Raw genomic sequence first — 40,812 nt, forward strand, 5'->3', positions numbered from 1 at the left:
GGTAGACGACGCGGAACTCGAAATAGCCGCGGCTGTCGGTCCTGTGCGGGAACTGGCCGTCGAGCGTGATCTCCACCCCCGGATCGTCGGCGTAGCCGATGATCCAGAGGTCGCCGCCGGTGATCTTGGCGGCCTCGATGCGCATCTCCGCCGCCCGCGCCGGCAGCGCGCAGGCGGCCGACAGGGCCAGCATCGAACAGAGCGCCCAGCGCTCGCGCCACAGGCGCCTGGCAGATCTCATGGCAGGTCACACAGTCTTTTCGACAGTCAGAATGCCATAGCCTGCAAACTAGGCAATAAATTGCGGAGAAAGTTGGATGTGGAAAAGCGCGACCGGCCGAACGCCGTAATCCGAAATGGGTATTCGCAGGGCGCACGGCGGGGCCCGTAGCGTGCCCGCGCTGGACCGGGTCAGGCGCGTGCGGACCGGGCCAGCTGAGGGATGGCGTGCCCCGGTCCACCGGTCAGCGCCGCGCGAGCGCCCCGGGTCCGAGTCCGATCCGCGGTGGAGGGTTCAGCCGTGGACGACAGCGATCCGCCCTGGGACACGGACCCGCTCTGGTACGACCGGACCGAGTCCGGGGCGCCGCCGGGGCCCATCCTCGAAGCCCTGGCCTGGCTGTTCCTGCTGGCGATCGCCGGCTGCGCGGGGCTCGTGTGGCTCTACGGGATGCCTGACCGCCTGTGGCGCGCGGCGGCGCGACGGCTCCCGTCCCGCGATCCCGCGGATGCGGAGCGTTTCTGAGGGGGGCCGGCGGCCGTGACCGCTCCGCGCACCGGCGCCGGGTCAGGCGGCGGCGATGCGCGTGCCGAGCAGGGTGGCTTCCAAGTCTGCTACGGGCATCGGGCGGCCGAGGTGGTAGCCCTGCAGGAACGGGCAGCCCATCGCCTGCAGGATGTTCAGGTCCTCGGCCGACTCGACGCCCTCCGCCACGACGTCGAGGCCGAGCAGCCGGCCGAGGCCGAGGACGGCGAGGACGAGCCCGCGCTTGTCGTCGCTCGCCCCCAGGCCAGTGACGAAGCTCCGGTCGATCTTGATCCGGTCCGCCTTGAGCTGCCGCAGCGAGGAGAGCGACGAGTAGCCGATCCCGAAATCGTCCAGGGCGACCCGGATGCCGGCGCGGGACAGCGCCTGCAGCTTCCCCTGCACCGCGCCGATGTCGAGAGCCGTCTCCTCGGTGATCTCGATCTCCAGCATGGTGGGCGGCAGGCCGAGGAGGCTCAGCCGCTCGATGACGATCTCGTCGACCGGCACCTGTGCCATCTCCCGGGGTGAGACGTTCATCGCCACGCGGACGCTGCCCAGGCCGCGGCGATGCAGGATCTCCAGCATCGCGCAGACCTGCTCGAGGATGTAGCGGAGCAGCGACTCTGTCAGGCCCGCCATGGCGGCGGCGGCGATCAGGTCCGGGGGCGCGATCCAGCCGAGTCGCGGATGCTCCCAGCGGATCAGAGCTTCCAGCCCGACCAAGGTCCGGCCGTCGCCCGCGTAGATCGGCTGGAACCAGACCTTCGGGGCGTTCTCGACCAGGGCCTGCGACAGGTCGCGCTCCAGGTCCCGCCGCATCTGCAGCCGCTCGCGCAGGCTCGAATCGAACACGCGGTAGCGGTTCCGCCCGGCGGCCTTGGCGGCGTAGAGCGCCTCGTCGGCGCAGCTCAGCATCTCGGTCAGGCTGGGCTCCCGACTGGCGTGGACGCCGATGCTCACCCCGAGGCGACCCGCGTCGAAACCGTCGAACGGCTGCGACACCGCGGTGATGAGGTTCGCCGCCATGACGGCGTCGGGCACGCCCGACGTCACGGGATCGTACAGCACGGCGAACTCGTCGCCGCCCAGCCGGGCCGTGAGGCCGTTCTCCGGGAGCGCGTCGTTCAGCCGGCGCGCCACCTCGACGAGCACCCGGTCTCCCGCCTTGTGGCCGTAGACGTCGTTGACGAACTTGAACCCGTCGAGGTCGAGCATCAGCAGGCTGAGTGTCCCGGTGCGGAGCCGGTTCTCCGTCGCCTGGAGGAAGCCAGCGCGGTTCAGCAGGCCGGTGAGATCGTCGTGCGTGGCGCGCCACCGCATCTCGTCCACGAGGGCGCTCGCGCTGGCATGGGCCTCGGCGCGCGAGCGGGCGAGGGCGTGGGCCTCGTTCTTGAGCCGGCTCGCATCGCGGAACACCGCCTCGCTCCGGAACGCCGTGTGCGTCAGGGCGAGGAAGTAGAGCAGCACACAGGCGGCGAGGCAGTTCCGGTCGAAGTCGCCGGCATAGGCGAGGCAGGCCGTGACCGACAGCAGCGGCAGGGCGATGAAGGCGAGCGGGATGCGCGCGTAGGCGGTCCCGTGCGTCACCGCCCCCGCGGTCACGCCGCAGGTGATCGTTAGATAGAACAGGGTCTCGGCGGTGGTGTAGCCGTCGCACAGGAGCGGCTGGCAGGCCCAGACCAGTCCGGAGAGGAATGCGGCGAACGTGCAGGCGCGCAGGTGCCGGTCGACGGAGCGCGCGGCGGCCGCGGCGAGGCTCGGCGTCATGTCGGCGGTCAGCGCCAGGCCCAGGCAGGGAATCCGGCAGAGGGCGATGCGCAGGAGATTGACGCTGGTCGAGGCCGCGAACCAGACGGCCCCCACGGTGCCGTGCCCGCTCCGATAGGCGACCAAAATGCTCGCCAGGCCGAGCAGCATGTTGACCGGTATGGCGGCCAGCACGCTTCCGCGCATCGCGTCCAGCTGGTCCCGCCGGATCAGCGCGTTCCACCTCGGATCCGCAGGGTCGAGAGAATCACCGGAGCCGGATGAACCCGGCACGGACCTCTCCTGGTCCCGAACGATCATTGCACGTCCACTCGAAGATGAGGGACTCATGGCAGCGAATCGTAAGATATCGTTGAACGATCAACGTTCGCCGCGCGCGATCCCGCGCCTTTCGCGCGCCGCGGGGACAGAGACGACCGGTCGCAAGGCATTCCGGCCGCGTCGGCGCGCACCATATCGGGTCCCGGGCCGCTTCCGGGCCCCGGATCGTCCATGGCCCTGACCCGCGACCTGCTCGACATCCGGACGATCTATCACGAGCCCGCCGTGGGCGACTTCCCGCTGGGCCGGGAGATCCTGGCGCGCTTTCCCGACGCCGCGCGCATCGTCGTGCCGTCGCACTGGAACATTCCGGAACTCCACGGCAACGCGGGCTCGGTGGAGGATTGGGTGAGGATCAAGCGCTCGACCCTCGTCCTCGGCGTGAAGAAGGGCCTCACGATGCGCCCGAACGGCCGCAGCGCCCACTTCATCGCGCCCTCGACCTCCAACGGCTGCGCCATGGCCTGCGCCTACTGCTACGTGCCGCGCCGCAAGGGCTACTCCAACCCGATCTCGCTGTTCGTCAACGTCGAGCAGGCCTGCGCGGCGATCGCCCGCCACGCCGGGCGCCAGGGGCGCCTCCCGGAGCCGGATCCGATCGATCCGGAGTACTGGGTCTACGATATCGGCGAGAACGGTGACCTGTCGGTGGACGCGGCGGTGAGCGACGGCGCGCGCGCCCTGGTCGCGCTGTTCCGCACCCTGCCCAACGCCAAGGCCTCCTTCGCCACGAAGGCCGTGAACCGCGACCTCCTGGCCTACGATCCGCAGGGCAAGACGCGCATCCGCTTCTCGCTCATGCCGGCGCGGATCGCCCGGATCGTCGACGTGCGCACCGCCCCGATTCCCGAGCGGATCGCCGCCATCGACGACTTCGTGGCCGCCGGCTACGAGGTCCACGCCAACTTCTCGCCCGTGATCCTCTACGAGGGCTGGGAGGCGGACTGGCGGGCGCTGTTCGCCGAGATCGACGCGACGCTGTCCGACGCCGCCAAGGCGCAGCTCAAGTGCGAGATCATCATGCTGACCCACAACGCGGATCTGCATGCGGTCAATCTCGGCTGGCACCCGAAGGCCGAGGACCTGCTCTGGCGGCCGGACATCCAGGAGGCGAAAGTCTCGGAGAGTGGCGGCGCCAATCTGCGCTACCGGGCCGGCTGGAAGGGCCGGTGGCTCGCGCGGTTCAAGGCCCTGCTCGCCGAGACGATGCCCTACTGCACGGTGCGCTACGCGTTCTGAGCGCGGATGGCTGAACTTCCCGGCATGCGCGGCGTTGGCGCGCCAGGGGAGGAAAGCTCAGCCATGTCGACGCACGAGGACCACATCCGCGAGGCGGTCGCCCTCGCCGCGGCCAATGTCGAGGCCGGCGGCGCGCCCTACGGCGCGGTGATCGTGCGGGACGGCGCCGTGCTGGTCCGCGCGGCGAACACCGTGCACGCGACCAACGACCCGAGCGCCCATGCCGAGATGGTGGCCCTGCGCGAGGCCAGCCGCCTGCTCGGCCGCCGCGACCTCGGCGACTGCGTGATGTACGCCAGCGGCCGTCCGTGCCCGATGTGCCACGCGGCGATGCGGCTCGCGGGTTTCAAGGAGGGCTACTTCGCCTTCTCGGCCGAGGAGGCCGAGACCTACGGTGCCGGCAGCGCGGCGATCTACGCCGAGCTGTGCCGACCCCTCGACGCGCAGCCGATGCGGGTCACCCAGATCCGTCCGCCGGGCGATTCGCCTTACGCGGCCTGGAGGGCGCGCCGGGAGGCCTGACCCGGCCGCGCGGAGCTCAATGCGTCCAGGGGGCCGTGCGGTTGAACTTGAAATTGTCCGAGTACGACAGCCCCTTGCGGTGGGCCGGCTTGGCCGGCTGCTCGACGCGGAACGCGATCCCCTCGCGCTTCGCGTAGGCCACGGCCTCTTCCTCGGTGTCGAACTCGAGGCGCACCTGCTGGAGCATGTCGGAGGACCCGTTCCACCCCATCAGCGGATCGATCTCGCGCGGGCTGGTCCGGTCGAACTCCAGGATCCACTGCTTGGTTCGGGCGAGGCCCGACTGCGTGGCATCCCGAGACGGACGGAAGATGCGGGCGCTCGGCATCTGACTCGACAAGCTCCTGATCGAATGGTCGGGGCGATAGGATTCGAACCTACGACCCCCTGGTCCCAAACCAGGTGCGCTACCAGACTGCGCCACACCCCGACTGCCACACGGCCTCAATGCCGTAGCGGTTCCGCCGTTCCCCCGCAAGGCGCGGCGCGGTGCGCGCGCCCTGTGCCGGCGGCGGCTTCCCCGCACAGAGATCGCGCGGCGCCTCACTTGTCAGACAAATGGGAGGGCGTTAGCGTCGGTTCCCGGACGAGGGCTGGGCCTCCCCGCCGTCGAACCGGCGCCTGCCACCACTGGGGGGTGGGGGATGGTGCGCTCGGATCGGCGTGCCGGGTGGTTCCGGTCCTCGTCGCCGCGGCGTAGGTCCGCGCCCGCGCGGCGGGTCTTGCCGGCCTTCGCGGAAACGGTGACGATCACCGCGAGCGACATGGATTTGACCGTGTGGACACCGAGCCCGCGCTACCCCGACCCGGCGGTCGAGATCCTCGACGCCGCCTTCGCCCGCTACCGGGTGTTCAACGCGGCGGTCGAGCGCCTCGCGACCGGCTTCCGCTGGTGCGAGGGGCCGGTCTGGTTCGGCGACGGTCGCTACCTGCTCTGGAGCGACATCCCCAACGACCGCATCCTGCGCTGGGACGAGGAGAGCGGGGTCGTCGGCCTCTACCGGAAGCCGTCGGGCTTCGCCAACGGCAACACCCGCGACCGGCAGGGGCGGCTCGTCACCTGTGAGCACGGAGGACGTCGCGTCACCCGCACCGAGCATGACGGCGCGATCACCGTCCTGGCGGACACGTTCGAGGGCCGCCGGCTCAACTCGCCCAACGACGTGGTGACCGCGGCCGACGGCGCGGTCTGGTTCACCGATCCGCCCTTCGGGATCGGCGGCTTCTACGAGGGCGTCCGCGCCGAGCCCGAGCTGCCGCAGAACGTCTACCGGCTCGACCCGGTCACCGGCGTGCTGGAGGCGGTGGCCACTGACCTCGCCGGCCCCAACGGCCTGTGCTTCTCGCCCGACGGCCGCGTGCTCTACCTCGTGGAGTCGCGCGGCCGGCCGACCCGGCGGATCGTCGCGTACGACGTGGTCGCCGGCCGCGCACTCGGAGACCGGCGGGTCCTGATCGACGCCGGGCCCGGCACGCCGGACGGTCTGCGCTGCGACGTCGACGGGAATCTCTGGTGCGGCTGGGGCATGGGCGACGACGCCCTGGACGGCGTCATGGTGTTCAACCCCGATGGCCGGCCGATCGGCCGCATCCGTCTTCCGGAGCGCTGCGCGAACCTGTGCTTCGGCGGCCGGCACCGCAACCGCCTGTTCATGGCGGCGAGCCAGTCGCTCTACGCCGTCCACGTCGACGTCCAGGGCTGCGCTGGCGGGTGAGGCCCCGATACCGGGGCCCGAGCCCGCCGCCGGGCTCATGCTTGACCGGAGCGCCGCGCCGACCCACTTCCCGTCCGCCGGGGGCATAGCGGGACACCGACCGATGATCGAACTCCACTACTGGCCGACGCCGAACGGCCATAAGATCACGATGTTTCTCGAAGAGGCGGGCATTCCCTACCGTATTCACCCAGTCAATATTGGTAAGGGCGAGCAGTTCAATCCCGATTTCCTCAAGATCGCGCCCAACAACCGGATGCCGGCGATCGTCGACGACGAGCCGGCGGGCGGCGGCGCGCCGGTCTCGCTGTTCGAGTCGGGGGCGATCCTGCTCTACCTCGCCGAGAAGACCGGGCGCTTCATCCCGGGCGACCTGCGGGGCCGGGCCGAGGTGCTGCAGTGGTTGTTCTGGCAGATGGGCGGCCTCGGCCCGATGCTCGGCCAGAACCATCACTTCTCGCAGTACGCGCCGGAGAAGATCGACTACGCGATCAAGCGCTACGTCAACGAGACCAACCGGCTCTACGGCGTCCTCGACCGGCGGCTGGCCGACCGCGCCTTCGTCGCCGGGCCGGACTACTCCATCGCCGACATGGCCTGCTATCCCTGGATCGTGCCGTGGGAGAAGCAGGGTCAGAACCTCGACGAGCACCCGAACCTCAAGCGCTGGTTCACGGCGATCGCCGAGCGGCCCGCCACCAAGGCGGCTTATGCCCGCGCCCCGGAGGTCAATCCCGACTTCGGCAAGACCATGAGCGAGGATGCCAAGAAGGTGATGTTCGGACAGACCGCCTCCAGCACCAGGCGCTGACCGGACCATGACCGAGACCCTGCCCGCGCTGCCGCTGGAGGTGATCCACCGCGGCTGGAACACCTTCGGCATCGCCACCCTGACGCTGCCGGATGGCAGCGCCGTGCGGCGGGCGCTGGAGGATCACGGGCAGGCCGCCTGCGTGCTGCCGTACGATCCCGAGCGGCGCGTGGCGCTGCTCGTCCGGCAGGCGCGGGTCGGGCCCGCGTTCTGGGGGGAGTCGGCCGAGTTCGACGAAGCCCCGGCCGGCGGACTCGACGGGGACGCCCCCGAGGCGACCGCGATCCGCGAGGCGATGGAGGAGGCGGGCGTTCGGTTGACCCGGCTCGAGCCGGTCGCGCACGCCTACAGCATGCCGAGCGTGTCTTCCGAGCGCCTCTGGCTCTACCTCGCGCCCTACGGCGCCGCCGACCGGGTCGGTCCCGGCGGTGGGCTGCACGCGGAGGGCGAGCAGGTGATGGTCGTGGAGATGCCGCTGACCGCGCTGGCGGAACAGGCCCGGGCCGGCCGCCTGCCCGACCTCAAGACCCTGGCCCTCGTCCAGGCCCTGATGCTCCGAAGCCCCGAACTGTTCGCCGCATGACCCTCTCGCCCACCGCACCCGCGCCGGATGTCCTCGCGGCGATGCTCGCCTTCGCCGAGGAGGCGGCCCCTCTGGCCCTCGCCATGCGGGCGGGCGGCCTCGCCATGAGCAACAAGGGCCCCGATCTCGGCCAGGCCCTGACGGAGGCCGACCTCTCCGTCAGCCAGCTGATGCACGCGCGGTTCGGCCCCGACCTGATCGAGGAGGAGACGGCCGAGGATCTCGGGCAGGCGGCGGCCCGGGCGCTGCTCGCCCGCGACGCCTGGACCTTCGTGGGTGACCCGATCGACGGGACCCGGCCTTTCGCGGGCGGCCTGTCGGGCTGGGGCGTCATGGTGGCGGCCTGCCGCGCGGGCTGGCCTCGAGCCTGCGTCATGAGCCTGCCGGCCTGGAACGAGGACCGCTCGGCACCGGCCCGGGGCACTCCGGCGGAGGCTACGGAGGGGCTCCTGCTGGCGGCGAGCGAGGGCCGCGCCTTCTGGGCACCGACCCGCGGCGGCCGCATGACGACGGCGCTGCGCCCGCTCGAGCGCGCGGCGCGACGGACCGGCCATGTCGGCTGGCTGTCGGTCACGGCGCAGCGCTACACCCTGGATTACGGCCGCGGCTGGTTCCCCTGGAGCGAGGGCGGGGCGATCTCGGACGCCGCGCTCCTGGCGACCGGGCGCCTCGACGCGACCCTCAGCAACAACCGATTGTGGGACCTGGGTCCGATCCTCCCGCTGTTCGAGGCGCTGGGCTTCCGCCTGTTCCACTGGCCGGACCTCGGAGATCCGCCGGCGGACTTCGTCGACCTGTTCGACGCGGAGCTGTCGGCCCACGACGACCTCTGGCTGGTGTGCCGGGACCGTGCCCAGGCCGCCGATCTGGCGACGGCCATCCGCCGCGCCTAGGACGGGGCCCGTGAGGGCCGCGCCCGGGCGCAGGGCCCGACGAACGGGCGGTTCTCCCGGACCGCGACAGGATTCGGGCGGGCTCTCAGAGCGCCGCGATCAGCGTCCGGATCCGCGCCCGCGACGCCTTGAGTCCGCTCTCGGCCTCGGCCCGGGCGGCGGCGAGCTTCGCCAGCTCGTCCTCCTGGCCACCCATGCGGGTAAGGTAGCGCCGCGCCAGCTCGCTGTCCTTCGGAACGGCGCCGAGATTGCTGCGGATGCGCTCCTGCTCCGCCTGCACCTTCTCCTCGCGCTCGGCGATCTCCTCGACGGTCCGGGTCGCCGCGGCGACCTCGGCGCGGGCCCGGGACAGGGTCTTGAGCTTGCCGCCCAGCTCCGGGTCGGTGGCGAGGGCGGCCCACCGGACCAGCAGCGCCTCGTCGGCGTCGACGAGATCGTAGGCGTCGATCTGGACGTGCTCGAGCACGGCCCGGGTCTCGGCCGTCCCGCCGGCGGGGACCGCGACCTTGAGCCGATAGGCCGTGGGGGTCTCGCTGTCGCGGGCGGAAGCGGTGAGGGTCCAGCCCTCCCGTCGGGGATGCTCGATGATCACGGACCGGGCGGCGTCCGGCGCGCCCTTGATCGTGTAGGTCGTGACCTCCCGGGCGATCACCGTCGCGCGCGCCACGCCGTCGACCACGGTGATCTGGGTCAGGGCTTGGCTCGGCTCGGTCTCCGCCTGGACGGCGACCTTGCGGTCGAGGGCGAAGCTGGCGAGCCGCTGCTCGCCGACCGGCGTCGCGGGCAGGCGGGCATCTCCCAGGTAGCCGGCCTCGCGGTCGTAGAGGGTGATGAGGCCCGCCGGCAGGGTCGCGGTGGCGCTGTTCCGGATCCGGAAGGCCGCGGTCGGATGGATCCCTCGGCCCGGCTGCCAGAGGGCGACCCGCTCGGCCTCGATCTCGGTATCGATGAACGGCACCGACAGCGTGCTGCCGGCGCGGAGATCGACCGGATGCGGCAGCGTGAAGTTCGCCGCCACATCCCCCTCGCTGGCGGCGGCGCCCGCGGTGGCGGCCGCGGCGTCGTAGCTCGGTTCCGCTGACTCCGCCCGGGTGTCCATCCGCGCCATCGGTGCCGGAAGGGGCGCGGCGGCGGGCGCAGGGGCGCGCAGGCGCGCGACCGACCTCGGGGCGACCGTGCCTGGGTCGAGGTCCGGCATGCCGACATCCTCGACCATCACCGGCGCCTCCGGTCTCTTGCGCCAGTAGCGCCGGTGCAGGCGCTGGAGAAGCGCCACCGGCGAGCCGGACGAGAGGGTGACGTCGACGCCTGCCCAGTCGGCCCCGAGGGCGTTCTCGATGATGGCCCAGGCCTGCAGGTTCGCGCGGCCGCCGCCGCCGTCGACGATGCGGTAGCTCGTCTTCCAGACCGGTGCGGCGACCACGTAGGTCAGCCGGATCTCGCGCTGGCCACGCCCCGAGACATCGACCTCGACCCGGTGGGCGTCTCCGACCTTGGCCGTCCCGGCCGCCGCGATCGCCTCGGCGATCTTGGCCGCCATGGCCGAGTCCTGGATCGTGACGGCGGCGCCGTCCTCGATCGACACGGATTCGAGCGTGCCCGTCCCGGTCAGCACGGTCAGGATCGCGACCTCGCCGCTCTCGGTCCCGGCGTTCCGCTCGGACACGCCGAGCACTCGCCCCTCGAGTGTGCGCCCGCCGCTCTGGATCCTGATCGGAACGCCCTGCAGCTTCCCCAGGAGGCGTGCCGGCCCGGACAAGTCGTCCGCGGTGAACGGCATCGTCCGCAGCGTCTCGTCGGCCTGATCCAGCCCGTCCAGGCGCAGGGCACCGACGGTGCCGACGGGATCCCGCACCACGAGGCTCTTGAGGATGTCGTCGATCTGCTCGGAGCGAGCGTCGAGCCCGATCGTCGCGTCGCCGTCGACCGGGTGGACCTGGGTGACTTCCGCGAGGCCGCCGCTCGACAGGGTGACGGCGCGGATCCGCCCCGGGGACGCCGCCCTCAGGGGCGGCGCGGCCGCGATCATGCACAGCAGAACGCCCGCCCACACGACATGAGACGTCACCAAATCGCCTGCCTCCCGTTCGAGCGCCGTCCGCCGCGGCGGTCGCGGATGTGATGGCGGGTTCGAGCCGCCGGCACGGCACCGTGACGCCCGCTCCCACGCGGTCGCCGACGGGGAGCCGGCAGCCCGCGCGCCTCGGCCTGCGCGGCAGATCGCCCGTCTCCGCGGCAGCCGGTGATACCGCGAAGCCGGGAACCGCGACGGCGCGACGCGTGCCGCCAGGATTCTCCGTCCCGTCGGCGCTGTCCAGCCAACTAGGTCATCGCGGTGCCGCAACTCCGGACCCGATCCCGGGCGCCGTCGGCCTGGCGTCCGGGGCGCAAAAGAAGGCGGCGCGCCATCGCGTGGCGCGCCGCCTCGGTGTTGGGTCTCGGGCGATCAGTTCAGCGTCGCGTTGACCGGCCGCCGCTCGGCGCCGACCGTCACGTCGCCGATCATCAGGCCCATGGGCCCCAGCCGGACCGGCACCGTCTCGCCGTCGTGGACCTTGCCGGAGAGCACCAGCTCGGCCAGCGGATCCTGGACGTTCTTCTGGATCACCCGCTTCAGCGGCCGCGCCCCGTAGGCCGGGTCGTAGCCCTTGTCGGCGAGCCAGTTCTTGGCGTCCTCGTCCACGTCGAGGGCGATCTTGCGGTCGTCGAGGAGCTTCTGCAGGCGCCCGAGCTGGATCTCGACGATCGCCCCCATCTCCGACCGCGCGAGGCGGTGGAACAGGATGATCTCGTCGACCCGGTTCAGGAATTCCGGCCGGAAGTGACCCCGCACCACGCCCATCACCTCGTCGCGGACCGCGTCGGTGTCCTGGCCCGCGGGCTGGTTCACCAGGTACTCGGCCCCGAGATTCGAGGTCATGATCAAGAGCGTGTTGCGGAAGTCGACCGTCCGCCCCTGACCGTCGGTGAGCCGCCCGTCGTCGAGAACCTGCAGCAGGACGTTGAACACGTCCGGATGCGCCTTCTCGACCTCGTCGAACAGCACGACCTGGTAGGGCCGGCGCCGCACGGCCTCGGTGAGGGCGCCGCCCTCCTCGTAGCCGACGTAGCCCGGAGGCGCGCCGATGAGCCGGGCGACCGCGTGCTTCTCCATGTACTCGGACATGTCGATGCGCACGAGCGCCGTGTCGTCGTCGAACAGGAAGCCGGCGAGCGCCTTGGTCAGCTCGGTCTTGCCCACGCCCGTCGGGCCCAGGAACATGAACGAGCCGATCGGCCGGTTCGGATCCTGTAAGCCCGCGCGGGCGCGCCGGACCGCGGTCGAGACCGCCTCCACCGCCTCGCGCTGGCCGACGACGCGCTTGGACAGCGCCTCCTCCATGGCCAGCAGCTTCTCGCGCTCGCCCTCCAGCATCTTGTCCACCGGCACGCCGGTCCAGCGGGAGACGACCCCGGCGACGTGGGCGGGCGTGACCGCCTCCTCCATCATCGCGTCGCGGCCGTTCTCCGCCTTGGCCTCGATCTCGGCGAGCTGCTTCTCGAGGCCCGGGATGACCCCGTAGGCGAGCTCACCCGCGCGCTGGTACTGGCCCTGGCGCTGCGCCGCCGCGAGGTCGTTGCGGGCCTCGTCGAGCTTCTTCTTGAGGCCGGCGGCCGTGCCGAGCTTGTCCTTCTCGGCCTTCCAGCGCGCGGTGATCGCCGCCGACCGCTCCTCCAGGTCGCCGAGCTCCTTCTCGAGCCGGACCAGCCGGTCGCGGGAGGCGGAGTCGGTCTCCTTCTTGAGCGCCTCGGCCTCGATCTTCAGCCGGACGATCTCGCGGTCGATGTTGTCGAGCTCCTCGGGCTTCGAGTCGACCTGCATGCGCAGGCGCGAGCCGGCCTCGTCGACGAGGTCGATCGCCTTGTCGGGCAGGAAGCGGTCGGTGATGTAGCGGTTCGACAGCGTCGCGGCCGCGACCAGGGCGGAATCCTGGATGCGCACGCCGTGGTGCTGCTCGTACTTCTCCTTCAAGCCGCGCAGGATCGAGACCGTGTCCTCGACGGTCGGCTCCGACACGAAGACCGGCTGGAAGCGCCGCGCCAGCGCCGCGTCCTTCTCGACGTGCTTGCGGTACTCGTCGAGCGTGGTCGCGCCGACGCAGTGCAACTCGCCGCGGGCGAGCGCCGGCTTCAGGAGGTTCGAGGCGTCCATCGCCCCGTCCGCCTTCCCGGCGCCGACCAGCGTGTGCATCTCGTCGATGAACAGGATGATGCCGCCCTCGGCCGCCGTGACCTCGGAGAGCACGCCCTTCAGCCGCTCCTCGAACTCGCCGCGGTACTTCGCGCCGGCGATCAGCGCGCCCATGTCGAGGGCCAGCAGGCTCTTGTCCCGCAGGGACTCGGGCACGTCGCCGTTGACGATGCGCAGCGCCAGCCCCTCGACGATCGCGGTCTTGCCGACGCCGGGCTCGCCGATGAGCACCGGGTTGTTCTTGGTGCGCCGGGACAGGACCTGGATGGTCCGCCGGATCTCCTCGTCGCGGCCGATCACCGGGTCGAGCTTGCCGTCCCGTGCGGCCTCGGTGAGGTCGCGGGCGTACTTCTTCAGCGCGTCGTAGGCGTTCTCGGCCGAGGCGTTGTCGGCGGTGCGGCCCTTGCGCAGCGCGTTGATCGCGGCGTTGAGCGAGGCGGGGGTGACGCCCGCCGCCTGCAGCGCGCGGCCGGCCTCGGAATCCTTCTCCACCGCGAGGGCGAGGAGCAGCCGCTCCACCGTCACGTAGGAATCGCCCGCCTTCTCGGCGGCCTTCTCGGCGGTGTCGAACAGGCGCATCAGCTCGCGCGTCGCCTGCGGGGCGGCGGCGTTGCCGGAGACCTTCGGCTGCTTGGCGAGCCACTGCTCGGTCTGAGCGAGCGCCACCCGGGACTGACCGCCCGCGCGGTCGATCAGACCGGCGCAGAGGCCTTCCGGATCGTCGAGCAGCACCTTCAGCAGGTGGCCCGGCTGAAGCTGGGGATGTCCCTCGCGCATCGCGAGGTTCTGAGCCGCCTGCACGAAGCCGCGGGCGCGCTCGGTGTACTTTTCGAAGTTCATGCACAACCCTCCCGTACCGGCATCCGCCGCCCGATGAGAGGCGCGGCGCCACCGAAACGTCGCCCTCCGGCTATCCGCCGCGCGAGGGCCCCGGCGCCGCTGGTGGCCGCCGGTAGACCCGATGTGGTGTTGCAATTCAGCACCACAAGGGGCGGCGAAGCTCTTGCGCCCCGGATCATTTCAGGGCCACGCTCCGTGCATGACCGCATTGATTCATGTCAGCGCCCTGTATCGCTATCCGGTGAAGGGCCTGAGCCCTGAACCCGTCGCGCGGGCGGAACTCGAGACCAGCGGGTTCTTCCCGGGCGACCGGCTCTACGCCATCGAGAACGGGCCGTCAGGTTTCAACGCAGTGGCGCCCCGGCACCAGCCCAAGACCAAGTACCTGATGCTCATGCGCGACGAGGCGCTCGCCCGCCTGCGCACCCGCTACGACGACGCCACGGCGACGCTGACCGTCGAGGGGCACGGTGAGCCGCGGGCCTTCCGCCTCGACACCGAGGCGGGGCGAGAGGGGCTCGCGGAGCTGATGCGGCGCTTCGTCCCCGAGAGCCTGCGCGGCGAGCCGAAGGTGCTCGCCGCCCCGCCGCAGTACCGCTTCACGGATTCGCCGACCGGCTACGTGTCGCTGATCAACCGCGCGAGCGTGGCGGCGGTGGAGGATTACCTCGGCGCGCCCGTCGACCCGCTGCGCTTCCGCGGCAACCTGCTGGTCGAGGGGCTCGAACCCTTCGCCGAGCTGGAGATGGTCGGCCGGGTGATCGAGGCGCCGAGCGGGCTGCGGCTCAAGATCACCAAGCGGACGGTGCGGTGCGCGGCGACCAACGTCGACCCGGTCAGCGGCGTGCGCGACTGCGACATCCCCTGGACCCTCGACGCGCGCCTCGGCCACCGCGACCTCGGCGTCTACGCGGAGGTGATCGCCGGCGGGACGCTGGCGAAGGGTGACGCGCTGCGCGTGGTGGGGTGACGAGCTAACTCTTCCCTCCGGTGCTGCCGTCGTCGCGGTCAGAGGGAGGTCGTGTCAGAGCCGCGACACGTAGGCCGCGAGATCCTTGATGTCCGCCTCGCTCAGGCCCTGCGCGACCTCGTTCATGGCGGGATCGTAGCCGGGCCGGGCGTTCGACTTGTAGGCGGCGAGCGCCTTGGCGAGGTAATCCTCCCGCTGCGCGCGGATCCGCGGGATCGCGTCGCGGCCCGCGAGGTCCGGTCCGTGGCAGGAATTGCACTGGTGCTTGGCGACGAGCGCCTGCGCGCGCGCCGCCAGAGCCGCGTCGGCCGGTGGCCCGGCCCAGGCGGGCGGCGGCAGCGTCGCCACCGCGTCGGCGTAGCCGCGCAGGTCGTCGTCGGAGAATCCGGCGGCCACCTCGTTCATCGGCGGCGCCTCCCGCTGCTTCTCCCGGAACTGGAAGAGCTGCGTGACCACGTAGTCCGGGAGCTGCCCGCCGAGCGAAGGCACGCCCTCCGTCGCCGACGTGCCGGCCCCGTGGCAGCCGATGCAGGGAGCGAGGCGCTCCTGCATCGCCGCGTCCGGGGCGGCGCGCGTCGCGCCCGTGAGCAGCAGCCCGCCGAGGGCATAGACTAGCCCGCGGATCAAACGGAGATGGCGGCGCATCACCGGCCGTAGCTGACGCGGTAGATCGCGCCGTTGTAGTCGTCGGAAACGAGCAGCGATCCGTCCTTGGCGACCAGCACGTCGACCGGCCGGCCGACATACTTGTTGTCCTGAAGGAAGCCGGTCAGGAACGGCTCCACCGCGGCGGTCTTGCCGTCCGGTCCGGGCTTGGCCACGACCACGTCGCCGCCGAGCTTGGTCGTGCGGTTCCACGAGCCGTGCCGGGCGACGAACATCGCGTCCCGGTAGGCCTCCGGAAACTGCGTTCCGGTGTAGAACCGCAGGCCGAGCGAGGCCGTGTGCGGGCCGAGGAGCGCCGCCGGCGCGGTGAATTCCGAGCAGGCGTGGCCCCAGCCGTATTCCGGATCCGTGAACGTGCCCTGGTGGCAGTACGGATAGCCGAAATGCTGCTTGCCCGGCTCCGTGAGCACGTTCAGCTCGTCGTTCGGGATGTCCTCCGAGACCCAGTCGCGGCCGTTATCGGTGAACCAGAGCTGCTTGGTCTTCGGGTTCCAGTCGAACCCGACGGTGTTGCGCACGCCGCGGGCGATCACTTCGGCGTTCTTGCCGTCGAGGTCCATCCGCCGGATCTGCGCGTGGGTGTCCGGCGGCATCACGATGTTGCCCGGCGCGCCGACCGGGACGTAGAGCTTGTTGTCCGGGCCGATGGCGATGAACTTCCAGCCGTGGGCCTCGTCCTTCGGAAGGTCGTCGTAGACCAGGGTCGGCTTCGCCGCGCCATCGAGATGGTTCGCGATGTCGTCGTAGCGCCAGATCTTCGAGAGTTCGGCGACGTAGAGCGCGCCGTCGTGGTACGCGACGCCGTTCGGCCGGTGCAGGCCCGTCGCGATGGTCTTCACCGCGCGCTTCCCGTCGCCGTCCGGCTTCGGCAGCACGGCGTAGACCTTCCCCACCGTCCGGGTGCCCACGTACAGCGTGCCGTCCGGCGCCTGGGTCATTTCGCGGGCATTCGCGAGGCCGCTGGCGTAGACCTCGATCTTGAAGCCGTCCGGAACCGTCAGCTTGTCGAGCGGCAGCTTGGCGGCCGCGGTCGCCAGCGGCGGTCCGGCCACCGGCGCGAGCTTGGCCGCGGCGCCGCCCTCGGGGCGGCCGTAGAGGGCCGAGCCGCGATCGACCTGGACGCTGGGCGGCGGGGCCGCGGTCGCGGGCGTCTCCTGCGCGGCGACCGGGCCGGATCCCATCAGGCCGAGACCGAGTCCGGCGAGGGCGGCGGTGAGGCTGCGGGTCAGGATCGGCTGGCTGATCGGCGTCATGATGTCTCCCGGTGGGGGCGGCCCCGCGGACCGTCCGCTCGCTCTGCACTCTTTATTCAACGGTCGGCCGGAGAGCGCGACCGGGCCGGGCGCCGCGGAGGCGACACTCCGCGGCCGCCGTAACGCGGGCCGAGATCAGGTGCGCCGCCGCGCCCTCCAGGGCCATCGCCGGCTGTCGCGTCGGCTCACCTTGCGTTTTGGGCGATGATCTCCGAAAACGCCCCCCGTCCGGGAAGCTTAGGCTTGGCCGGGGATGCCGGCCGTCCGCCGGAGCCCGGCCGACGCGGCGTTCCGATCCGGTTCGAGGACACGTATCGATGATCGATTACGCGCAGGCGCGGCGGATGATGGTCGACTGCCAGTTGCGGACCTTCGACGTGAACGACAACACAGTGCTCGACGCGTTCGACACCGTGCCGCGCGAGGCCTTCGTGCCGAAGGGCCGCGAGCCCTTCGCGTATATCGACCAGACCCTGAACCTCGGCGAGGCCGACGGCGAGACACGCTGCATGCCGGCCCCGATGGTCGTGGCCCGGATGATCCAGGCCCTGCGGGTCCGCCCGGGCGTCGCCGCCCTCGACGTCGCCACCGGCTACGGCTACGCCGCCGCCATCATGGCGCAGCTCGGCGCGCAGGTCACGGCGCTGGAATCGGTGCCCGATCTCGCCGCGGCGGCGCGCACCCGGCTCGGCGCCTCGGCCCAGGTGATCGAGGGCCCGATCGCCGACGGCGCCCCCGAGCAGGGCCCGTTCGACGTCATCCTGATCAACGGCCGCGTCGAGGTCCGGCCGCAGGCGCTGCTGAACCAGCTCAAGGACGACGGCCGCCTGATCTGCGTGTTCGGCCCGCATCGCAACGCCAAGGTCACCCTCTTCGTGCGCGCCGGCGACGCGTTCGGGGCCCGCCCGCTGTTCGACGCGTCGCTGCCCAATCTGGAGGCCTTCGCGGCGGAAGCCGGCTTCGCGTTCTGACACCGCGCCGAGGCGGCGCACGCGTGCGCCCCGATCAGCCGAGCCTGTAATCCCTCAGCCGGGCGCGGCGGGCGCTCCGGCGATAGGCCATGACCGAGTCGGGCCAGAGGGTGCTGTTGCGCCCGGTCGCGTCGAGGTACCAGCTGCGGCAGCCCCCGGCCTGCCAGATGCTGTCGGCCATGCGGCTCTGGAGCCGGTCGACGAACCGGGCCTGAGCCTCCGGCCGGACCTCGACGGTCTTCGTCCCGCGCCCGAGCGCTGTCAGGCAGTCGAGGACGTGCTGCACCTGGATCTCGATCATCGAGACGACCGAGTTGTGGCCCAGCCCGGTATTGGGCCCGAGCAGCATGAAGAAGTTCGGGAACCCCGCGACCGTGATGCCCTGGTAGGCGCCCACGCCGCCGGCCCAGGCCTCGGTCAGGCTCCGGCCGTCGCGGCCGACGAGGTGCATCCGCGCGAAGGTCGCGGCCACGTCGAAACCCGTGGCGTAGACGATCACGTCGAGCTCGTGATGCCGCCCGGTCTCGGTGGTCACGCCGGTCTCGGTGATCCGGGCGATGCCGTCCGTCTCCAGGGTGACGTTCGGGCGCTGGAGCGCGGGGTAGTAGTCGTCGGAGATCAGCACCCGCTTGCAGCCGAGCCGGTAGTTCGGCGTCAGCTTCGCCCGCAGGGCCTTGTCGGGGACAGCCTTGGCGAGATGGTGCCGCGCGAGGGATTCGGCCTGGCCGGTGAGCTTCGAGACCTTGGTGAAGCCGAGCAGCGCCCGCACCTCGTGCAGCCAGAACAGCCGCGCCCGCTCGAGCCGCCGGCTGAGCGGCAGGCGCCGGTAGCGGTCCCGGGCACGCTCCGCGATGGCGTGATCGTTCTTGGGCATGATCCAGGGCGGGGTGCGCTGGAACAGCGTCAGCTGGGACGCGACGGCGGCGAGTTCCGGCACCACCTGGATCGCGCTCGCACCGGTGCCGATCACCCCGACGCGCTTGCCGGCCAGCGCCGCGGAGTGATCCCAGGCCGCCGTGTGGAAGGCGGGGCCGGCGAACGCGTCGCGGCCCGGGATGTCCGGGAAGGCCGGATGGTGGAGCCCGCCCATGCCCGCGACGATCGCGCGCGCCGTGATCCGCCCCCGGTCGGTCTCCACGTGCCACAGGGCGCGCTCCGCGTCCCAGGTGGCTCCGGTGAAGGTCGTCCCGAGCTGGATCAGGGGCATCAACCCGTTCCGCTCGGCGGTGTCCTGGAGGTAGGCCAGGATCTCCGGCTGCGGCGCGTACATCCGGCTCCAGTCGGCCTTCGGGGCGAAGGACAGCGAGTAGAGGTGCGAGGGGATATCGCAGGCCGCCCCCGGATAGGTGTTGTCGTGCCACGTGCCGCCGATCCCGTCGGCCTTCTCGATCACCCGCAGCGGCCCGATTCCCGCCTGCCGGCAGCGGATCGCCATCGCGAGCCCCGAGAAGCCGGCGCCGACGATCAGGACGGCCAGGGTCTCGGACGCGGGCTCGGTCATCGCTGAGGGCTCCCGAAGGGGGCGTGGGGCGCGTGCGCCGTCAAGAAGGCCGCGGCCTCGTCGAGGGAGGTTCGCGCCTCGGGCAGCACGCCGGCGGCGAACTGCCAGGCGTGGGACACGACCGGGAAGAGCTTGAGCTCGGTCTCGACGCCGGCTGCGCGGGCCCGCTCCGCCATGCGCACGGAGTCGTCGCGCAGGACCTCGCGGGCGCCGACATGGAACAGCAGCGGCGGGAAGCCGGTCGGGTCGCCGAAGAGCGGCGAGACCCGCGGATCGGCCGGATCGGCGGCGCCCAGATACATCGGCCGGATCGCCGCGAGCGCCTGCGGGTCAAACATGGCGTCGCGCCACGCATTGGTCACCCGCGACCCGTCCTCGGAGACGAAGTCCGTGGCCGGCGAGAACAGGGCCGCCGCCCAGGGCATCGGCAGGCCGCGGGCGCGGGCTTGGCCCATCAGCACGAGGGCGAGGTTGCCGCCGGCCGACTCGCCCGCCACGCAGGCGGCACCCTCGGCGCTGAACGCCGCCCAGGCGGCGGTCACGTCGTCGACCGCCGCGGGGAACGGGTGCTCGGGGGCGAGGCGGTAGTCGGGCGCGAAGATCGTGAAGCCCCGGTTCGCCAGCGCGCCGGTGATGGGACGGTGCGTGCGCGGCGAGCACGCGATGAAGCCGCCGCCGTGGATGTAGAGCATCCGCCGGCCGGGCCCGGCCTTCGGCCGAACCCACTCGCCCTTCACGCCGCCGACGATGCCCGGCTCGTAGGTGACGCCCTTGGGGTCGGGGAAGGTCGGCGCCTCGAAGATCCGGCGGAACGCGGCCGCGTCCCGCGCCCGGGACAGGGGGCCCCGAACCCGGCTGCGGACCATGTAGGCGCCGAGATACGCGCGCAGGCTCGCCATCTCAGAGCGTCCCTCCGGACAGGCGCACGATCGTCTTCCAGTAGCCCACCGGCATCAGGCGCTGGATCAGCGCGGCGTTCTTGGCGTCCTTGCCGACGACGATCCGGGGCGCCCGGGCCTCGATGCCGCGGATGATGGCGGCGGCCGCGTCGGCCGGCGCCAGGGTCAGGAGCTTGCCGAACGCCGCCCGGGCCTTCTCGTCCTCCACGGCCGCGCGCTTCGCCGCCTCCGGATCGGTGGGCGGCCGCCGGCCGCGGGCGTTGCGGGAGATGGCGGTGGCGACGCCGCCCGGATGGACCACCGTCACGCCGAGGCCGGTGCCGTCGAACTCGTGCCGGAGGGCCTCCGAGAAGCCGCGCACCCCGAACTTGCTGGTGCAGTAAGCGACCTGCCCCGGCGGCGCGATCAGGCCGAACAGGCTCGACAGGTTGACGATCTGCGCCGCCGGACGGGCGCGCAGCATCGGCAGGAAGGCGTGACACATCCGCACGACGGCGCGCAGGTTGATGTCGAGCAGCCACTCGAAGTCGTCGAGATGCGTCTCGTCGAACCGGCCTCCGAGGGCGACGCCGGCATTGTTGATCAGCAGGTCGAGGTGCCCGGACTGCTCCGCGACCCAGTGGGGCAGCGCGCGGATCCCCTCGGCATCCGTGAGGTCGAGGACGCGCGTCGCGACCGTGACCCCGCGGATCTGGGCAGCGACGGCCGCGAGGCCGGTCTCGTCCCGGTCCACCAGGAGAAGCGTGCAGCCCTTCGCGGCCAGGCCCTCGGCCAGTGCCGAGCCGATGCCGCTCGCCGCGCCGGTGATCAGGGCCACCGCGCCCGCGAGTTGGAACCGCTGTGCCAAACCGCGCCTCCCCGTGCCGCCGATCCGGATCGACTGTTCTCGGGGGATAGGCCCGGCCGGCCGGATTGTCTAGGGTGAGCACCCTAGACGGGGACGGGATCATGTCGCGGGGCGAGGTTCGGAGGGGTGAGCGCGGGGCGGATGTCGATCCGGAGGCCGATCTCGCCGCCGCGTCCCCCGATACGCGCACCCGGATCCTCGCGGTCAGCCTCGCGCTGTTCAATGCCCGCGGCCTCGGCCACGTCACGACGGCGGAGATCGCGGCCGCGGCGGGGATCCGCGAGGGCAATCTGCAGTACCATTTCCCGCGCAAGCGCGGCCTGGTCGAAGCCCTGTTCGCGGCCTTCGAGACCGAGGCCGTGGCGGTCGCGGGTCGGATGCCCGCCGACCCCGCGGCGCCGGAGGCGCTGCTCGCCTATCAACGGGCGTGGTTCGACCTGATGTGGCGCTACCGCTGCGTCTACCGCGACGGCATCGCCATGGTGGAGATCGCGCCGGCCCTGCGCGCCCGGGTCCATACCCTCCGGGCCGAGACCCAGGCGCTGGCCCGCGGCGTGTTCGAGGCGGCCGTGCGGGCAGGGCGGCTGCGCGTCGCCCCGGACGCGCTCGGCCGGCTCATCGACAATGCCTGGATCGTGTCCAGCCACTGGATGAGCCACCGCCTCCAGGGCGGCACCGCCCTCACGGAGGCGGACCGGGACTGGGGCTTCGCGCAGGTGCGCGACCTCTTCGCGCCCTATCTCGTGCCGGAAGGTCCCATCTGACGGCCCCTGGCCCGATCCTTCCATGCGCCCCGGCCAAGCTCGGACCCGAAGGACGCGATGCTCGACCGCCTGACCCATGCCGGCCTCAGCCTCCTCGTGCTGCTCGCCGTCGCGTTCCTGTTCTCGACGAACCGGCGGGCGATCAGTCCCCGCGTGGTCCTCACCGGCCTGGCTCTGCAGGTCGGCCTCGGCGCCCTGGTCCTGTTCCTGCCCGCCGGCCAAGCCGCGCTGCGGGCCGCCGCCGCCGGAGTCGTCACCGTGCTGTCCTACGGCGACCGGGGCACGGCCTTCCTGTTCGGCGGGCTCGTCGAGCCCAAGATGTTCGAGCTGTTCGGCGGCTCGGGCTTCATCCTGGCGCTGCGGGTCCTGCCGCAGATCCTCTACGTCTCCGCGCTGATCGGCGTGCTCTACCATCTCGGCGTGATGCAGGCGCTCGCCCGCTTGCTCGGCGCGGTGCTCCGGCGGATCCTGGGCACGTCGCCGATCGAGTCGTTCTCCGCGGTGATCACGATCGCCATCGGCCAGAGCGAGATCGCCGTCGCCCTGCGCCCGTTCCTCGCCTTGCTGACCGGGGCCGAGCTGTTCGCCGTCATGTCGAGCGGTGCCGCGTCCACCGCGGGATCGATCCTGGCGGGCTACGCGGCGCTCGGCGTACCCATGACCTACCTGCTCGCGGCCTCCGTGATGGCGATCCCGGGAGGGCTCGTCTACGCCAAGATCCTGATGCCCTCCACGGAGCCGACCCGGATCGCGACCACCCGGGTGGAGTTCGGCGAGACACGGGCGGCCAACATCATCGAGGCGGCGGCGGACGGCACCCAGAAGGGGCTCGCGGTGGCGGTCTCGGTGGGGGCCATGCTGATCGCCTTCGTCGGGCTGATCGCCCTGGCGGACGGCCTGTTCGGCACCCTCGGGGCTTGGATGGGCTACCCGTCCGCCTCGTTCGAGGGCGTGCTCGGCCGGGCGCTCGCCCCGCTGGCGTGGCTCCTCGGCGTGCCCTGGGACCAGGCGACCCTGGTCGGCGGCGCGATCGGCCAGAAGCTCGCCTTCAACGAGTTCCTGGCCTACGCCAACCTGTCGCCGGTCCTGAAGGCCGGCACCCTCGAGCCGCGGGCGCAGGCGATCGTCTGCTTCGCCCTGTGCGGCTTCGCCAATTTTGCGTCGATCGCGATCCAGCTCGCGAGCTTCTCGAGCCTCGTCCCGGAGCGGCGCTCCGAGGTCGCCCGGTACGGGCTGCGGGCGATCCTGGCGGGGACGCTGTCGAACCTCACGAGCGCGGCGATCGCCGGGCTGTTCGTGGCGTGACGGATCAGGCGCCCTTGCGCGCCGCGAGCAGCAGCGCGTTCGGGCGGGTCCGCTTCGGCACCGGCAGGACGCGGTCGAGGATCGCGCCGACGCCGTACGCGAAGGCGAGCGCCGCCGCCCAGGACCACGTCCGCCGGAAGAAGCGGTCGCGGCAGCGGACGGGGCTGACCTTGGCCATCCAGTGGATCAGCGAATCGTGCCGGTCCATGCCGATGGCGTGGACGGCCTCGGGCGTGCAGCCGAGCGTGCCGGCCAGCGCCTCTAGGGCGGTGGGCGTCCACCACGTCAGGTGGTGGGGCGGCGCGTTGATGACGAAGTTCGGGATGGTGGTGTTGGGCGAGGGCCAGAGCGGCGTGCCGATCAGGACCACGCCGCCCGGCTTGACGCAGGCCGCGAGCGCCTTGGCGAAACCCAGCGAGTCCGCCACGTGCTCGATCACCTGGAACGCGCAGGCGACGTCGTAGACTGGGCCGACGCGTGCCGCGTGCGCCTCCACGGTCTCGTCGAGGATCGCGCCGGTCGGGTCCTCGGCGGAGAAGTTCGGGTCGAGGCCGGTATAGGTGGCGTCCGGCACGTAGGCGCGGAACCCGCCGTGGCCGCAGCCGACATCGAGCACACGGGCGCCCGCGGGCACGTGCGCGGCCGCTTGGCGGAACTCCAGGCGCTCCGTCTCCGGCCCGGCGAGCTTATCGTGCGCGGCGATCCGGCCGTAGAACGCCCGGTAGAAGGCCGCGTCGCCGGCGACCGGCGGGTCGAAGAAGATCAGCCCGGTCGGGGATTCCCAGAGGCGGAACGTCCCGGCGGGACGCAGCAGCGGCCCGACATCGACGCCGCCGGAATAGTGCCAGAGAAGCGTCAGGAAGGCGGCGTCCAGGCGTTCGACGCAGCGCAGGGCGGGTGCGCCGGTGATCGGGCAGGGGGGGATCGACTGATCGGCCGCTCGCGCGCTGTCCGCCAAACTGATCCTCGCTCGCTCCGCAGGCCCGGACGGTCCGGGGACGCCGCAGCGGCACAGGTTTGGTGTGGCCCGTCAAGCCGAGGCGCGACTTCCCACGTGCGCCCAAAGAAAAGGGCGCCGCTTCGGATGAAGCGGCGCCCGACACCGTCGGAGCGACGTCTTAGTGGAAGGTGTCGATCTCAGCCGACTCGTAGCTGGTGACTTCCATGCCGACGCAGATCTCGGAGACGACGGGGGCAGACCAAGCCATGATTTCCTCCAGGTAAATTGATGCGTGGATAGAGAAGCCGCAGGGCCGGAGCGACGCGCGCTCCAGGCCGGGCGCGACTTAGTGGAACGTGTCGATCTCGGCCGACTCGTAGCTGGTGACTTCCATGCCGACGCAGATCTCGGACACGATCGGGGCAGACCAAGCCATGGCGTTTCTCCTCGCTGTTGGTGCGATCCATATAGGCAATATCTTGGACGCAATACAAGCGAGCACAACACTTATATTTCTCATAGGGAGCTCGGCCGGGCGCCGCGCGCAACCCTCCCGTGGCCGCGCGGCCACCCGCCGGGGCGCCGTTCGGCATCGGCTGCGGATGGGCACGGTTTCGGCTTGACGGGCTCTGCGCGCGGGCGCACGACGCACCCGCGCGACGGTGTCCTCGACGGTGTCGCGCTCCCATTCCAGCAGCGACCCGCGAAGCGACGTGCCCGACCGATCGTGCCTGCCGTGCCCGGCCCCGTGCCGTCGTCCCGCCTGAGCCGCTGAGAGGCCTGGCCGCGGGGCGACCGACGCGGCGGCCGGTCACGGCCCTGACCCAGGATGACCGGCGACGCGTCGCCTCGTAATGCACGAGGCGAGGCCATGAACGAGATCGCCCCCTTCGACACGCGCGTCGATCCCTCCGTGTTGGCCGCACGCCTGTCGGACGAGCGGGCGCCCGACATCGTCGAGGCCCTCAACGACGAGGCCCCCGAGGTCGCCGCCGCCATCCTGCTCGGCCTGCCGATGGAGCGGGCCATCGAGGTGCTGGACCAGCCGGAGCTCGACTGCGCCGCCGACATCATCGAGATGCTGCCGCGGGACCGGGTCGCGGGCTACCTGTCGGGCATGTCGGCCGACCGGGTCACGGACGTGTTCCGCGAGATCGAGGAGCCCGGCCGCTCCGACCTGCGCGCCCGCCTCGACGCCGAGACCCGCGGCGCCGTCGACCGGCTGTCGGCCTACGGCGAGGAGACCGTGGGCTCGCTCATGACCACCGAGTTCGTCACCGTGCCGGGCACCTGGACGGTGGGCCAGACGCTGGAGCACATCCGCCACGTCGAGAAGACCCGCGAGACGATCTACGCGATCTTCGTGCTCGACCCGCGCACCCGCGCGCTCACCAAGGCGGTGCCGCTGCGACGCCTGATCTCGGGGGATCCAGGCGACAACGTCCTCAGCGTCGCGCCGGGACGCCGGCCGCTCGCGGTCTCGCCGACGGCCAGCCGCGAGGAGGCGGCGCGGCTGATATCCAAGTACGACCTCCTGGCGCTGCCGGTGGTCGACGCGGTCGGCCACGTGATCGGCATCGTCACCGTCGACGACATGATCGACGCGATGATCGAGAAGCAGACGCAGGACGTGCAGCGCTTCGGCGGCATGGAGGCTCTGCCCGAGCCCTACATGGATATCGGCTTCTTCACGATGATCCGGAAGCGGGCCGGCTGGCTGTGCGCGCTGTTCCTGTCGGAGATGCTCACCGCCTCGGCCATGCAGGGCTTCGAGGGCGAGCTGGAGAAGGCGATCGTCCTGACCCTGTTCATCCCGCTGATCATGAGCTCCGGCGGCAATTCCGGCTCGCAGGCGACCTCGCTGCTCATCCGGGCGCTGGCCCTGCACCAGATCCGCCTGCGCGACTGGTGGCGGGTGGCGCTGCGCGAGTTGCCGACCGGGATCTTCCTCGGCGCGATCCTCGGCGTGATCGCGGTGATCCGGATCGTGGCGTGGCAGAAGCTCGGCCTCTACGATTACGGCGAGCACTGGCCGCTGGTCGCCGCCACGGTCGGTGCGGCGCTCGTCGGGATCGTGACCTTCGGGTCGCTCGCCGGCTCGATGCTGCCGTTCCTGCTCCAGCGCATCGGCTTCGATCCGGCCACCGCCTCGGCGCCCTTCGTGGCGACGCTGGTCGATGTCACCGGCCTCGTCATCTACTTCTCGGTGGCGCTGCTGATCCTGCGCGGGACGCTGCTGTAGGCGCGCCGACCCTCGCGGTCGGACGCTGCGCAGCCCGGCCAATGCCGTGGATGAGCGCGTGCGACCGGCCCCTTATCCCGTGCGGGAGCGGGGACCCGCCTCCCGTCCGGATGGCGTTTGAGCCCGCGTCAGCCCGCCACCGCCTCGGCCAGCCGCTTCCGCTGAACCTTGCCGTTCGCGGTGCGCGGCAGGGCATCCAGGAAGCGGATCTCGCGCGGGCGCTTGTAGGCGGCGAGCCGCTCGGCGCACCACGCGAGCAGGCCCTCCGCGTCGGGCTCGACGCCCGGCTGGAGCACGACGAAGCCGCAGATGACCGAGACGTCCGCACGCACCGGCAGCTCGGCGACGCCCACCTCTGCCACGGACGGGTGGGTCGACAGCACCGCCTCCACCTCGTTGGGCGAGACCCGGTAGCCCATCGCCTTCATCAGGTCGTTGTTGCGGCCCTCGAACCAGAGGTAGCCGTCGGCGTCGAGACGGGCGAGGTCGCCGCCGACGAACCAGTCGCCGCGCGTGACCTCGGCCTCTTCTTCCGGCCGGTTCCAGTAGCCGAGCATCAGCGCCGGCTCGGTCCGGTGGACGGCGAGGAGCCCGCTCTCACCGGCGGGAAGCGGCACGGGCTCGCCCGCGACGGGCAGGATCGCCACGCGCCGGCCCGGCTGCGGCTTGCCGGGCGAGCCGGGGCGCACCGGGATGGTCGGGCCGCTGGAGATGTAGGTCGAGATCTCGCTCATCCCGAGCGCCTCGTAGAGGGGCTTGCCGGTGGCCTGACCCCAGGCCTCCAGAAGCTCCACCGCGAGGGGCTCGCCGGCCGTGCAGCCGTGGCGCAGGCTCGACAGGTCGTGGGCGCCGAGGTCGCCGTACTTGAGGATCTGGCGGTAGAGCGTCGGGACGGCGGCGAACAGGGTCGCGCCGTAGGCGGCGATCAGGCGCGGCCACACCCCGGGATCGCGCGGGCCGTTGTAGAGCACCGCGGTCGCGCCGACCGACCAGGGATCGCTCAGGCCGACGCCCAGCGTGTAGGTCCAGTTCATGGTGCCGGCGTGGAGCATCACGTCGGACTCGGTGAGCCCGAGCCAGTGGTCGAGCATCGGGCGGCGGCCGTAGGCGGCGCGGTGGGCGTGCAGCACGCCCTTCGGCCGGCTCGTCGTGCCGGAGGTGTAAATCAGCATCGCCGGGTCGTCGGCGGCGGTGTCGGCGTAGTCGGGCAGGGGCGGGCCCGCCTTCAGGGCGGCGACCGCCGCGGCGTCGAGCAGGAGGCGCCCGCCCAGAGCCTCGGGCGCGACTGTGCTGCCGCTCCCGACGACCACGGCGGCGGCGCCGGAATTCTCCATCAGGAAGGCGGCCTCGCCCTCCGTGAGCTGCGGCGAGGAGGGCAGCGCCACGAGGCCGGCCGCCAGGGCGCCGAAATAGACGAGGACGTAGTCGGCCTCGTTGCCCATGCGGATCATCACCCGGTCGCCGGGCTTCAGGCCGAGGCCGAGAAGGCCCGCCGCGATGCCGCGCACCGCGCGCTCGACCGCGCCGAAGCTGAGGCGGTCCGCGGTGCCGTCGCCGACCATCACCAGGGCGGTCTTGTCGGGGCGCAGGCGTGCGTTCTCGGCGAGGCAGTACCGCGCCGCGTTGAAGCGGGCCGGCGGACGGCGATCATCGTGCTGGCTGTCGGACACCGGGCGCTCCCCCGCGGGCGGGCTTTTCGCCGGGTGTCCCGCCTGGGCGCGCCTGCGTCAACAGGGGCCGCCGCCGCGCACGGCGCGAGGTCCGCCGGCGACCGTGACGCCGGGGGGCGCGCAGTGTCAGCGGAACCAGGCCCTCACGTCCGCCGCTGGGCCTGGCCCTCCTGCTCCTCGAAGCCCTTGAGCATCTTGTCGAGGGTCATCGGGTAGTCGCGGACCCGGATCCCAGTGGCGTTGTAGATCGCGTTGGCGAGCGAGGCGCCGGCGCCGCAGATGCCGAGCTCGCCGAGCCCCTTGCTCTTCAGCGGGTTCGCCTTGTCGTCGAGCTCCGGCAGGAACACCGCGTCGATCTCCGGGAGGTCGGCGTGGACCGGCACGTGGTACTCGGCCATGTCGTGGTTGACGAAGTAGCTGTAGCGCGGATCGACCACCGCATCCTCCATCAGCGCCGCGCCGACGCCGAAGGTCATGCCGCCGATCGCCTGACTGCGCGCGGTCTTGGCGTTGAGGATGCGGCCGCCGGTGAAGACGCCGAGCATCCGCCGCAGCCGGATCTCGCCGGTGTCGACGTCGACGCCGACCTCGGCGAAGTGCGCCCCGTACGAGTACTGCGAGAACTTCTGCTTCATCTCGCCGGGCTTGATCTCGCCGGAGGCCTCCAGCCCGGTCTTGGCGAGGTCGGTGAGCGACTCGGTGCGGTTGCCGGACGTCACGGCGCCGTCGCGGAACGTGGCACCGTCCGGGTTGAGGTCGCCGGCCTTGAGCAGGGCCTGCCGGAGGTTGTCGCAGGCGACGTAGAGCGCCGAGCCCGCCGAGCCGGCGCCGAAGGATCCGCCCGAGCCGGCCGCGAACGGGAAGTCGGTGTCGCCCATCTCGACCCGCACGCGCTCGGGCGGCAGCCCCAGCATCTCGCCGGCGATCTGAGTGAGGATCGTGTAGGTGCCGGTGCCGGGATCGGTCATCGCCATCCGCACCACGAGCACGCCGTCCGGTCCGAGCCGGACCTTCGCGGAGGACGGCATCAGCGGGTTGAGGCGCGCGGCCGCCGACATGCCCATGCCGACGAGCCAGTTGCCCTCGCGCCGGGAGCCCGCCGCCTGCCTCTTGTCCCAGCCGAACAGACGCGCGCCCTCCCGCATGCAGGGCACGAGCTTGCGGGTCGAGAATGGGACCTTCTTCTCGGGATCCTCGGCCGGCTCGTTGCGCACCCGGAGCTCGATCGGGTCGATCTTCAGCTGCTCGGCGAGCTCGTCCATGGCGCACTCGAAGGCGAGCTGGCCGACGGCCTCGCCGGGCGCCCGCATCGCCGAGGCGATCGGCATGTTGAGGTTCACCAGCCGATGGCGCGTCACGCGGTTCTGCGCGGCGTAGAGCGACCGGGTGACGTTGGCCGAGGTCTCGAAGAACCCGTCGCCCTCGGCGGTGTCGGACCACGATTCGTGGCTGATCGCCGAGAGGCGGCCGTCCCGGTCGGCGCCCAGGCGGATCCGCTGGATCGTGTCGGTCCGGTGGGTCGCGACGTGGAATTCCTGCTGCCGGGTGAGCGCGACCTTCACGGGGCGCTGGATCACCTTCGAAGCCAGGATCGCGAGCGTCGCCTCCGGCTGGACCTGCAGCTTCGAGCCGAAGCCGCCGCCGATGTAGGGGCTGACGATCCGGATCTTCTCGGGCGGCAGCTTGAGGACCGAACCGAGGGATTTCTGACCCCGGTTCGGCATCTGGTTGGCCGTGTGGAGCACCACCCCGTCGCCCTCCCAGGACGCGATGGTGGCGTGCGGCTCCATCTGCACGTGGATCTGGTTCGGTGTGACGTACTCGACGTCGAGCTTTACCGGCGCGGCCGCGAAGGCGGCGTCGAAGTCGCCGAGCTTCGAATCCGGCGGCGAGTTGACCGGCTTCGGCTCGTAGGCCGCCGCCAGGCTGTCCTTGAGCAGCCCCTTGGGCTTGGCCGCATCGTACCGGACCTTGACCAGCATGGCGGCGGCGCGGGCCTGCTCGAAGGTCTCGGCGACCACGAAGGCGACCGGCTGCCCGTAGAACTTGACCTCGGTTCCCTGGAGCTGGGGCCAGACCTGCTCCTTCTTCTCGCCCTGCTCGGGCACGTTCTCGTGGGTCATAACCAGGATCGCGCCCGGCGCCCTGCGGGCGGCCTCCGCGTCGATCGACCGGATCGTGCCGGCCGCGATCGTAGCCGGCACGATGAACCCGTAGGCCGGATTCGCCAGGGCCCGGGTCTCGTAGGCGTAGGGCGCGTGGCCCGTCACCTTGAGCTTGCCCTCCACGCGGTCGAGTGGCTTGCCGACGAGGCCGTCAGGCCGGTCGTCGAGGGGCGTCCGGCCGATCGGCTGGTTCATCTCCATGGGACGGTCCTTGAGCGAGGGCTACGCGCGCGTCGCCTGCGCCACGACGGCGCGCAGGGTCCGGCGGGTCAGCGGGATCTTGAAGTCGTTGCTGCCGTAGCCGCGGGCGCCCTTGAGCACCGCGTCGGCGGCGGCATCCGCCGAGCCGGTCTGCACCAGGGCCGTCTCGGCCTCGGCCACCCGCCAGGGCTTGTGGGCCAGGCCGCCGAAGGCGAGGCGCGCGGCCTGCGGCTTGCCGCCCTCGGCGCCCGCGATCACGGCGGCCACCGACACGGTCGCGAAGGCGTAGGATGCGCGGTCGCGGACCTTCCGGTAGATGTGCGTGCCGGCCACCGGCTTCGGCAGCGTCACGGCCGTGATGATCTCGCCTTTGCGCAGATCGGTTTCGATCTGCGGCGTGTCGCCCGGCAGCCGGTGGAAATCGGCGATCGGGATGCTGCGCGCCTGCCCGTCGGGGTTCACGGTCTCGACCGTCGCGTCGAGGGCGCGCAGGGCGACGTTCATGTCGGACGGGTTGGTGGCGATGCAGGCCTCGCTCGCCCCGACCACCGCCATGATGCGGTTAAACCCGCCGATCGCCGAGCACCCCGAGCCGGGCTCGCGCTTGTTGCAGGGCATCGCCGTGTCATAGAAATAGTAGCACCGCGTCCGCTGGAGCAGGTTGCCGGCCGTGGTCGCCTTGTTGCGCAACTGGCCCGACGCACCGGCGAGCAGCGCCTTCGCCAGCACGGCGTAGTCCTTCCGGACCCGCGGGTCGGCGGCGAGGTCGGCGTTGCGCACCAGCGCGCCGACGCGCAGGCCGCCGTCCTGCGTGGCCTCGACCTTGTCCAAGGGCAGCCGGTTGACGTCGATCAGGGTGGCGGGCGTCTCGACCTGCAGCTTCATCAGGTCGAGGAGGTTGGTGCCGCCGGCGATGAACTTGGCGTTCGGCCGCTCGGCCGCGAGCTTGGCGGCGTCCTGCACGGTGGCGGGGCGCTCGTAGGCGAAGGCCTTCATCTGCGCCTCCTCAGAGGTTGCTGGCGGCGGTGTCGCGGATCGCCGCGACGATGTTCGGGTAGGCGCTGCAGCGGCAGATGTTGCCGCTCATCCGCTCGCGGATCTCCGCGTCGCTGAGGGTCGGCGTGGACGCGACATCCTCGGTGACGTGGCTCGGCCACCCCGCCTTCGCCTCGCTCAGCATGCCGACCGACGAGCAGATCTGGCCCGGGGTGCAGTAGCCGCACTGGAAGCCGTCGTGCTCCAGGAACGCCGCCTGCATCGGGTGGAGCTTGTCACCGTCCGCCAAGCCCTCGATCGTGGTGACCGAGTCGCCCTCGTGCATCGCCGCGAGCGTCAGGCAGGAATTGATGCGCCGGCCGTCGACCAGGACCGTGCAGGCCCCGCACTGGCCGTGGTCGCAGCCCTTCTTCGTTCCGGTGAGGGCCAAGTGCTCGCGCAGGGCATCGAGGAGCGTGGTGCGGGTGTCCAGGACGAGATCGTGCGACTGGCCGTTGACGGTGAGCCGCACCGGCATGGTCTGCGGAGCCGGATCGCCCGGCGCCGACGCCGCCACTGCGGGCGCGGGGCGGAAGCCGAGGGCGCCCAGAGCGCCGGCCACGGCGCAGCCCTCCACCACGGCCCGCCGCGTCAGGGCGAGCGGCTTCGTCGGAGTCGCGTCTGTCATGCTACCATCCCGCCCGTGCACCGCGCGTGGGACGCCGCGCAGCTTGGAATCTGGTGCGCCAACGTGCATCCGCCTCGATTAGATCCGGTCCAGACTGCGCCCGTTCAGCGCGGGCGGATAGCGTCCCGTCATCGGGAGCGCAGCGAACCCACCCGGGGCAGGACACGCTGCGCAGGCATCGCGCCGCGCTGGATTGCTCCGCTCCGCTCGCAGCGACGTGCCGCTTCGGCGTGCCGCTTCGGAACGTGTTGCGCCGACGCCGTTTGGGTTGAGCGACAGCCGTCACCGGAGACACGCCGCATGGCCGCAACCGCCCCGACCCTCGCACTGAACGACGGGCGCCGCATCCCGCAGATCGGCTACGGCTGCTGGCAGCTCTCGGACGCGCAGGCTCCGGACCTGGTCGGCCAAGCCCTCCACGCCGGCTATCGGCTGATCGACACGGCCGCCGCGTACGGCAACGAGGGGGGCGTCGGGCGCGGCATCCGGGACGCGGGGATCCCCCGCGCGGAGATTTTCCTCACCACGAAGCTCTGGAACGACCGCCAGGGCCGGGACGAGGCACGCCGCGCCTTCGACGAGAGCCTGCGGCAGCTCGGTCTCCCATATGTCGACCTGTACCTGATCCATTGGCCGTGTCCGCAGCGGCGCCTGTTCGTCGAGACCTGGAAGACGCTGATCGAACTCCGGAAGGAGGGCCGCACGAAGTCCATCGGCGTGTCGAACTTCACGCCCGAGCATCTCGCCACCCTGATCGGCGAGACCGGCGTGGCTCCGGCCGTCAATCAGATCGAGCTGCACCCCTATTTCCAGCGCGAGGAGCCGCGCGTCGAGGACGCCCGTCACGGTATCGTGACCGAGTCATGGAGCCCGCTGGGCAGGGGCAAGGAGCTGAACGACCCGGTCATTCTCGCGATCGCGAAGGCGCACGGGAAGACGCCCGCTCAGGTGGTGCTGCGCTGGCAGATCCAGATCGGCTGCGTGGCGATCCCGAAGACCGCCACCCCGCGACGCATCGCCGAGAACATCGCGCTGTTCGATTTCGAGCTCGGCGCCGACGAGATGGCGCGGATCGCCGGTCTCGACAGGCCGGACGGCCGCATCGGGCCGGACCCGGCGACCTTCTGCTGATCGCTTCGGCCTTCGGCGGCGCAGCGTAACATCGCACCGCAAAAGATTTATGCTCACAGCTAGCATATCTGGACAGGCGCGCGCGGCCCCCATAAGTTAGACGGCGCAATGCTCAAACTGAGCATAATGGAGGACGCCATGGCGGCGACCGTTGCACCCGTCTCCCGCACGACGATCCCGGGGCTGCCCCTTCCGGATCTCTACGCCCGCGTCAGCCGGCACGTCCCCGCGATCGAGTGGCCGGCGCTCGCCCCCGACATCGAGGCGATCCTGCGCCTGAAGCGCGAGCGCAACGCCGTCATCCTGGCGCACAACTATCAGGCGCCGGAGATCTTCCACACGGTGGCCGACATCGTCGGCGACAGCCTCGCGCTGGCCCGCGAGGCCGTGAACGTCGACGCCGACGTGATCGTGCTGGCGGGCGTCCACTTCATGGCCGAGACCGCCAAGCTCCTGAACCCGAGCAAGACGGTGCTGATCCCCGACATGGGCGCCGGCTGCTCCCTGGCCGATTCGATCACCGCCGCGGACGTGCGCGGTCTGCGCGCCAAGTACCCGGGCGTGCCGATCGTGACCTACGTGAACACCTCGGCGGCCGTGAAGGCCGAGTCCGACCTGTGCTGCACCTCCGGCAACGCCGTCGCGGTGGTGAAGTCGCTGAACGCCCCCCGCGTTCTGATGATCCCCGACGAGTTCCTCGCGCAGAACGTCCAGGCCGAGATCCCGGAGGTCGAGATCCTCACCTGGGCTGGCCACTGCGAGGTGCACGAGCGCTTCACCCCGGCCGACATCCGCGACGTCCGCGACAGCTATCCCGGCGTCACGGTGATCGCGCACCCGGAATGCCCGCCGGAGGTGGTGGCCGAGTCGGATTTCTCCGGCTCCACCGCGATGATGATGGACTTCGTCGTCGAGAAGCGGCCGAAGCAGGTGGTGCTCGTCACCGAGTGCTCGATGGCCGACAACATCGCGGCGCAGAACCCGGACATCGAGTTCATCAAGCCCTGCAACATGTGCCCGCACATGAAGCGGATGAGCCTGCGCAACATCCGGCGGTCGCTCGAGACGATGACCCACGAGGTCACGGTCGATCCGGCGCTGGCCGACCGCGCCCGGGCCGCGGTGGAGCGGATGCTCCAGGTGCGCACGCGATGAACGCCGTCTCTCCCAACAACGTCGACCGCGTGGTCGTGGTCGGCGGCGGGGTCGCGGGCCTCAGCGTCGCGCTGCGCCTCGCGCCCCGCCCGGTCACGCTGGTCACCGCGTCGGCGCTGGGCCTCGGCACCGCCACCGGGTGGGCCCAGGGCGGCATCGCCGCCGCGGTCGGCGCCGACGACGCGGCGGCGCTCCACGCCGCCGACACGGAGGCCGCCGGCGCCGGGCTGACCGAGCCCGACGTGGCGCTGCGGGTCGCCGAGGAGGGGCCCGCGCTGATCGACTGGCTGGTGCGGATCGGCGTCCCGTTCGACCGCACCGACGACGCCGCGCTGGCCCTCGGGCTTGAGGCGGCGCACGGCCGCCGCCGCATCGTCCGCTCCGGCGGTGACGCCACCGGCGCCCGCGTCCTCGAAGGGCTCGTGCGGGCCGTGCTGGAGGCGCCCTCCGTCGAGATCGTCACCGCGCGAGCGTGCGATCTCCTGCGGGACACGAATGGGGCAGTGGCGGGCATTGTCGCCGAGCGCGACGGCGCGCTGTTCCGCATCCCGGCCCGCGCCGTGGTGCTCGCCACCGGCGGCGTCGGCGCGCTCTATGCCGCGACGACGAACCCGCCGGGCGCCGTCGGCCGCGGGCTGGCGCTCGCCGCCCGGGCCGGCGCGGTGATGCGCGACATGGAGTTCGTCCAGTTCCACCCGACCGCCATCGCGGCCGGCGCCGACCCGATGCCGCTCGCCACCGAGGCCCTGCGCGGCGAGGGTGCCCGCCTCATCGACGAGACCGGCGCCGCCGTGATGGCCGGCATCGCCGGCGGTGACCTCGCCCCCCGCGACGTGGTCGCCCGCGGCATCTTCCAGGCGCTGCAGCGGGGCCGCACGGTGTACCTCGACGCCCGGGGCGCGCTCGGGGCCGCGATGCCGACGCGCTTCCCGACGGTGGCGGGGCTCTGCGCCGCCGCCGGCATCGACCCGGCCGTGCAGCCGATTCCCGTCCGTCCGGCCGCGCACTACCACATGGGCGGCGTGAAGGTGGACGCCCACGGCGCCACCTCGGTGCCGGGCCTCTACGCCTGCGGCGAGGTCTCCTCCACGGGCCTCCACGGCGCCAACCGGCTTGCCAGCAACTCCCTGCTGGAGGGCTTGGCCTACGCGCGCTTCATCGCCGACGGTCTCGACGCGCCGCCGCCCGCCGCCATCGTGCCGGAGGCCGTGTCCGCGCGCGCCGCCGGCGATCTGCCGGCGATCCGCGCACTGATGGAGAGCAGGGTCGGCGTCGTGCGCGACGCCGGGGGGCTCGCCGAGGCCGTCGCCGTTCTGGAGCCTGGGGCGGAGACCTGCGACGCCGCCCTCGTCGCACTGCTCATCGCTCGCGGCGCGCTCGCCCGCCGGGAGAGCCGCGGCGCCCACTGGCGCAGCGACTTCCCCCACCTCGCTCCGGCCGCGCACACCGAAGCGACGCTGTTTGACGCGATCGCCGCGCCCCGCGCGACTTCGTCCACCGAGGAGGTGCTGACGCCATGATTCAGTCGGTTCTCTCCGAAGAGATCCTTCCCCTGCCGCGGCTCCTCGTGGAGCCGGTGGTGCGCGCCGCCCTGCTGGAGGATCTCGGCCGGGCGGGTGACATCACCACCGACGCCATCGTCCCGACGGGCGAGCGGATGCGCGGCGTGATCGCCTCGCGGCAGGACGGCGTCATCTCGGGCACCGACGCCGCCGCCATCGCCTTCGCGCTGGTGGACCCGGCCGTCACCGTCACGGTCGAGCGCGGCGACGGCGCCCGCGTGGCGCCGGGCGACGTGGTGCTGCGCCTCGAGGGGCCGGCGCGGGCGATCCTCACGGCCGAGCGCGTGGCGCTGAACCTGCTCTGCCGGATGTCGGGCGTGGCCACCGCGACCCACGGCCTCGTCGAGGCCGCGCGCCCGCACGGCAAGGCCTCGATCGTCTGCACCCGCAAGACCACGCCGGGCCTGCGCGCCCTGGAGAAGCACGCGGTCCGCGCCGGCGGCGGCTCGAACCACCGCTTCGGCCTCGACGACGCGGTGCTGATCAAGGACAACCACGTGGCGGTCGCCGGCGGCATCGTCCCGGCGATCGAGCGTGCCCGGTCCCGGGCCGGCCACCTGGTGAAGATCGAGTGCGAGGTCGACAGCCTGGAGCAGCTGGAGGAGGCCCTGTCGGTCGGGGTCGACGCGGTGCTCCTCGACAATATGGGGCCGGACCGGCTCACCCGCGCGGTTGCGATGATCGACGGTCGCGCCCTCGCCGAGGCGTCTGGCCGGATCACCCGCGAGACCGTAGGCGCCGTCGCAGCCTCGGGCGTCGACCTGATCTCCTGCGGCTGGATCACCCATTCGGCGGCGATCATCGACCTGGGGCTCGACGCCGCCTGATCGGCGGGCCCCGCTCGCCACCGGCGCGGCGGGGCTCCCGCGGGCGTTCGACTGTCATCACGTTCGGGTGACGAGTCTTCGTCGCGATCGCTCGCGAGATCTGCCGAGTCTATCGCCGAACGCGCGACTCGCTAAGATTTCGCCCAACAGCGACGCCATCGACCGGACCCGACCGTGAGCCAAGCTCTGCCTTCCGCGGCTGCCCAGGCGGTCGATCTTCCGGCGGCGCCGGTGGCGCGCAAGCCCGGCGCGACCCGCCACGGGCCGGGCGCCGCGCTCATGCTGGGCGCGCTGGGCGTCGTGTACGGCGACATCGGCACGAGCCCGCTCTACGCGTTCAAGGAGGCGGTGAAGGCGGCGACCGCGGGCGGCGCCTCGGTGCCGGCAGCCGCCACGGGCGCGGTGTCGCTGATCCTGTGGGCTCTGATCCTGATCGTGTCGCTGAAATACGCGGTGCTGATCCTGCGGGCCGACAACCGCGGCGAGGGCGGCATCGTCGCCATGCTGGCGCTGCTCGGCGCCCGTCAGGCCCGGCCGGGCACGTGGAAGGCGCTGCTCCTGGTGGTCGGGCTGGTGGGCGCGGCCCTGCTCTACGGCGACGGCGCGATCACGCCGGCGATCTCGGTCCTGTCGGCGATCGAGGGGCTGAAGGTCGACGCGCCGTCACTCGGCCCGTACGTCGTGCCGATCACCCTGGTGATCCTGGTCGGGCTGTTCCTCGTCCAGCACAAGGGCGTGGCCGCCATCGGCCGGGTCTTCGGACCCGTCATGCTCGTCTGGTTCGTCGTCCTGGTCCTGCTCGCTCTCCCGAGCATCCTGCGCGCGCCGGAGATCCTGTCGGCGGCCAACCCGTTCCGGGCGGTGGACTTCCTGATCCATGCCGGCTGGCACGTCAGCTTCCTGATGCTGGGCGCGGCGTTCCTGGCGGTGACCGGCGGCGAGGCGATGTACGCCGATCTCGGCCATTTCGGCGCCCCGGCGATCCGGATCGCGTGGTTCGGCCTCGTCCTGCCGGCGCTGCTGATCCACTATTGCGGGCAGGGCGCGCTGATCATCGCCGACCCGAGCGCGATCGAGAACCCGTTCTACCGCCTCGCGCCGGACTGGGCGCACTACCCGCTGGTGGCGCTCGCCACGATGGCGACGGTCATCGCCTCGCAGGCGGTGATCTCGGGCGTCTACTCGCTCACCCAGCAGTCGATCCAGCTCGGCTTCATGCCGATGATGCGGGTGGTGCACACCGACCAGGACGAGCGCGGGCAGATCTACGTGCCGGCGGTGAACTGGCTGCTCGCCGCGGCGACGCTGACGGCCGTGGTGGTGTTCGGCTCCTCCGACGCGCTCGCCGGCGCCTACGGCATCGCGGTCTCGGCGCTGATGGGCATCACGACGCTGCTCGCCGCGCTGATCGCGCTCCGCTGGGGCTACAACCCGCTCCTGGTCTTCGCGGTCAACGGCTTCTTCCTCGGCATCGACCTCGTGTTCTTCGCCGCCAACAGCGTGAAGCTGTTCGAGGGCGGCTGGTTTCCGCTGCTGCTCGCCGCCGCGGTCGCCTTCCTGATGCTGACCTGGATGAAGGGCAACCTCGTCCTCGAGTCGGTCCGGCAGACTATGCGCATGTCCGAGGCGGCCTTCCTGTCCAGCCTCGGCTCGCACCCGCCGGTGACGCTGCCCGGCACCGCGGCCTTCCTGACCGCCGCCACCGAGGGCATCCCGATGGCGCTCGGCCGCCTGCTGGAGCGCAGCCGCTGCCTGCACGAGCGGATCCTGCTGATCACCGTCGTCTACGAGGAGGAGCCGGTGATCCCGGCGAGCGAGCGGGCGCAGGTCACGCTGGTGGCGCAGGGGATCCGCAAGGCGATCTCGAAATACACGCCCGGCATGGAGCGCGTCGTGCTGCGCTACGGCTTCATGCAGACCGCCTCGATCCCCGAGGGCCTGCAATGCGCGGTGGCGAGCGGGCTGCTGCCGCCGGAATACCTGGAGGACATGACCTACTTCGTCGGCCACGAGGTGGTGATCCCGTCGCCGACCCATCCCGGCATGGCGCCGTGGCGGGAGGGCCTGTTCGCCTTCATGAAGCGGAACGCCGAGCGCACCGGCGCCCATTTCGGCCTGCCGACCCGGCAGATCGTCGAGGTGGGCACCGAGATCGAGATCTGACCGGCCGCGGCGCGCGCGGGGGCCACGCTGCGGAGGCCGAGGCCGGCCGTCTTTCGCATTGAAAACGGCCCCGTTCGCCAGCATATCGCCACCGCAATTTCCCCCACAGCGGAGGCATCACCCGTGAGCGAGACGATCGAGCGGCACGAGTTCGGGGCGGAGGTGGGTCGCCTCCTCGACCTCGTCGTGCACGCGCTCTACTCCGACCGCGAGATCTTCCTGCGCGAACTCGTCGCCAACGCCGCCGACGCCATGGACCGGCGGCGATTCGAGGCGCTGACCTCGGCGGCGAGCGCCCTGCCGCCGGAGGCCAAGGTCCGAATCGCGCCCGACAAGGAGGCGCGGACCCTGACCGTTTCGGACGCCGGCATCGGCATGACCAAGGAGGATCTCGCCACCAACCTCGGGACCATCGCGCGCTCCGGCACGCGGGCCTTCTCGCAGACGCTGGAATCCGCCAAGGCCGAGGACCGGCCGAGCCTGATCGGCCAGTTCGGCGTCGGCTTCTACTCGGCCTTCATGGTCGCCGACCGCGTCACCGTCACGTCGCGCCGCGCCGGCAGCGACGAGGCTTGGACCTGGGCCTCGGAAGGGCAGGGCAGCTACACGCTGGAGCCGGCCACGCGGGCCGAACCCGGCACCGACATCGTCCTGCACCTCAAGGCGGATGCCGACGAGTACCTCGAGCCCTACCGCCTCGACCATCTCGTGCGGAAATGGGCCGACTTCATCACCGTGCCGATCGCCGTCGTGCGCGACGGCAAGGACGAGTCGGCCAACCAGGGCACCGCGCTCTGGCGCAAGGCGAAGTCCGAGGTCACCGAGGAGCAGTACGAGGAATTCTACCACTCCATCGGCATGAACTTCGACAAGCCGTGGGCGACGCTTCACTGGCGCGCCGAGGGTCAGCTCGAGTTCTCCGCCCTGCTCTTCATCCCCGGCTCGAAGCCGTTCCAGGCCCTCGAGAACGAGCGGCAGAGCAAGGTCCGGCTCCATGTCCGACGGATGTTCATCACCGACGAGGCCGAACTGCTGCCGCCGTGGCTGCGCTTCGTCCAGGGCGTGGTCGACACCGAGGACCTGCCGCTGAACGTCTCCCGCGAGATGCTGCAGTCGACCCCGGCGCTCGCCCGGATCCGCCGCGCGGTTACCGGGCGCGTCGTCTCCGAACTCACCACCCGCGCCAAGGACGCGGAGGGCTACCAGTCCTTCTGGGAGAACTTCGGCCCCGTCCTCAAGGAGGGCATCTACGAGGATTTCGAGCGTCGGGGCGAGATCGCGCCGCTCCTGCGCTTCCGCTCCTCGGCGGTGGAGGGCTGGACCTCGCTGCCCGACTACGTGTCCCGCATGAAGGACGGCCAGGAGGCGATCTACTACCTCGTCGCCGACGATGCCGAGGCGCTGAAGTCGTCGCCGCAACTGGAGGGCTTCCGGGCCCGCGGCCTCGAGGTGCTGCTCCTCTCCGACCACGTCGACGCCTTCTGGCCCGATCAGCTCGGCACCTTCGACGGGAAGCCGCTCCGCTCGATCACCAAGGGGGGGCTCGACCTCTCGAAATTCGCGCTCGAGGGCGAGCAGCCTGAGGCGCCCGAGGGCATCGACGCCTTCGTCGCCGCCGTGAAGACGGCCCTCGGCGCCGAGGTCTCGGACGTGCGCACCACCGACCGGCTCGTGGATTCGGCCGTGGTTCTCTCGGCCGGCAGCGGCGGGCCCGACTTGCAGATGCAGCGGCTCATGCGCCGGGCCGGGCGGGCCGGCGCCGGGCAGCCGGTTCTGGAGATCAACCCGCGCCACCCGCTGATCCGGGCGCTGGCCGCGGCGCCCGAATCGGAGGTGCCGCAGGCCGCCGGCACGCTCCTCGACCTCGCCCGCATCCAGGACGGCGACAGCCCCCGTGACCCGGCGGCCTTCGCCCGCACGGTGGCGGCGGCCCTCGCGGCCGCGCGGGGCGCGTAGGACTACGGAGACCCGCGCCGCGCGCCGCCGGGAGGCCGCGCGCGGCGTGTGTCTCCACACACCTCCGTTCGGGATGATTGTGGGTTCGGTTGATCATTCGGAAATGGTCAAGCCATAACTTCGCCACCGGTCGGGATCATTGCCCGGCCGATGGCGCGGGCGCGGTGGGGGCCGCAGGCGTCTGAGCCGAACCCTCTCGCGCGCCTCGGGCGCGCCTCACGGACGCTGCATGAACCCGGTCGAGGCTGAAGCCGGCAACGGACAGGCGGTCGCGGCGGCGCGGACCCGGGC

At 71.7% G+C, this 40,812-nt stretch carries 34 protein-coding genes, 1 tRNA gene and 1 pseudogene; 18 read left to right on the forward strand and 18 right to left on the reverse strand.

Going from position 1 to position 40,812, the window contains the following annotated elements; genetic code table 11:
- A pseudogene (locus ME121_RS25170) lies at positions 1-241 on the reverse strand (collagen-like protein); the annotation flags it as partial.
- A 279-nt stretch (positions 242-520) separates the two neighbouring features.
- Here ME121_RS25170 and ME121_RS25175 point away from each other — a divergent pair.
- The gene (locus ME121_RS25175) at positions 521-745 is read left to right on the forward strand and encodes a hypothetical protein (protein ID WP_012322324.1); all 225 of its coding nucleotides are present in this window, start codon (positions 521-523) and stop codon (positions 743-745) included.
- Positions 746-787: 42 nt separating this feature from the next.
- Here the strand turns inward: ME121_RS25175 and ME121_RS25180 are convergent, their stop codons facing one another.
- Entirely contained in the window at positions 788-2,701 is a 1,914-nt protein-coding gene (locus tag ME121_RS25180) for a putative bifunctional diguanylate cyclase/phosphodiesterase (RefSeq protein WP_234742143.1), read from the reverse strand.
- A gap of 306 nt (positions 2,702-3,007) precedes the next feature.
- Here ME121_RS25180 and ME121_RS25185 point away from each other — a divergent pair, with 306 nt between their 5' ends.
- The gene (locus ME121_RS25185) at positions 3,008-4,075 is read left to right on the forward strand and encodes a spore photoproduct lyase family protein (RefSeq protein WP_059409824.1); all 1,068 of its coding nucleotides are present in this window, start codon (positions 3,008-3,010) and stop codon (positions 4,073-4,075) included.
- Positions 4,076-4,138: 63 nt separating this feature from the next.
- The gene (locus ME121_RS25190; RefSeq protein WP_024828093.1) at positions 4,139-4,597 is read left to right on the forward strand and encodes a nucleoside deaminase; all 459 of its coding nucleotides are present in this window, start codon (positions 4,139-4,141) and stop codon (positions 4,595-4,597) included.
- Positions 4,598-4,613: 16 nt separating this feature from the next.
- Here the strand turns inward: ME121_RS25190 and ME121_RS25195 are convergent, their stop codons facing one another.
- Together ME121_RS25195 and ME121_RS25200 are read right to left on the reverse strand one after the other, a co-directional pair.
- The gene (locus tag ME121_RS25195; RefSeq protein WP_012322328.1) at positions 4,614-4,925 is read right to left on the reverse strand and encodes an ETC complex I subunit; all 312 of its coding nucleotides are present in this window, start codon (positions 4,923-4,925) and stop codon (positions 4,614-4,616) included.
- A 25-nt stretch (positions 4,926-4,950) separates the two neighbouring features.
- Positions 4,951-5,027: transfer RNA gene (locus ME121_RS25200), tRNA-Pro, on the reverse strand.
- A gap of 334 nt (positions 5,028-5,361) precedes the next feature.
- Between ME121_RS25200 and ME121_RS25205 the strand changes: the two genes are divergently transcribed.
- The 4 genes from ME121_RS25205 to ME121_RS25220 all read left to right on the forward strand — a co-directional run bounded on the left by ME121_RS25205 (position 5,362) and on the right by ME121_RS25220 (position 8,599).
- Entirely contained in the window at positions 5,362-6,312 is a 951-nt protein-coding gene (locus tag ME121_RS25205) for an SMP-30/gluconolactonase/LRE family protein (RefSeq protein WP_012322329.1), read from the forward strand.
- 103 nt (positions 6,313-6,415) lie between these two features.
- A complete protein-coding gene (locus ME121_RS25210) occupies positions 6,416-7,123 on the forward strand; it encodes a glutathione S-transferase N-terminal domain-containing protein (protein WP_012322330.1) in 708 nt (235 codons plus the stop codon).
- A 7-nt stretch (positions 7,124-7,130) separates the two neighbouring features.
- A complete protein-coding gene (locus tag ME121_RS25215) occupies positions 7,131-7,706 on the forward strand; it encodes an NUDIX domain-containing protein (protein WP_012322331.1) in 576 nt (191 codons plus the stop codon).
- Positions 7,703-8,599: an inositol monophosphatase family protein gene (locus tag ME121_RS25220; protein WP_059409825.1), complete on the forward strand. Its 897-nt coding sequence runs from the start codon at positions 7,703-7,705 to the stop codon at positions 8,597-8,599. The genes ME121_RS25215 and ME121_RS25220 overlap by 4 nt, the downstream gene beginning before the upstream one ends.
- A gap of 85 nt (positions 8,600-8,684) precedes the next feature.
- Here the strand turns inward: ME121_RS25220 and ME121_RS25225 are convergent, their stop codons facing one another.
- Together ME121_RS25225 and clpB are read right to left on the reverse strand one after the other, a co-directional pair.
- Positions 8,685-10,667, reverse strand: coding sequence for a DUF4139 domain-containing protein (locus tag ME121_RS25225; protein ID WP_245337811.1), 1,983 nt, complete (start codon positions 10,665-10,667; stop codon positions 8,685-8,687).
- A 378-nt stretch (positions 10,668-11,045) separates the two neighbouring features.
- Positions 11,046-13,670, reverse strand: a complete 2,625-nt coding sequence (clpB, locus tag ME121_RS25230; protein ID WP_012322334.1) for an ATP-dependent chaperone ClpB — start codon at positions 13,668-13,670, stop codon at positions 11,046-11,048.
- Positions 13,671-13,869: 199 nt separating this feature from the next.
- Here clpB and ME121_RS25235 point away from each other — a divergent pair, with 199 nt between their 5' ends.
- Positions 13,870-14,640: an MOSC domain-containing protein gene (locus ME121_RS25235; protein WP_012322335.1), complete on the forward strand. Its 771-nt coding sequence runs from the start codon at positions 13,870-13,872 to the stop codon at positions 14,638-14,640.
- Positions 14,641-14,694: 54 nt separating this feature from the next.
- Here ME121_RS25235 and ME121_RS25240 read toward each other — a convergent pair whose 3' ends face one another.
- Both ME121_RS25240 and ME121_RS25245 read right to left on the reverse strand, forming a co-directional pair.
- Positions 14,695-15,285: a c-type cytochrome gene (locus ME121_RS25240; RefSeq protein WP_012322336.1), complete on the reverse strand. Its 591-nt coding sequence runs from the start codon at positions 15,283-15,285 to the stop codon at positions 14,695-14,697.
- Positions 15,285-16,559, reverse strand: a complete 1,275-nt coding sequence (locus ME121_RS25245; protein WP_012322337.1) for a PQQ-dependent sugar dehydrogenase — start codon at positions 16,557-16,559, stop codon at positions 15,285-15,287. The genes ME121_RS25240 and ME121_RS25245 overlap by 1 nt, the downstream gene beginning before the upstream one ends.
- A 317-nt stretch (positions 16,560-16,876) precedes the next feature.
- Between ME121_RS25245 and ME121_RS25250 the strand changes: the two genes are divergently transcribed.
- Complete coding sequence (locus ME121_RS25250) at positions 16,877-17,530, forward strand: protein-L-isoaspartate O-methyltransferase family protein (protein WP_012322338.1); 654 nt, start codon at positions 16,877-16,879, stop codon at positions 17,528-17,530.
- A gap of 34 nt (positions 17,531-17,564) precedes the next feature.
- On the opposite strand, the gene ME121_RS25255 is transcribed toward ME121_RS25250, so the two are convergent.
- The 3 genes from ME121_RS25255 to ME121_RS25265 are packed head-to-tail and all read right to left on the reverse strand — an operon-like array spanning position 17,565 to position 20,777.
- Positions 17,565-19,031 (reverse strand): flavin-containing monooxygenase, encoded by a 1,467-nt coding sequence (locus ME121_RS25255; protein ID WP_059409827.1) that lies wholly within the window; start codon positions 19,029-19,031, stop codon positions 17,565-17,567.
- Positions 19,028-19,930 (reverse strand): alpha/beta hydrolase, encoded by a 903-nt coding sequence (locus ME121_RS25260; RefSeq protein WP_012322340.1) that lies wholly within the window; start codon positions 19,928-19,930, stop codon positions 19,028-19,030. The genes ME121_RS25255 and ME121_RS25260 overlap by 4 nt, the downstream gene beginning before the upstream one ends.
- A 1-nt stretch (position 19,931) precedes the next feature.
- Complete coding sequence (locus tag ME121_RS25265; RefSeq protein ID WP_012322341.1) at positions 19,932-20,777, reverse strand: SDR family NAD(P)-dependent oxidoreductase; 846 nt, start codon at positions 20,775-20,777, stop codon at positions 19,932-19,934.
- 74 nt (positions 20,778-20,851) lie between these two features.
- Between ME121_RS25265 and ME121_RS25270 the strand changes: the two genes are divergently transcribed.
- Positions 20,852-21,541, forward strand: coding sequence for a TetR/AcrR family transcriptional regulator (locus ME121_RS25270; RefSeq protein WP_234741133.1), 690 nt, complete (start codon positions 20,852-20,854; stop codon positions 21,539-21,541).
- Between the two features lie 57 nt (positions 21,542-21,598).
- Entirely contained in the window at positions 21,599-22,846 is a 1,248-nt protein-coding gene (locus ME121_RS25275) for a NupC/NupG family nucleoside CNT transporter (protein WP_012322343.1), read from the forward strand.
- 4 nt (positions 22,847-22,850) lie between these two features.
- Here the strand turns inward: ME121_RS25275 and ME121_RS25280 are convergent, their stop codons facing one another.
- The 3 genes from ME121_RS25280 to pqqA (ME121_RS25290) form a co-directional block, all read right to left on the reverse strand.
- Positions 22,851-23,804 carry a class I SAM-dependent methyltransferase gene (locus ME121_RS25280; RefSeq protein ID WP_024828082.1) on the reverse strand — a complete coding sequence of 318 codons (954 nt, stop codon included), beginning with the start codon at positions 23,802-23,804 and terminating at the stop codon, positions 22,851-22,853.
- Positions 23,805-23,964: 160 nt separating this feature from the next.
- On the reverse strand, positions 23,965-24,054 hold the full coding sequence (gene pqqA / locus ME121_RS25285; RefSeq protein ID WP_020090597.1) for a pyrroloquinoline quinone precursor peptide PqqA: 90 nt from the start codon (positions 24,052-24,054) through the stop codon (positions 23,965-23,967).
- Positions 24,055-24,132: 78 nt separating this feature from the next.
- Positions 24,133-24,222 carry a pyrroloquinoline quinone precursor peptide PqqA gene (gene pqqA, locus ME121_RS25290; protein ID WP_041372433.1) on the reverse strand — a complete coding sequence of 30 codons (90 nt, stop codon included), beginning with the start codon at positions 24,220-24,222 and terminating at the stop codon, positions 24,133-24,135.
- A gap of 393 nt (positions 24,223-24,615) precedes the next feature.
- Between pqqA (ME121_RS25290) and mgtE the strand changes: the two genes are divergently transcribed.
- Complete coding sequence (mgtE, locus tag ME121_RS25295; protein WP_373866325.1) at positions 24,616-26,028, forward strand: magnesium transporter; 1,413 nt, start codon at positions 24,616-24,618, stop codon at positions 26,026-26,028.
- Positions 26,029-26,156: 128 nt separating this feature from the next.
- Here the strand turns inward: mgtE and ME121_RS25300 are convergent, their stop codons facing one another.
- From ME121_RS25300 to paoA, 4 genes are all read right to left on the reverse strand, one after another.
- Positions 26,157-27,698: an acetate--CoA ligase gene (locus tag ME121_RS25300; RefSeq protein WP_059409828.1), complete on the reverse strand. Its 1,542-nt coding sequence runs from the start codon at positions 27,696-27,698 to the stop codon at positions 26,157-26,159.
- Positions 27,699-27,841: 143 nt separating this feature from the next.
- A complete protein-coding gene (locus ME121_RS25305; RefSeq protein ID WP_029358019.1) occupies positions 27,842-30,064 on the reverse strand; it encodes a xanthine dehydrogenase family protein molybdopterin-binding subunit in 2,223 nt (740 codons plus the stop codon).
- A 21-nt stretch (positions 30,065-30,085) separates the two neighbouring features.
- Positions 30,086-31,060 (reverse strand): FAD binding domain-containing protein, encoded by a 975-nt coding sequence (locus ME121_RS25310; protein WP_058607429.1) that lies wholly within the window; start codon positions 31,058-31,060, stop codon positions 30,086-30,088.
- Positions 31,061-31,070: 10 nt separating this feature from the next.
- Positions 31,071-31,727: an aldehyde dehydrogenase iron-sulfur subunit PaoA gene (paoA, locus tag ME121_RS25315; RefSeq protein ID WP_012322349.1), complete on the reverse strand. Its 657-nt coding sequence runs from the start codon at positions 31,725-31,727 to the stop codon at positions 31,071-31,073.
- 300 nt (positions 31,728-32,027) lie between these two features.
- On the opposite strand from paoA, the gene ME121_RS25320 reads away from it, so the two are divergent.
- From ME121_RS25320 to htpG, 6 genes are all read left to right on the forward strand, one after another.
- Entirely contained in the window at positions 32,028-32,858 is an 831-nt protein-coding gene (locus ME121_RS25320) for an aldo/keto reductase (RefSeq protein WP_029358021.1), read from the forward strand.
- 138 nt (positions 32,859-32,996) lie between these two features.
- Positions 32,997-34,013, forward strand: coding sequence for a quinolinate synthase NadA (nadA, locus tag ME121_RS25325; RefSeq protein ID WP_053621648.1), 1,017 nt, complete (start codon positions 32,997-32,999; stop codon positions 34,011-34,013).
- On the forward strand, positions 34,010-35,533 hold the full coding sequence (locus ME121_RS25330) for an L-aspartate oxidase (protein ID WP_029358026.1): 1,524 nt from the start codon (positions 34,010-34,012) through the stop codon (positions 35,531-35,533). Before nadA ends, ME121_RS25330 begins: the two co-directional genes overlap by 4 nt.
- Positions 35,530-36,402 carry a carboxylating nicotinate-nucleotide diphosphorylase gene (nadC, locus tag ME121_RS25335; protein ID WP_029358028.1) on the forward strand — a complete coding sequence of 291 codons (873 nt, stop codon included), beginning with the start codon at positions 35,530-35,532 and terminating at the stop codon, positions 36,400-36,402. Before ME121_RS25330 ends, nadC begins: the two co-directional genes overlap by 4 nt.
- 174 nt (positions 36,403-36,576) lie before the next feature.
- Complete coding sequence (locus tag ME121_RS25340) at positions 36,577-38,565, forward strand: potassium transporter Kup (RefSeq protein WP_059409829.1); 1,989 nt, start codon at positions 36,577-36,579, stop codon at positions 38,563-38,565.
- Between the two features lie 123 nt (positions 38,566-38,688).
- The gene (gene htpG, locus ME121_RS25345) at positions 38,689-40,521 is read left to right on the forward strand and encodes a molecular chaperone HtpG (protein ID WP_059409830.1); all 1,833 of its coding nucleotides are present in this window, start codon (positions 38,689-38,691) and stop codon (positions 40,519-40,521) included.
- Positions 40,522-40,812 lie beyond the last annotated feature (291 nt).

It is taken from the genome of Methylobacterium sp. ME121 (assembly GCF_000974725.1).
GTDB classification, from domain to species: Bacteria; Pseudomonadota; Alphaproteobacteria; order Rhizobiales; family Beijerinckiaceae; genus Methylobacterium; species Methylobacterium radiotolerans.

Excerpts from the sequence above, each read along its gene's own strand:
- ME121_RS25195 (WP_012322328.1), bottom strand. The coding sequence starts at position 4,925 with ATGCCGAGCGCCCGCATCTTCCGTCCGTCTCGGGATGCCACGCAGTCG.
- mgtE (WP_373866325.1), top strand. The coding sequence starts at position 24,616 with ATGACCGGCGACGCGTCGCCTCGTAATGCACGAGGCGAGGCCATGAAC.
- ME121_RS25310 (WP_058607429.1), bottom strand. The coding sequence starts at position 31,060 with ATGAAGGCCTTCGCCTACGAGCGCCCCGCCACCGTGCAGGACGCCGCC.
- ME121_RS25220 (WP_059409825.1), top strand. The coding sequence starts at position 7,703 with ATGACCCTCTCGCCCACCGCACCCGCGCCGGATGTCCTCGCGGCGATG.
- pqqA (WP_020090597.1), bottom strand. The coding sequence starts at position 24,054 with ATGGCTTGGTCTGCCCCCGTCGTCTCCGAGATCTGCGTCGGCATGGAA.
- nadC (WP_029358028.1), top strand. The coding sequence starts at position 35,530 with ATGATTCAGTCGGTTCTCTCCGAAGAGATCCTTCCCCTGCCGCGGCTC.
- ME121_RS25245 (WP_012322337.1), bottom strand. The coding sequence starts at position 16,559 with ATGACGCCGATCAGCCAGCCGATCCTGACCCGCAGCCTCACCGCCGCC.
- ME121_RS25185 (WP_059409824.1), top strand. The coding sequence starts at position 3,008 with ATGGCCCTGACCCGCGACCTGCTCGACATCCGGACGATCTATCACGAG.
- ME121_RS25250 (WP_012322338.1), top strand. The coding sequence starts at position 16,877 with ATGATCGATTACGCGCAGGCGCGGCGGATGATGGTCGACTGCCAGTTG.
- ME121_RS25240 (WP_012322336.1), bottom strand. The coding sequence starts at position 15,285 with ATGCGCCGCCATCTCCGTTTGATCCGCGGGCTAGTCTATGCCCTCGGC.
- ME121_RS25235 (WP_012322335.1), top strand. The coding sequence starts at position 13,870 with ATGACCGCATTGATTCATGTCAGCGCCCTGTATCGCTATCCGGTGAAG.
- pqqA (WP_041372433.1), bottom strand. The coding sequence starts at position 24,222 with ATGGCTTGGTCTGCCCCGATCGTGTCCGAGATCTGCGTCGGCATGGAA.
- ME121_RS25275 (WP_012322343.1), top strand. The coding sequence starts at position 21,599 with ATGCTCGACCGCCTGACCCATGCCGGCCTCAGCCTCCTCGTGCTGCTC.
- nadA (WP_053621648.1), top strand. The coding sequence starts at position 32,997 with ATGGCGGCGACCGTTGCACCCGTCTCCCGCACGACGATCCCGGGGCTG.
- ME121_RS25255 (WP_059409827.1), bottom strand. The coding sequence starts at position 19,031 with ATGACCGAGCCCGCGTCCGAGACCCTGGCCGTCCTGATCGTCGGCGCC.
- clpB (WP_012322334.1), bottom strand. The coding sequence starts at position 13,670 with ATGAACTTCGAAAAGTACACCGAGCGCGCCCGCGGCTTCGTGCAGGCG.
- ME121_RS25215 (WP_012322331.1), top strand. The coding sequence starts at position 7,131 with ATGACCGAGACCCTGCCCGCGCTGCCGCTGGAGGTGATCCACCGCGGC.
- ME121_RS25305 (WP_029358019.1), bottom strand. The coding sequence starts at position 30,064 with ATGGAGATGAACCAGCCGATCGGCCGGACGCCCCTCGACGACCGGCCT.
- ME121_RS25205 (WP_012322329.1), top strand. The coding sequence starts at position 5,362 with ATGGATTTGACCGTGTGGACACCGAGCCCGCGCTACCCCGACCCGGCG.
- ME121_RS25260 (WP_012322340.1), bottom strand. The coding sequence starts at position 19,930 with ATGGCGAGCCTGCGCGCGTATCTCGGCGCCTACATGGTCCGCAGCCGG.
- ME121_RS25190 (WP_024828093.1), top strand. The coding sequence starts at position 4,139 with ATGTCGACGCACGAGGACCACATCCGCGAGGCGGTCGCCCTCGCCGCG.
- ME121_RS25180 (WP_234742143.1), bottom strand. The coding sequence starts at position 2,701 with ATGCGCGGAAGCGTGCTGGCCGCCATACCGGTCAACATGCTGCTCGGC.
- ME121_RS25330 (WP_029358026.1), top strand. The coding sequence starts at position 34,010 with ATGAACGCCGTCTCTCCCAACAACGTCGACCGCGTGGTCGTGGTCGGC.
- ME121_RS25210 (WP_012322330.1), top strand. The coding sequence starts at position 6,416 with ATGATCGAACTCCACTACTGGCCGACGCCGAACGGCCATAAGATCACG.
- paoA (WP_012322349.1), bottom strand. The coding sequence starts at position 31,727 with ATGACAGACGCGACTCCGACGAAGCCGCTCGCCCTGACGCGGCGGGCC.
- ME121_RS25320 (WP_029358021.1), top strand. The coding sequence starts at position 32,028 with ATGGCCGCAACCGCCCCGACCCTCGCACTGAACGACGGGCGCCGCATC.